This is a genomic window from Microbacterium excoecariae (genome assembly GCF_011326725.1).
Lineage (GTDB): Bacteria > Actinomycetota > Actinomycetes > Actinomycetales > Microbacteriaceae > Microbacterium > Microbacterium excoecariae.
Genome location: NZ_JAANCO010000001.1, coordinates 1 through 57,671, shown reverse-complemented (window position 1 = coordinate 57,671; position 57,671 = coordinate 1). Strand labels below are relative to the sequence as shown.

General features: G+C 71.7%; 45 protein-coding genes (1 of these 45 running past the window's edge). 32 read left to right on the top strand and 13 right to left on the bottom strand.

The window, feature by feature from the left end; all coding sequences use genetic code 11:
• Positions 1–4,371, bottom strand: the 5' portion of a protein-coding gene (locus G8E01_RS00225; RefSeq protein WP_166314210.1) for an Lhr family ATP-dependent helicase. Its footprint begins 423 nt before the window's first position; the window shows 4,371 of its 4,794 coding nt (coding positions 1–4,371); the start codon lies at positions 4,369–4,371; the stop codon falls past the left edge of the window.
• Between the two features lie 343 nt (positions 4,372–4,714).
• Here G8E01_RS00225 and G8E01_RS13005 point away from each other — a divergent pair, with 343 nt between their 5' ends.
• The gene (locus G8E01_RS13005) at positions 4,715–9,391 is read left to right on the top strand and encodes a rhamnogalacturonan lyase family protein (protein WP_205827184.1); all 4,677 of its coding nucleotides are present in this window, start codon (positions 4,715–4,717) and stop codon (positions 9,389–9,391) included.
• 51 nt (positions 9,392–9,442) lie between these two features.
• Here the strand turns inward: G8E01_RS13005 and G8E01_RS00215 are convergent, their stop codons facing one another.
• Complete coding sequence (locus tag G8E01_RS00215) at positions 9,443–10,087, bottom strand: alpha/beta hydrolase (RefSeq protein ID WP_166314205.1); 645 nt, start codon at positions 10,085–10,087, stop codon at positions 9,443–9,445.
• Positions 10,088–10,184: 97 nt separating this feature from the next.
• Here G8E01_RS00215 and G8E01_RS00210 point away from each other — a divergent pair, with 97 nt between their 5' ends.
• The 4 genes from G8E01_RS00210 (at position 10,185) to G8E01_RS00195 (ending at position 13,658) form a co-directional block, all read left to right on the top strand.
• Complete coding sequence (locus G8E01_RS00210) at positions 10,185–10,484, top strand: metal-sensitive transcriptional regulator (RefSeq protein WP_205827183.1); 300 nt, start codon at positions 10,185–10,187, stop codon at positions 10,482–10,484.
• Between the two features lie 15 nt (positions 10,485–10,499).
• Positions 10,500–10,727: a heavy-metal-associated domain-containing protein gene (locus G8E01_RS00205; protein ID WP_166314201.1), complete on the top strand. Its 228-nt coding sequence runs from the start codon at positions 10,500–10,502 to the stop codon at positions 10,725–10,727.
• 23 nt (positions 10,728–10,750) lie between these two features.
• On the top strand, positions 10,751–12,946 hold the full coding sequence (locus tag G8E01_RS00200; protein ID WP_166314199.1) for a heavy metal translocating P-type ATPase: 2,196 nt from the start codon (positions 10,751–10,753) through the stop codon (positions 12,944–12,946).
• A gap of 88 nt (positions 12,947–13,034) precedes the next feature.
• On the top strand, positions 13,035–13,658 hold the full coding sequence (locus G8E01_RS00195) for an NUDIX hydrolase family protein (protein WP_155048202.1): 624 nt from the start codon (positions 13,035–13,037) through the stop codon (positions 13,656–13,658).
• Between the two features lie 92 nt (positions 13,659–13,750).
• Here the strand turns inward: G8E01_RS00195 and G8E01_RS00190 are convergent, their stop codons facing one another.
• Complete coding sequence (locus G8E01_RS00190) at positions 13,751–14,683, bottom strand: LysR family transcriptional regulator (protein ID WP_166314197.1); 933 nt, start codon at positions 14,681–14,683, stop codon at positions 13,751–13,753.
• Between the two features lie 250 nt (positions 14,684–14,933).
• Between G8E01_RS00190 and G8E01_RS00185 the strand changes: the two genes are divergently transcribed.
• The 7 genes from G8E01_RS00185 to G8E01_RS00155 all read left to right on the top strand — a co-directional run bounded on the left by G8E01_RS00185 (position 14,934) and on the right by G8E01_RS00155 (position 24,013).
• On the top strand, positions 14,934–18,434 hold the full coding sequence (locus G8E01_RS00185; RefSeq protein WP_166314195.1) for a bifunctional proline dehydrogenase/L-glutamate gamma-semialdehyde dehydrogenase: 3,501 nt from the start codon (positions 14,934–14,936) through the stop codon (positions 18,432–18,434).
• Positions 18,435–18,519: 85 nt separating this feature from the next.
• Positions 18,520–19,488 carry an arsenic resistance protein gene (locus G8E01_RS00180; protein WP_166314193.1) on the top strand — a complete coding sequence of 323 codons (969 nt, stop codon included), beginning with the start codon at positions 18,520–18,522 and terminating at the stop codon, positions 19,486–19,488.
• Positions 19,485–20,090, top strand: coding sequence for a hypothetical protein (locus G8E01_RS00175; protein WP_166314191.1), 606 nt, complete (start codon positions 19,485–19,487; stop codon positions 20,088–20,090). The genes G8E01_RS00180 and G8E01_RS00175 overlap by 4 nt, the downstream gene beginning before the upstream one ends.
• 120 nt (positions 20,091–20,210) lie before the next feature.
• Positions 20,211–20,813 carry a copper resistance CopC family protein gene (locus G8E01_RS00170; RefSeq protein ID WP_166314189.1) on the top strand — a complete coding sequence of 201 codons (603 nt, stop codon included), beginning with the start codon at positions 20,211–20,213 and terminating at the stop codon, positions 20,811–20,813.
• A 13-nt stretch (positions 20,814–20,826) separates the two neighbouring features.
• Entirely contained in the window at positions 20,827–21,393 is a 567-nt protein-coding gene (locus G8E01_RS00165) for a copper chaperone PCu(A)C (RefSeq protein WP_166314187.1), read from the top strand.
• Entirely contained in the window at positions 21,393–22,628 is a 1,236-nt protein-coding gene (locus G8E01_RS00160; RefSeq protein ID WP_166314185.1) for a Dyp-type peroxidase, read from the top strand. Before G8E01_RS00165 ends, G8E01_RS00160 begins: the two co-directional genes overlap by 1 nt.
• A complete protein-coding gene (locus G8E01_RS00155) occupies positions 22,577–24,013 on the top strand; it encodes a PepSY-associated TM helix domain-containing protein (RefSeq protein WP_420826117.1) in 1,437 nt (478 codons plus the stop codon). Before G8E01_RS00160 ends, G8E01_RS00155 begins: the two co-directional genes overlap by 52 nt.
• Here G8E01_RS00155 and G8E01_RS00150 read toward each other — a convergent pair.
• On the bottom strand, positions 24,010–25,071 hold the full coding sequence (locus G8E01_RS00150; protein ID WP_166314181.1) for a beta-eliminating lyase-related protein: 1,062 nt from the start codon (positions 25,069–25,071) through the stop codon (positions 24,010–24,012). The two genes, G8E01_RS00155 and G8E01_RS00150, sit on opposite strands and share 4 nt — an antisense overlap.
• Positions 25,072–25,124: 53 nt before the next feature.
• Between G8E01_RS00150 and G8E01_RS00145 the strand changes: the two genes are divergently transcribed.
• On the top strand, positions 25,125–25,658 hold the full coding sequence (locus G8E01_RS00145) for a 2-phosphosulfolactate phosphatase (protein ID WP_166314179.1): 534 nt from the start codon (positions 25,125–25,127) through the stop codon (positions 25,656–25,658).
• Between the two features lie 38 nt (positions 25,659–25,696).
• Here G8E01_RS00145 and G8E01_RS00140 read toward each other — a convergent pair whose 3' ends face one another.
• Positions 25,697–27,118, bottom strand: a complete 1,422-nt coding sequence (locus tag G8E01_RS00140; protein WP_166314176.1) for a cation:dicarboxylate symporter family transporter — start codon at positions 27,116–27,118, stop codon at positions 25,697–25,699.
• Positions 27,119–27,242: 124 nt separating this feature from the next.
• Between G8E01_RS00140 and G8E01_RS00135 the strand changes: the two genes are divergently transcribed.
• Together G8E01_RS00135 and G8E01_RS00130 are read left to right on the top strand one after the other, a co-directional pair.
• The gene (locus G8E01_RS00135; protein WP_166314173.1) at positions 27,243–28,595 is read left to right on the top strand and encodes an ATP-binding protein; all 1,353 of its coding nucleotides are present in this window, start codon (positions 27,243–27,245) and stop codon (positions 28,593–28,595) included.
• The gene (locus G8E01_RS00130) at positions 28,592–29,284 is read left to right on the top strand and encodes a response regulator (RefSeq protein ID WP_166314170.1); all 693 of its coding nucleotides are present in this window, start codon (positions 28,592–28,594) and stop codon (positions 29,282–29,284) included. The genes G8E01_RS00135 and G8E01_RS00130 overlap by 4 nt, the downstream gene beginning before the upstream one ends.
• 27 nt (positions 29,285–29,311) lie before the next feature.
• Here the strand turns inward: G8E01_RS00130 and G8E01_RS00125 are convergent, their stop codons facing one another.
• The 3 genes from G8E01_RS00125 to G8E01_RS00115 all read right to left on the bottom strand — a co-directional run bounded on the left by G8E01_RS00125 (position 29,312) and on the right by G8E01_RS00115 (position 31,316).
• A complete protein-coding gene (locus G8E01_RS00125; RefSeq protein ID WP_166314167.1) occupies positions 29,312–29,803 on the bottom strand; it encodes a SprT-like domain-containing protein in 492 nt (163 codons plus the stop codon).
• Positions 29,804–29,841: 38 nt separating this feature from the next.
• Entirely contained in the window at positions 29,842–30,375 is a 534-nt protein-coding gene (locus G8E01_RS00120) for a hypothetical protein (RefSeq protein ID WP_166314164.1), read from the bottom strand.
• A gap of 83 nt (positions 30,376–30,458) precedes the next feature.
• On the bottom strand, positions 30,459–31,316 hold the full coding sequence (locus G8E01_RS00115; RefSeq protein WP_166314161.1) for a spermidine synthase: 858 nt from the start codon (positions 31,314–31,316) through the stop codon (positions 30,459–30,461).
• A 32-nt stretch (positions 31,317–31,348) separates the two neighbouring features.
• Between G8E01_RS00115 and G8E01_RS00110 the strand changes: the two genes are divergently transcribed.
• On the top strand, positions 31,349–32,509 hold the full coding sequence (locus G8E01_RS00110; protein ID WP_166314158.1) for a benzoate/H(+) symporter BenE family transporter: 1,161 nt from the start codon (positions 31,349–31,351) through the stop codon (positions 32,507–32,509).
• 3 nt (positions 32,510–32,512) lie between these two features.
• On the opposite strand, the gene G8E01_RS00105 is transcribed toward G8E01_RS00110, so the two are convergent.
• On the bottom strand, positions 32,513–33,403 hold the full coding sequence (locus G8E01_RS00105; protein WP_166314155.1) for a hypothetical protein: 891 nt from the start codon (positions 33,401–33,403) through the stop codon (positions 32,513–32,515).
• A 288-nt stretch (positions 33,404–33,691) separates the two neighbouring features.
• On the opposite strand from G8E01_RS00105, the gene rpoB reads away from it, so the two are divergent.
• From rpoB to G8E01_RS00080, 5 genes are all read left to right on the top strand, one after another.
• Complete coding sequence (gene rpoB / locus G8E01_RS00100; protein ID WP_205827182.1) at positions 33,692–37,183, top strand: DNA-directed RNA polymerase subunit beta; 3,492 nt, start codon at positions 33,692–33,694, stop codon at positions 37,181–37,183.
• Between the two features lie 42 nt (positions 37,184–37,225).
• Positions 37,226–41,101, top strand: coding sequence for a DNA-directed RNA polymerase subunit beta' (locus tag G8E01_RS00095; protein ID WP_155048188.1), 3,876 nt, complete (start codon positions 37,226–37,228; stop codon positions 41,099–41,101).
• A gap of 86 nt (positions 41,102–41,187) precedes the next feature.
• Complete coding sequence (locus G8E01_RS00090) at positions 41,188–41,358, top strand: hypothetical protein (RefSeq protein WP_166314152.1); 171 nt, start codon at positions 41,188–41,190, stop codon at positions 41,356–41,358.
• Positions 41,359–41,461: 103 nt separating this feature from the next.
• Positions 41,462–42,544, top strand: coding sequence for a hypothetical protein (locus G8E01_RS00085; protein WP_166314149.1), 1,083 nt, complete (start codon positions 41,462–41,464; stop codon positions 42,542–42,544).
• Between the two features lie 34 nt (positions 42,545–42,578).
• Entirely contained in the window at positions 42,579–43,046 is a 468-nt protein-coding gene (locus G8E01_RS00080; protein ID WP_166314146.1) for a hypothetical protein, read from the top strand.
• A 4-nt stretch (positions 43,047–43,050) separates the two neighbouring features.
• On the opposite strand, the gene G8E01_RS00075 is transcribed toward G8E01_RS00080, so the two are convergent.
• Complete coding sequence (locus G8E01_RS00075; protein ID WP_166314143.1) at positions 43,051–43,704, bottom strand: spermidine/putrescine ABC transporter substrate-binding protein; 654 nt, start codon at positions 43,702–43,704, stop codon at positions 43,051–43,053.
• A 233-nt stretch (positions 43,705–43,937) separates the two neighbouring features.
• On the opposite strand from G8E01_RS00075, the gene rpsL reads away from it, so the two are divergent.
• From rpsL to G8E01_RS00050, 5 genes are all read left to right on the top strand, one after another.
• Positions 43,938–44,306 carry a 30S ribosomal protein S12 gene (gene rpsL, locus G8E01_RS00070; RefSeq protein ID WP_166314140.1) on the top strand — a complete coding sequence of 123 codons (369 nt, stop codon included), beginning with the start codon at positions 43,938–43,940 and terminating at the stop codon, positions 44,304–44,306.
• 5 nt (positions 44,307–44,311) lie between these two features.
• Positions 44,312–44,782, top strand: coding sequence for a 30S ribosomal protein S7 (rpsG, locus tag G8E01_RS00065; RefSeq protein WP_155048183.1), 471 nt, complete (start codon positions 44,312–44,314; stop codon positions 44,780–44,782).
• 94 nt (positions 44,783–44,876) lie between these two features.
• On the top strand, positions 44,877–46,991 hold the full coding sequence (gene fusA / locus G8E01_RS00060; protein WP_166314137.1) for an elongation factor G: 2,115 nt from the start codon (positions 44,877–44,879) through the stop codon (positions 46,989–46,991).
• Between the two features lie 163 nt (positions 46,992–47,154).
• On the top strand, positions 47,155–48,348 hold the full coding sequence (gene tuf / locus G8E01_RS00055; RefSeq protein ID WP_166314134.1) for an elongation factor Tu: 1,194 nt from the start codon (positions 47,155–47,157) through the stop codon (positions 48,346–48,348).
• A gap of 106 nt (positions 48,349–48,454) precedes the next feature.
• Complete coding sequence (locus tag G8E01_RS00050; protein WP_166314131.1) at positions 48,455–49,012, top strand: VanZ family protein; 558 nt, start codon at positions 48,455–48,457, stop codon at positions 49,010–49,012.
• On the opposite strand, the gene G8E01_RS00045 is transcribed toward G8E01_RS00050, so the two are convergent.
• Positions 49,013–49,633 carry a TetR family transcriptional regulator gene (locus G8E01_RS00045; RefSeq protein WP_166314128.1) on the bottom strand — a complete coding sequence of 207 codons (621 nt, stop codon included), beginning with the start codon at positions 49,631–49,633 and terminating at the stop codon, positions 49,013–49,015.
• Positions 49,634–49,747: 114 nt separating this feature from the next.
• On the opposite strand from G8E01_RS00045, the gene G8E01_RS00040 reads away from it, so the two are divergent.
• The 4 genes from G8E01_RS00040 to G8E01_RS00025 all read left to right on the top strand — a co-directional run bounded on the left by G8E01_RS00040 (position 49,748) and on the right by G8E01_RS00025 (position 54,463).
• Positions 49,748–51,553, top strand: a complete 1,806-nt coding sequence (locus G8E01_RS00040) for a sulfatase (RefSeq protein WP_166314125.1) — start codon at positions 49,748–49,750, stop codon at positions 51,551–51,553.
• On the top strand, positions 51,553–52,950 hold the full coding sequence (locus tag G8E01_RS00035; RefSeq protein WP_166314122.1) for an MFS transporter: 1,398 nt from the start codon (positions 51,553–51,555) through the stop codon (positions 52,948–52,950). Before G8E01_RS00040 ends, G8E01_RS00035 begins: the two co-directional genes overlap by 1 nt.
• Before the next feature lie 73 nt (positions 52,951–53,023).
• Positions 53,024–53,482: an RrF2 family transcriptional regulator gene (locus tag G8E01_RS00030; RefSeq protein ID WP_166314119.1), complete on the top strand. Its 459-nt coding sequence runs from the start codon at positions 53,024–53,026 to the stop codon at positions 53,480–53,482.
• Positions 53,483–53,563: 81 nt separating this feature from the next.
• Positions 53,564–54,463, top strand: coding sequence for a sulfite exporter TauE/SafE family protein (locus tag G8E01_RS00025; protein WP_166314116.1), 900 nt, complete (start codon positions 53,564–53,566; stop codon positions 54,461–54,463).
• A gap of 5 nt (positions 54,464–54,468) precedes the next feature.
• Here G8E01_RS00025 and cysC read toward each other — a convergent pair whose 3' ends face one another.
• Together cysC and G8E01_RS00015 are read right to left on the bottom strand one after the other, a co-directional pair.
• Complete coding sequence (gene cysC, locus G8E01_RS00020) at positions 54,469–55,593, bottom strand: adenylyl-sulfate kinase (RefSeq protein ID WP_338100703.1); 1,125 nt, start codon at positions 55,591–55,593, stop codon at positions 54,469–54,471.
• A 20-nt stretch (positions 55,594–55,613) separates the two neighbouring features.
• The gene (locus tag G8E01_RS00015; RefSeq protein ID WP_166314110.1) at positions 55,614–56,537 is read right to left on the bottom strand and encodes a sulfite exporter TauE/SafE family protein; all 924 of its coding nucleotides are present in this window, start codon (positions 56,535–56,537) and stop codon (positions 55,614–55,616) included.
• 134 nt (positions 56,538–56,671) lie between these two features.
• On the opposite strand from G8E01_RS00015, the gene G8E01_RS00010 reads away from it, so the two are divergent.
• Both G8E01_RS00010 and G8E01_RS00005 read left to right on the top strand, forming a co-directional pair.
• A complete protein-coding gene (locus G8E01_RS00010) occupies positions 56,672–57,439 on the top strand; it encodes an inositol monophosphatase family protein (RefSeq protein WP_166314107.1) in 768 nt (255 codons plus the stop codon).
• Between the two features lie 10 nt (positions 57,440–57,449).
• Positions 57,450–57,671: phosphoadenosine phosphosulfate reductase domain-containing protein (locus tag G8E01_RS00005; RefSeq protein WP_166314104.1), on the top strand; the 222-nt coding region annotated here is incomplete at its 3' end.

Sequence of the window (57,671 nt, the reverse complement as noted above, 5' to 3'; positions counted from 1 at the left end):
CGTGGCGGACGCGGCGAACTGCGCCGCGCCGAGCCCCTCGATGACGTAGCCGCGGCGGCAATGCCCCGCGTCCTCGAACTGCGCGAGCGTGCGGTACACCTGCGCGAAGCCGCCCGGGGCGCCCTCGTTCTGGACGGATCCGCGCGTGACGACGCCGTAGCGATCGAGCAGGAGCGACGCGCGCGCGGCCGCGCGCACGGTCTCGTCGGCGTCGGGCGACGCGAGGAGGGACCAGCGCCCGCCGAGCGACGCGGGGCGCGGCGCGGATCCGCCGGCGCGGGAGAAAGACACGCCCCGGAACGTGCGGGTGCGGGGGGCGCGCCGGGCAACCTTGTGGCTCTGGGAGCCGCCGGACAGCAAGGTCCGGACGGGGGCGAAGGTGTCGTTCGTGACGCGCGACGCCCACACGAGCCGCCAGAGCGCCTCCGTCACGGCGGCCTCCGAGATCTCCGCGGCCTCGGGAGGCGCGAGGCCCTCGCGCACCATGTCGGCGACCTGGGCCGCGAAGTAGGCTCCCCCGCGGGCGAGGGCGGCGAGGATCCGCGCGTCGAGGCCGTCGGTGCCCGCGAGGTCGGCGGGCGGCTGCAGCGTGACGGGCACGAGGTCGGCGGGGTGGAGCGCGATCCAGCCGTCGCGGCCGGAGATCGCGCCGTGGCCCGACCAGACCACCTCGCCCGTCGCGGTGAGCTCGTCGAGCAGCCCCGGGGCGTAGTCGCGCACGCGGCTCGGAAGCACGAGCGACTCCCAGGCGCTCGCGGGGATCGGCACGCCCGCGAGCTGCTCGACCACCTGGAGCACGCCGTCGATGCCCTCGAGCGGGAGGTCGAGGTGATGCCACGACGGCAGGAAGCGGGCGAAGGCGTCGGGGGGAACGGGCTCGACGGACCCGCGTAGCGCCGCGAGCGAGCGGATCCGGATCCGCCGCAGCGCGCCGCTGTCGCACCACTCCGGTTCGTCGCCGAGCGATGCCCCCGCGCCGTCGGGCAGGAAGAACCCGCTGACGGCGCGGCCCGCGGTCTCTAAGCGTTGCAACGCGTGCCGGGCGACCGCCTGACCCACGCCGAGGCGGGTCGCGAGGGCGGCGGCGGGGAAGGGGCCGTGCGTGCGGGCGTATCGGCTGACGAGGTCGCCGAGCGGGTCGGCCACCGGCTCCGTGAACGCGGCCGGAACGCCCACGGGCAGGGCCGTCCCGAGGGCGTCGCGCAGGCGGCCCGCGTCCTCGATCGCGGCGACGCGCTCCTCGCCGCCCATGTGGACGCGAATCGCGCGCCGCGCGCGGACCAGCTCGTCGAGGTGCGCCGCAGCGACCTCGGGCGAGGCGGCTCCGGGGTCGTCGGGCGCAGCCTCGTCGCCGTCGGCCTCCGTGCGGGGGGCGGGCGCGGTCGTGCCGTCGCCCGAGGGCGGCTCCCGCGGGGCGTCGAGGCGCTCCGCCACCTCCGTGGCGGTCAGCGGGCCGAGCAGGCGCAGCAGGTCGGCGACGCCCTCGATGCCGCGCGCTCGTCGCCCCGGCGCGAGGCGCTGCACCTCGCGCTCGAACTGCGCGATCACGGCCGGGTCGAGCAGCTCGCGCATCTCGACGCGGCCCAGGAGCTCGCCCAGGAGCGCCGGGTCCACGGAGAGCGCGGCGGCCCGGCGCTCGGCGAGGGGGGAATCGCCCTCGTACATGAAGGCGCCGACGTATCCGAAGAGCAGGTCGCGGGCGTAGGGCGACGGCTGGGCGGGCTCGCTCTCGACCAGGCGGATGCCGCGGCCCGCGATGCCGCGCGCGACGCGCAGGAGCGCGGGCAGGTCGTAGACGTCCTGCAGAACCTCGCGCAGCGTCTCGAGGATGACGGGGAACGTCGGATGGCTGCGGGCCACCTCGAGGAGGGCGGCCGAGCGCTGGCGCTGCTGCCACAGGGGCATCCGCTTGCCGGGGTTGAGGCGCGGCATGAGGAGGGCGCGCGCGGCGCACTCGCGGAATCGGGAGGCGAACAGCGCGGATCCGCCGACCTCGTCCGTGACGATCTGCTCGAGCTCGTCGGGGTCGAAGGCGAACAGGTCGGCGCCCGGAGGGTCGGTCTCGGCGTCCGGGATCCGCGCGACGATGCCGTCGTCGCTCGCCACGGCGGATCCGTCCACGCCGAGGCGCTCGCGGATGCGCGCGTTCACGGCGAGCGCCCACGGCGCGTGCACGTGCATGCCGTAGGGGGAATGGAGGATGATCCGCCAGTCGCCCACCTCGTCGCGGCCCCGCTCGACCGTCAGGGTCGTGTCGGTGGGGAGGGATCCGGTGGCCTCGCGCTGTTCGGCGAGGAGGGCGAGGAGATTCGCGCGCGCGTTCTCGTCGAGGCCCGCGCTCGCGAGGCGGGCGTGCGCCTCGGCGGCCGGCGCGCCGGCGACCTCGCGGACCATGCGCCCGAGCGCCTCGCCCAGCTCGGCGGGCCGCCCGAGACCGTCGCCGGTCCAGAACGGCACGCGTCCGGGCTGGCCGAAGGCGGGAGTGACGTTGACGCGATCGTGGGTGATCTCGACGATCCGCCAGCTCGTCGTGCCGAGCGTGAACACGTCGCCCACGCGGGATTCGTAGACCATCTCCTCGTCGAGCTCGCCGACGCGCGCGTTCTGCGTCTCGCCCGCGACGAAGACGCCGAACAGCCCCCGATCGGGGATTGTGCCCCCGCTGGTCACCGCCAGTCGCTGCGTCCCCGGGCGCCCCTCGAAGACGCCGCGGTCGCGGTCCCACACGATCCGGGGGCGCAATTCCGCGAATTCGTCGGACGGGTACCGCCCGGCCAGGAGATCGAGGGTCGCCTCGAAGGCGCTGCGGGGGAGGGCGCGAAACGGCGCGCTCCGCCGGACCAACGCGAACCAGTCCTCGACGTCGACCGCGTCGAGAGCGGACGCCGCGACGGTCTGCTGGGCGAGGATGTCGAGGGGGTTCTGCGGGACGGAGATCGCCTCGATCTGGCCCGCCAGCATGCGCTCGGTCACGATGGCCGTGTGGAGCACGTCGCCGCGATGCTTGGGGAAGAGGTCGGCGCGGCTGATCTCGCCGACCTGGTGGCCCGCGCGCCCGACGCGCTGTAGCCCGCTCGCGGCGCTCGGCGGCGCCTCGACCTGGATCACGAGGTCGACGGCGCCCATGTCGATGCCGAGCTCGAGGCTGCTCGTCGCGACGACGCAGCGCAACGCCCCCGACTTCAGCTCCTCCTCGACGATGGCCCGCTGGTCCTTCGACACGGACCCGTGATGCGCCTTGGCGAGGACGGGCGCGACGCCGGAGGTCTGACCGGACTGCGCGATCATCTGCGCGGGCATCGTCGGCTCGGGCGTGGCGAGCCCGAGCCGCTCGGCGTGAATCTCGTTCAGGCGCCCCGTGAGGCGCTCGGCGAGGCGGCGCGAGTTCGCGAACACGATGGTCGATCGGTGCGCGAGCACGCGATCGACGATCGCCTCCTCGACGTGCGGCCACACGGATCCCGTGACCTCGACGTTCTCGGTGGGAGGCATGTCGCCCGCGCCTGGCGTGCCCTCCCAGAAGCGGTCGTCGGCGGGGGAGACGGGATCGTCGGAGGGTCCCGGTGCGTTCGACGCGCGCGCCTCGGGCGCGGGCGGGTTTTGCATGTCCTCGATCGGGACGCGTACGCGGAGGTCGAAGGTCTTCGCGGCGGGCGGCGCGACGATGTCGACCGGCGCGGAGCCGCCGAGGAACCGCGCGACCTCGTCGATGGGGCGCACGGTCGCGGACAGCCCGATGCGCTGCGCGGGGCGCTCGAGCAGGGCGTCGAGGCGCTCGAGGGAGACCGCGAGGTGCGCGCCCCGTTTGGACGCGGCGACCGCGTGCACCTCGTCCACGATGACGGTGTGCACCTCGCGCAGGGTCTCGCGGGCGTTCGAGGTGAGCATGAGGTAGAGCGACTCGGGCGTGGTGATGAGCACGTCGGGCGGCTGCCGCACGAGGCGCTGGCGGGCCGACGAGGGGGTGTCGCCCGATCGCACGCCGGCCTGCACGGCGGGCGGCTCGACCCCGAGACGCCGCGCGGCCTGCGAGATCCCGACGAGGGGCGACTGCAGGTTGCGCTCCACATCGACCCCGAGCGCCTTCAGCGGCGAGACGTAAAGGATCTTCGTCCGGGTCTTCGCCGAACGCGGGCGCTCCCTCGCCTCGAGCCCCGGGAGGGGCCCGCCCGAGGTGCCCTCGCGGAACAGGCGGTCGATCGCCCAGAGGAAGGCGGACAGCGTCTTGCCGGACCCCGTCGGTGCCACGACGAGGGCGTGCCGACCCTGCGAGATGGCATTCCACGCGCCCTCCTGGGCGGGCGTCGGTGCGCGGAAGGCGCCCCGAAACCACACGCGCGTCGGGGCGCTAAAGCGGTCGAGGACGTCCATGGATCCATCCTGCCCGGCCCCACCGACATCGGGCCCGCCCCGCCCCGCTCCCGACACAACGCAGTCAATCCGACGCCCGCCGTCGTCGTTTCTGCGGATCCGCCGGCCTCCCGCCGAATTGTGACTGCGTTGTGTTCGGGGGCGCGTCGTCGGGCGAGACGAATGCCGGTATATCTGAACGCGGTCTGTGTGGATCCCTTGACGCGCCTGAAACGTCTTACTACCGTCCCGGATAACGCTTTCCATCGCGTGCGGGCCGCCGGCCCGCACGGCGATCGAGCGTGCCCCGGCCGGGGCTCCGCGCCGGCGACGACGCCGGTGCGACGCGATCAGAGAGGATCGAATGTCCAGCGCATTTTGGCGCGCCGACGGCTCCCCCGGGGGCAGGCGCCGCACGATACGCACGATCAGCCAGGTGACCGCCGTCGCCCTCGTGGCCTCGGGGGCGGTCGCCACGGCGCCCGCCGCAGTGGCCGCCGTCCCGGCCGCCGAGGCCGCGGATCTCACGCCCGTCCGATTCGATTTCGGGCCCGGTGCCGTCCAGGCCGGCTACGAGCAGGTCACCGCCGACACGGCCTACACGCCGGAGCGCGGGTACGGCTTCGTCGAGGGCGGAACCGTGACCGAGGCGGACCGCGGCGGCGACGACGCGCTGCGCGGCGACTTCGTCGCCCCGGCGGACGCGACGTTCGTCGTCGACCTCGACAACGTCGACTACACCGTCTCGCTGATCGCGGGCGACGCCGAGGGCGCGACCGACATCGCGATCGCGAGCGAGTTCATGCAGAAGGTGCAACCGACCCAGCGGGCGACGGGCGAGTACCTCGAGATGAGCTACGACATCGCGCTGGTCGATGGCCAGCTGTCGTTCACCTTCTCCGGCGAGACGCCGAACATCGCCGCGCTGGAGATCACCCCGCACCCCGCGCGCGAGGCGGCCGCGGTGCCGACCGCGTATCTGACCGGCGACTCGACGATGCAGACCTACGACCCCTACTGGGAGCCGCAGGCCGGCTGGGGCCAGATGTTCGAGCGCTTCCTGTCGGACGACGTCGCCGTCGACAACCAGTCGATTGGTGGCCGCAGCTCCCGCTCGTTCGTCGAGCAGGGGCGCCTCGACACGGTGCTGCGCAGCGTCCGGCCGGGCGACTACGTCTTCACGCAGTTCGGCCACAACGACGCCACGGAGTCCGTCCCCGAGCGCTACACGAGTCCCGAGGACTTCCGCGAGTACCTGAAGATCTACGTCGAGGGCACGCGCCAGCGGGGCGGGATCCCCGTGCTCGTGACCCCCGTGAACCGCCTCGACGTGAACACCGAGACGGGGCTGTTCAACGAGAGCTTCCCGGAGTACGTCCAGGCTGTGAAGGACGTCTCGGCCGAGCTCGACGTCGACATGGTCGACCTCTCCGCCTCGAGCCGCGCCTACCTCGACGAGATCGGGGTGGAGAACGCGAAGTCCGTGTTCCTCCACGTCCCCGCGGGGGTGTATCCGAACCGTCCGGACGGCACGACCGACAACACGCACTTCCAGGAGTACGGCGCGATCCAGATGGCGCGGCTCGTCGCCACCGACGTCGCCGAGCTGGGGCTGCCGATGTCGGACGCCGTCGAGGTCACGACGCCGGACGCCGTGCCGGCCGCGCCCGCCGGCGTGAGTGTGACGGGCACGACGGGTGCGTCCGTGTCCCTCGCCTGGGACGAGACGGACGGCGCCGACATCTACCGGATCTACCGTGCGCCGTCCGGATCCGACGACTTCGCCCTCGCGGGCACGTCGACGATCCCGCAGGCGTCGATCTCGGGCCTCGAGGAGGGCGCGGCGTACGACTTCCGCGTCGCCGCCGCGAACGGCCTGGGCGAGGGCGAGCGCAGCGCGGTCGTCTCCGCCACCACGCGGGTCGCCGAGTATCGATACGACTTCGGCCCGGTCGGATCCGTCGTCGCCGAGGGCTTCGACGAGGTCACGCGCGACACGATCTACGACGAGGAGACGGGCTTCGGGCTCGTGGACGCGAGCGGCATGATCGATCGCGACCGCGGATCCGACCTCGACGATGTCGCCCGCGACTTCGTCGCGGAGTTCGGCGGCGAGTACGAGTTCGTGACCGACGTGCCGAACGGCGAGTACTCCGCCGCCGTGACGGTCGGCGACCTGCTCGGAACCGTGCGCACCAACGTGGAGATGGAGGGGCGCGACCTCGGCGGCGTCTCCGCCAGCCGCGGCGCGAGCGAGAAGGTCTTCGAGGACATCGTGGTCCGCGACGGGCAGTTGTCCGTGACGATCACGGGGCAGACGGGGCACCTCAACGGGCTGGAGATCACGCCGATCCTCGTCGCGCCGACGGGCCTGGCGCTCGACGGCGTCGAGATCTCGGGGCAGACGGGCACGGTTGCCCTGAGCTGGCAGGCCGCGCCGGAGGCCGAGTCGTACCGCGTGTATCGCACCGCGCCCGACGGCGCGGCCGAGCTCGTCGCCGAGACGGAGGGCACGAGCGCGACCGACGACACGGCGGCCGCCGGAAGCTCCTACACCTACGCGGTCGCGGCCGTGACGCCGGGCGGCGAGTCCGTGCCGTCCGAAGAGGTCGCCGTCGACGTCATCGACCCCGACGTGGCGGCCCCCGCCGCGCCCACGGGCCTCGCGGCGGACGACGTCCAGGCGCGCGAGATCTCGCTCTCCTGGGACGAGACCGACACCGCGCTGTTCTACCTCGTGAGCCGCGCGGAGTCGGCGGACGGCGACTTCGAGGTCGTCGGCCGCACCGACGAGCCCGCGTTCACCGACACGGACGTCCTCACGACCGTGCCGTTCTTCTACCGGGTCCAGGCGGTCAACGCCGGCGGCGCGGGCGCGGCATCCGACGTCCTCGAGACCCCGGCCGAGACGGTCCTGGCGCGCGACGCCGAGCGGATCGGGCGCCAGCCTGTCGCCGTCGCGCAGGACGGGGGCGTGTACCTCGGGTGGCGCATGAACGGTGACGACGCGGACGACGTGGGGTTCCACGTCTATCGCGACGGCGAGCGGATCACCGCGGAGCCGGTCACGGGATCCACAAACCTGCTCGATGCCGACGGATCCGCCGACGCGACCTACCGCGTCTCGGAGGTGACGGACGACGGTGAGGTCTGGGCGACCGACGAGTTCGGCGTCTGGGGCGACCAGTTCCTCGACGTGCCGCTCGACAAGCCCGAGGGCGGGTACACGCCCGACGGGCAGCCCTACGACTACACGGCGAACGACGCGACGGTCGGCGACGTCGACGGCGACGGGCAGTACGAGGTCGTGCTGCTGTGGAACCCGACGAACGCGAAGGACAACTCGCAGTCGGGGTACACCGGAAACGTGTTCCTCGACGCCTACGAGCTCGACGGCCAGAAGCTCTGGCGCATCGACCTCGGGCGCAACATCCGGGCGGGCGCGCACTACTCGCAGCCTATGCTCGCCGACGTCGACGGGAACGGATCGGCGGAGCTGTTCGTGAAGACGGCGGACGGCACGGTCGACGGCGAGGGGACCGTGATCGGCGACGCCGACGCGGACTGGCGGAACTCCTCCGGCTACGTGCTGCAGGGGCCGGAGTTCCTCACGGTCTTCGAGGGGGCGACGGGGCGCGCGGTCGACACGATCGACTTCATCCCGGAGCGCGGCGACGTCTCCTCGTGGGGCGATGGCTACGGCAACCGCGTCGACCGCTTCCTCGCCTCGGTGGCCTACCTCGACGGCGAGCACCCCAGCGTGGTCTTCAGCCGCGGCTACTACACCCGTGCGGTCATCTCGGCGTTCGACTTCGACGGCGAGAAGATTTCCACGCGGTGGACGTTCGACTCCTCGGAGCCGGGCAACGGCGACTACTACGGCCAGGGCAACCACAACATGAACGTCGCGGACGTCGACGGAGATCAGAAGGACGAGATCATCTTCGGATCCGCCGCGATCGACGACGACGGCGAGGGGCTCTACTCGACGGGCCTGGGCCACGGCGATGCGCTCCACATCAGCGACTTCGACCCGTCGCGTCCCGGCCTCGAGGTGTTCGCGGCGCAGGAGGACATGGGCCGTTCGGACAACCGCGGCGCGACCTTCCGCGACGCGGCCACGGGCGAGATCCTCTGGGACATCCCGGCGGACCGCGACACGGGGCGCGCGGCGATGGCCGACATCGACCCGCGCTACGAGGGCGCCGAGGGCTGGGCCGTCGGCGGCGACGCCGCCTGGAATTCGCCCGTCGGGCAGCTGAAGAGCGCATCGGGAGAGCTCGTCTCCGAGACGATCCCCGCCGCGAACTTCGTGGGCCTGTGGGACGGCGACCTCCTCAGCGAGATCGTCGACCACGACTACAACGCGGAGACGGGGGCAGGATCGCCCGTCATCTCGAAGTGGGACTACGAGGCGGGCGAGCAGGTCGCGATCTTCTCGCCCGAGGGGGTCCTCACCAACAACAGCACGAAGGGGAACCCGGCGCTCCAGGCGGACATCTTCGGCGACTGGCGCGAGGAGGTCATGTATCGCACGACCGACTCGAGCGCGCTGCGGATCTTCACGACGGTCGACGTGACCGAACACAAGCTGCGCACCCTGATGTCGGATCCCGCGTACCGCGTGGCCGTGCAGACGCAGCTGTCCGCCTACAACCAGCCCCCGCACACGAGCTACTTCCTCGGTGAGGGCATGGCGGCCCCGGCGGCACCGTCGTTGAACTACACGACGCCGGCGCCCGAGGCGGAGCCCGTCGCCGCCTCGCCCGTGTCCGTCGACGTGTCAGCGCGCACCGTGGGCAAGAGCGTGATGCTCGAGGTCTCGGCGACGAACACGGGCGACGACGCCGTCCGCGTCGAGGTCTCCTCGGCCTTCGGCGACCGGACGATTCCGCGCCTCGGCGCGGGGGCGGAGCGCACCGTGCGGATCCACACGCACGCGCAGGACGTCGCGGCCGGCACCCTCGAGGTCACCGTGACGGACGCCGCGGGGGAGGTGACGACGACGACCGTCGCGTACGACGCGCAGACCGCCCGATAGGAGCGGTCACGAACGGGGCGGGCGGTGCCGACGGGCACCGCCCGCCCTCGTTCACGCGCGGGGCGTCAGGCGCCCGTGGAGGAAGACGGCGAGGTCGTCGAGCTCCGCGGCGGAGACCGCGTGCGCGAGGCCCGGGTAGATCCGGCCGACGAGCTCGCTGTGGCCCGGCAGCCAGTCGGTCGTGTGCGCGATCGCGGCCTCGGGGATCACGGCATCGGCGGATCCGCGCCCCCAGAATACGGGCGGCCGCCGCTCGGCGAGCGCCGCGTCGCCTGGCAGGTCGCCGCCCGCGGCGTATCCGGAGAGGTTCACGACGGCGTCGAACCGCTCGGGCGCGAGCCGCATCGCCTGGAGCGCGACCGCCCCGCCCTGCGAGAACCCGACGAGAGTGACCGCGGGCGCGCTCGCCGCGGCGTCGTCGAGCCACTCGATCAGGCGGGCGGCGGCGGCCGTGACGAGCTCCGGGTCGCGCGACTGCAGGCCCTCGATCGGGTACCAGGAATACCCGTCGAGGGGGAACGGCGGCGCGAGCGGGGCGCGCACGGAGGCGATCGCGTACGGATCCGGCATCCGCTCGCGGAGCGCGAAGAGGTCGCGCTCGTCGGATCCGTAACCGTGCAGCAGCACGATGAGCGGGCGCGCTTCGGGATCGGCGGACCAGAGGACGGCGTCGGAATCGAGGGGCGGCGTCTGCATGGATCCATTCTGGCCCGCACCCCCGACAGGGAGATTCGTGGTGTGCGGGAATACCCTAGGGGGGTATATGGTTGTGATCCGCGACGAGAGGAACACCATGACCGACGCACCGCACACACACGGCTATATCGAGAGCAAAGACCGCGTGCTCGCGCGGCTGCGTCGCATCGAGGGGCAGGTGCGCGGGATCCATCGCATGGTCGACGAGGAGAAGTACTGCATCGACATCCTGACGCAGGTCTCCGCGACGACGAAGGCGTTGGAGTCCGTGGCGCTCGGGCTGCTCGATGACCACCTCTCCCACTGCGTCGCCGACGCCGTTCGCGAGGGCGGACAGGTCGCCGACGAGAAGCTCACGGAGGCGTCCGATGCCATCGCGCGCCTCGTTCGTTCCTAACCCCGGGAGGAAACCATGAACAAGACCTATACCGTCCAGGGCATGACCTGCCAGCACTGCGTCATGAGCGTCACCGAGGAGGTCTCGGACATCGCGGGCGTCGAGAAGGTCGACGTCGATCTCGCGACCGGCCGCCTCACCGTCACGGCACCCGAGATCGACGACGCGGCCGTCGCCGCCGCCGTCTCCGAGGCCGGGTATGCGCTCGCCGCGCCCGGCGACCTGGGGATCCGCCCCGCCTGAGCGCGGGATCGCGAGGAGGAGAGATGAGCACCACCGAGCTGGATCTCGAGATCCAGGGAATGACCTGTGCCTCATGCGCGGGTCGGATCGAGCGCAGGCTGAACAAGCTCGACGGCGTGACGGCCGAGGTCAACTACGCCACCGAGAAGGCGCACGTGTCGTGGGAGGGGGATCTCACCCCCGACGACCTCGTGGGCGCCGTCGAGGCGGCCGGCTACGCCGCCACCCTGCCGCGGCCCGACGAGGCCGACGCGCGGGGGCGCCACGTCCGCGCCCTCGGGGTGCGGCTCGCGGCGGTCGTCGCGCTGACGGTTCCCGTCGTCCTCCTCGCGATGGTCCCGCCGCTGCAGTTCCCCGGCTGGCAGTGGGTCTCGCTGGCCCTCGCGCTGCCCGTCGTGCTCTGGGGCGGATCCGGGTTCCACCGCGCCGCGTGGACGAACCTGCGCCACGGCGCCGCCACGATGGACACGCTCGTGTCCGTCGGCACGCTCGCGGCGCTCGGCTGGAGCCTGTACGCGCTCGTCTTCGGCACCGCCGGCGAGATCGGGATGAGCCACGGCTGGTCCCTCCTCGCGACGCACGCGGACGGATCCGGCTCTATCTATCTCGAGGCGGCCGCGGGCGTGACCGCGTTCATCCTCGCCGGCCGGTACATCGAGGCCCGCTCCAAGCTGCGCGCGGGCGATGCGCTGCGCGCCCTGCTCGACCTCGGGGCCAAGGACGTCGCGGTGCGGCAGGCCGACGGAACCGAGGTGCGCATTCCCGCCGACCGGCTCGCCGTGGGCGACGTGTTCGTCGTGCGCCCGGGCGAGAAGGTCGCGACCGACGGGGAGATCCTCGAGGGCGCGAGCGCCATCGACACGTCGATGGTGACGGGCGAACCCGTTCCCGTCGAGGTGGGCGTCGGCGACCGCGTCGTCGGCGGCACGATCAACGCGAGCGGCGTGCTCGCGGTGCGGGCGACGCGCGTCGGATCCGACACCCAGCTCGCGCAGATGGCCCACCTCGTCGAACAGGCGCAGGCGTCGAAGGCCGACGCGCAGCGCATCGCCGACAAGATCGCGGGCATCTTCGTCCCCATCGTCATCGTCGTCGCGCTCGGCACGCTCGCGGCGTGGCTCGTCCTCGGCCAGCCGGTCGCGGCGGCGTTCACGGCGGCCGTCGCGGTGCTCATCATCGCGTGCCCATGCGCGCTCGGGCTCGCCACGCCCCTCGCCCTCATGATCGGCACCGGCACGGGCGCGCAGCACGGGATCCTCATCCGCGACGCGCAGGCGCTGGAACGCGCCCGCGCGATCGATACGATCGTGCTCGACAAGACGGGCACCGTCACGGCGGGCTCGATGAGCGTGCGCGGCGTGGAGGCCGCGGCGGGGGAGGACGCGGACGAGGTTCTCCGCATCGCCGCCGCCGTCGAGTCCGGATCCGAGCACCCCATCGCCCGCGCGATCGTCGCGGCCGCGGAGGGCGCGCCCGCCGTGTCCGACTTCCGCGCGCTCGCGGGTCTGGGTGCCCAGGGCGTCGTCGAGGGCCGCGGCGTGGTCGTGGGCCGTCCCGCGCTGCTCGAGCAGTGGGCCGCGGAGCTCGATTCGGACCTGGCGCGCCGCTTCGCCGCGGCCGAGGCCTCGGGCGCGACGGTGGTCGCGGTCGCGTGGGACGGGCGCGCGCGCGGCGTCATCGCGATCGCCGACGCCGTCAAGCCCACGAGCCGTCAGGCGGTCACGGAGCTGCGGGCGCTGGGCCTTGAACCGGTGCTCGTCACGGGAGACGCCGAGGCGCCCGCGCGGGCCGTCGCGGACGAGGTCGGCATCGAGCGCGTCATCGCGGGAGTCCTCCCCGCCGAGAAGGTCGAGGTCGTCCGGCGCCTGCAGGCCGAGGGGCGCCAGGTGGCGATGGTCGGTGACGGCGTCAACGACGCCGCGGCCCTCGCGCAGGCGGATCTCGGCATGGCGATGGGCACGGGCACGGACGTCGCGATCGAGGCGAGCGACCTCACGCTCGTGCGCGGCGACCTGCGCGTCGCGGCCCAGGCCGTGCGGCTCTCGCGCCGCACGATCGCCATCATCCGCGGCAACCTGTTCTGGGCGTTCGCGTACAACGTCGCCGCGATCCCGGTCGCCGCGCTCGGCCTGCTTGCGCCGATGCTGGCGGGCGCCGCGATGGCGTTCAGCTCGGTGTTCGTCGTCCTGAACAGCCTGCGTCTGCGCCGCCTCCCGTAAGTCCACATTTCTCCGGTAAGTCTCCGCGGAATCCGCGGAGACTTACCGGAGAAATGTGGATTTGGGCGGGGCGCGGTACCGTGTCCGCATGGCCGTGCGCACCCCCGATCCGGATCCCGAAGACCTCCCCGAGGACCCTCGCTTCTCGAGCGATCTCGGCATGAGCGGGCTCGGCGCGGTGCCGGGCGGATCCGCCAATCCCGCCTGGCTCAGCGATGTCGAACTCGCCGAGATCCGCCGGCGCCTGCCGATCCTGTACGTCGAGGCGGTGCCGGTGCGCACTGACGGCACGGGGCAGGTGACCGAGGTCGGCATCCTGTTGCGCTCGACGAGCGTCGGGTCGCTCACGCGCACGATCGTGTCGGGGCGCGTGCGCCACGGAGAGACGGTGCGCGACGCGCTGTTCCGCCACCTCGAGAACGATCTCGGCCCGATGGCGTTCCCGCAGGTGCCGCCGTCGCCCGCGCCCTTCACGGTGGCCGAGTACTTCCCGCTGCCGGGGGTGTCCGCGTTCCACGACGACCGCCAGCACGCGGTGTCGCTCGCGTACGTCGTGCCGGTCACGGGCACGTGCGAGCCGCGCCAGGACGCGCTCGAGGTGACCTGGATGTCGCCGGAGGAGGCGGCGTCCGACGCCCTCGCGGCCGAGATGGAGGGCGGCCGCGGCACCCTCATCCGCCAGGCGCTCGCGAGCGTCGGCGCGCTGCGGTAGGCCGCGTAAGTCCACATTTCTCCGGTAAGTCTCCGCGGAATCCGCGGAGACTTACCGGAGAAATGTGGACTTGGGGCTGGGGCGCCCGGGCCTCAGTCGATGTGGGGCATGGCGTGCGGATCCTCGAACACGGCGGTCGCGTCGCCGAACGCCTGGCGGAGCGCCTGGCGCACCGCGACGATGCCCGGTGACTCGCGCGAGGACTCCCTCGCCGCGGTGAAGAGCTCGCGGTGCGGGTTGCCCGGGAGGTCGATGAGCCGCACCGGGCTCTCGTCGCCCGCGAGCAGCTGCTCGGGGAGAAGCCCCACGGCGTGCCCGGCCGAGATGAGGCGGACCTGGGCGAGGAGGTCGGCGGCGCTGTAGCGCACGTCTGGCTCGAAGCCGGCGGCGCGACACTGTTGCACCGACCAGGTGCGCACGGCCGTGCCCACCGGCTCCATGATCCACGGCGCCTCGGCCGCGTCCTCGAGCGAGCGGATCGGCGAATCGGGGCTGACGGCGAGGCGGATGGGGTCGCGCCCGAGCGTCACGCGGTCGAGTCCCGGCCGTCGCTCGCGGGTGTGGCCGGGGTATTGCTCGGCGATCACGAGGTCGAAACCGCGCGCTTCGACCTCGAACAGTCCCTCCTCGGGCGGCACCACCCACGCCTCGATCCGGAGGCCGGGGTGGCTCACCGCGAGCATGTCGAGCATGCGCGGCAGCAGCGCGCGCGCCGAGGTCTGCAGCGCGGAAATGCGCACGGGCGCCGGGATCGGGTTGTCGAGATCGAGGTCCTCGCGCACGCGTTCCTCGAGCGCGAGGACGCGCGCGGCGTGCTCCGCGACCGCCTCGCCCTGCGCCGTCAGCCGCACGCGCCGGCCGTCGGCCTGGAGCAGCGAGACCCCCACCTCCTGCTCGAGCTGCGCGAGCTGCTGCGAGACCGTCGACGGTGAGTAGTTCAGCGCGGCCGCGACCGCCGTGATCGTGCCGCGCAGCTGCAGCTCGCGCAGGAGCAGCAGGCGGTGCGTGCTCCATCCCGTACTCATCGTTCGACAGTACCGAACGGATCCGTTCGGTCACACGGGGTGGATCGGGGCGGATCCGGGGCGCACCATGGGGGGATCGCGGTCGCGAGGAGGCGGCCGCGGACCGGGTGCGGGGCGGGCCGCGCGCCCGGGAGGACGCCACCGCAAATTGTTCGAAGAAATCGAATAAAGATCTTCGAAACTGTGCGCTTTACCTGACGGTTTTTCCCGCGCACGATGGGGTGACCGTTCTTGGAAAGAGGTGAACTTCATGACCATCGAGCCGCGCAACCACGCGCCGTTCCAGGCCCCAGACACGACAGGAGCCGCCGTGCATGCGACTATCGACGCCGCGCTCGCCGACGAGGCGATCGCGCAGGTGCGCGCGTGGCTCGTCGCCGCGCGCGAGGAGAAGGTGGACGCGGCCGCGAAGAACCTCGCGGGCGTCCTCAGCGATCCGAAGGGCCTCGACTTCGCCGTCGGGTTCGTCGACGGCGTCGTCCGGCCCGAGGACCTCCGCGTCGCCGCCCGGAACTTCCAGCTCGTCTCGCGGGGCGTGCCCGCCTTCCTCCCCGCGCCGCTGCGCGGCCTCGTGCGCCTGGGCGGCGCCGTCGCGCCCGCGTTCCCCGCCATCGTCGTGCCGATCGCGCGCAAGGTCCTGCGCGAGATGGTCCGCCACCTCATCGTCGACGCGACCGAGTCGAAGCTCGGCCCCGCGCTGCGAAAGATCGGCGGCGAGGGGATCCGCCTGAACGTCAACCTCCTCGGCGAGGCGATCCTCGGCCAGCGCGAGGCCGACCGGCGCGTCGCCGGCACAATGCGCCTGATCGAGCGCCCCGACGTCGACTACGTCTCGATCAAGGTCTCCTCGACCGTCGCCCCGCACAGCCTGTGGGCGCACGACCAGGCCGTGGCGCACGCGGTCGAGGCGCTCGCCCCCGTGTATCGCGCGGCGCTCGCGCACGACACGTTCCTCAACCTCGACATGGAGGAGTACAAGGACCTCGACCTCACCCTCGACGTCTTCCAGACCCTCCTCGACCGCGACGAGTTCCAGGCGAGCCGCGCGGGCATCGTCCTGCAGGCGTACCTGCCCGACGCGCTGTCGGCCATGATCCGCCTCCAGGAATGGGCGGCGCGGCGCGTGGCCGCCGGCGGCGCGCCCATCAAGGTGCGCGTCGTGAAGGGCGCGAACCTCCCCATGGAGCAGGTCGACGCCGAGACCCACGAGTGGCCCCTCGCGACCTGGCCGTCCAAGCAGCACACGGACGCGGGATACAAGCAGGTCCTCGACTACGCGCTCACCCCCGAGCGCGTCGCGAACGTCGGCCTCGGCATCGCGGGGCACAACCTGTTCGACGTCGCCCTCGCGAAGCTCCTCGCCGAGCGCCGCGGGATCCGCATCGAGCCCGGCTCGCCCGTCGAGTTCGAGATGCTTCTCGGCATGGCCACGCAGCAGGCGGCGGTCGTGCGCCGCGACGTCGGCGAGCTGCTGCTCTACACGCCCGTCGTCCAGCCCGCCGAGTTCGACGTCGCGATCGCCTACCTCATCCGCCGCCTCGAGGAGGGCGCGAGCCCCGACAACTTCATGTCGGCCGTGTTCGACCTCGACCGCAACGAGGCCCTCTTCGCGCGCGAGAAGGATCGCTTCCTCACCTCGATCGACATGATGCCGACCGAGGTCCCCGCCCCGAACCGCGTGATGGACCGCCGCGAAAAGCAGCCCGCCGGCCCGCGCGGCACCTTCCGCGGCACCCCGGACACGGATCCGGCCGTCGCGGCCAACCGCGAGTGGGCGGCGGGAATTCGCTCCCGCATGCAGGACTCGCAGCTCGGTGTCGCGGCGCTCGAGGCGAACACGATCCGCGAGGCCGCGGAGCTCGACGCCCTCGTGGCGGGCGCGCTGACGGCCGCCGAAGAGTGGGCTGCGCGTCCGCTCGCGGAGCGCGTGGAGATCCTGCACCGCGCCGGCGACGCGCTCGAGGCGCGCCGCGCCGACCTCCTCGAGGTCATGGGCTCCGAGTGCGGCAAGGTCGTCGAGCAGGGCGACCCCGAGGTCAGCGAGGCGATCGACTTCGCCCACTTCTACGCCGCGAGCGCCGAGAAGGTCGCCGCGGTCGACGGGGCGACCTACGCGCCCGCGAAGGTCACGGCCGTGATCCCGCCGTGGAACTTCCCCGCCGCGATTCCCGCGGGCGGGGTCCTGGCGGCGCTCGCCGCCGGATCCGCTGTCGTGTTCAAGCCCGCGCGCCAGGCGGCGCGCACGGGCGCGGTCGTCGCCGAGGCGCTCTGGGAGGCCGGCGTGCCGCGCGAGGTGCTGCGCCTCGTGCGCCTCGAGGGTCGCGAGCTCGGATCCCGTCTCCTCGCCCACGAGAGCGTCGACCAGGCCATTCTGACCGGCGCGTACGAGACGGCCGAGCTGTTCCGCTCCTTCCGCGCCGACCTGCCGCTGCTCGCCGAGACGAGCGGCAAGAACGCCATCATCGTGACCCCGAGCGCCGACCTGGACCTCGCGGCGAAGGACATCGCGTACTCGGCGTTCGGCCACGCGGGCCAGAAGTGCTCGGCGGCCTCGCTCGTCGTGCTCGTCGGATCCGTCGCCACGAGCGAGCGCTTCCGCCGCCAGCTGCTCGACGCCGTCGACGGCTACGAGGTGGGCCTGCCCTGGACCGAGGGCGCCCGCATCGGGCCGGTCATCGCCCCCGCCGAGGGCAAGCTCCTGCGCGGCCTCACGACGCTCGAGCCCGGCCAGTCGTGGCTGCGTCAGCCGAAGCAGCTCGACGAGGAGGGCGCGCTCTGGACGCCCGGGATCCGCGCCGGCGTGAAGCCGGGATCCGAGTTCCACCTGACGGAGTACTTCGGGCCCGTCACGGGCATCATCGAGGCGGCCACGCTGGAGGAGGCCATCGCGATCGTCAACGCGGTCGACTACGGGCTCACCTCGGGCCTGCACTCCCTCGACGTCGACGAGATCCAGACGTGGCTCGGATCCATCCAGGCGGGCAACGCGTACATCAACCGGGTCATCACGGGCGCGATCGTCGAGCGCCAGCCGTTCGGCGGCTGGAAGAAGTCGGCGGTCGGACCGGGCACGAAGGCCGGCGGGCCGAGCTACCTGTTCGGGCTCGGCGCGTGGGCGGACGCGCCGGTCCGGGGCGAGGCGCGGCAGGACGCCGCCGCGCGCCGCGCGCTCAAGGCCGTCCCCGCCGAGGAGCGGGCCTGGCTGGCCGCGGCCCTCTCGACGGACATCGCCGCGTGGGAGGACGAGTTCGGGCTCGCGCGCGACGTGCAGGGCCTCGAGCTCGAGCAGAACGTCCTGCGCTACGTCCCGACCGCCGTGACGGTGCGGTTCGAGGGCGGCCGCGAGGCGGAGCTCGTGCGCGTGGTCGCCGCCGGCGCCCGCATCGGCGCCCCCATCGCGGTCTCGGCCGCGGCGCGCCCCACCCGCGCCGTCCGGGACTACCTCGCCGAGGTCGGCGCGACGCTCCACGTCGACGACGAGATCGCCTGGGCCGCACGCGCCGCCCGGTTCGCGGAGCAGGGGGCCCGGATCCGGCTCATCGGCGGATCCGCGGATCCGATCGTGCGCGCCACGTCCGGCGAGCCGAACGTCGCGATCTACGCGGGTGAGGTCACGTCGGCGGGACGCGTCGAGATGCTGCCGTTCGTGCGCGAGCAGGCCGTGTCGATCACGGCGCACCGGTTCGGGAACCCCCGCCGGTACGAGGTGCCGGTGGTCGCAGGCGGCGGATCGGACCTCGTCGCGCGCTGATCCGCGCATCGCGGCGCCGCCCTCCCCGCACGCGGAGGGCGGCGCCGCTGATAGCGTTCGCACGTTCGGCGGAAGGGGCGGACGCATGGGCATCGTCGCGTGGGCCGAGCGGCATCAGGTCGCGCTGTATCTGGGCGCGCTCGCGGCTGGCGCGGCCGGCGGGCTCCTTGCCCCGGCGGCGGGCGGCGCGCTCACGCCCGCCATCGAGCCCGTGCTCGGCACGCTCCTGTTCGCGACCTTCCTCCAGATCCCGCTCGCGCGGCTCGGCCGGGCGTGGCGGGACGGACGCTTCCTCGCGGCGCTCGGCGTCGCGAACTTCGTCGTCGTTCCCCTCCTCGCGGGGGCCCTGTCGCGCCTCGTCGCCGACGACCGCGGCCTCCTCCTCGGGGTCCTCCTCGTCCTCCTCACGCCGTGCGTCGACTACGTCGTCGTCTTCACGGGCGCCGCGGGCGGGGATCGCGCGCGGCTGATCGCCGCCACGCCGCTGCTCATGCTCGCCCAGATGGCGCTGCTGCCCGCCTACCTTGCGCTGTTCGCGGGCGGCGAGGTGGTCGTGGATCCGGCGCCCTTCGCCCGCGCCTTCCTCCTGCTCATCGCGCTCCCGCTCGCGCTCGCGGCCGCCGTCCAGGCGCTGGCCCGCCGCCTCCCCGCCGTCCGCCGCGTGCCGCGCGCCGGCGAGGCCGCCATGGTGCCGCTCATGATGGTCACGCTCGCCGTCGTCGTCGCCTCGCAGATCGGGGAGGTCGGCCAGGCCGCCGCCGCCCTCGCGCGCCTCGTCCCGATCTACGCGGTGTTCGCGCTCGCGGCGGCCGCGCTCGGCGCGCTCGTCGCGCGCGCGTTCCGGCTGGATCCGCCCGCCTCCCGCGCCGTCGCCTTCTCCAGCGCGACCCGGAACTCGCTCGTCGTCCTTCCCCTCGCGCTCGCGACGTCCTCCGCCCTCGCGCCGCTCGCCGTGGTCACGCAGACGCTGGTCGAGCTCGTGGCCCTCGTCGCGCTGGTGCGCGTCCTCCCGTGGGCGATTCCCGGCCGCCGGGTGGCACAATCGGAATCATGACCCGGTCCCGCAGCGCGCACGTGATGCGTGGCGCCGCGGCCTCCGCGGTCGCGACCTTCACGGCGCTCCTGTCGCACGTGACCGCCGGCGGCTTCCTGCCGACCCCCGTCGGGATCGCCGTCCCGCTGCTCCTCTCGCTCCCCGTGTGCGTTCTGCTCGCGGGGCGGAACCTGTCGCTCGCGCGGCTCGCGGTCTCCGTCGTCGCCAGCCAGCTGCTCTTCCACGCGCTGTTCGTGCTGGGAGCGGACGGCGGATCCGTGGCCAGCGGTCACCACCATCACGCGGCCCCCGCGCTCGCCGCCGCCTCGCCGGAGGTCGCGGCCGCTCTCGCGGGCAACGCCGGCATGTGGCTGGGGCACGCCGCGGCCGCCCTCGCGACGATCGTGCTGCTGCACCGCGGCGAGCGCGAGATCCAGCGCGCGTTCGCCGTCCTCGCCGACGCCCTGGCAGCCCTCGCCCGGCGCCTGGCGGATCCCGCGCCCCTCGTCCCCGCCGAGCGCCCCCACGCGCCGCGGATCGACGGCGCACCGGACGCGCGCCCCGGCGTGCTCCTGGCCACCAGCCTGCTGCGCCGCGGCCCGCCCGCGCTCCCCGTTCGCTGACATCGCCGCCCGGCCCGCATGCGCGCGCCGCGGGCGGCACCCTCGCGCGCCCCGACCCGGGGCGCGCGGCGAACGCGCGGGGCGCGAGACGCCCCGCTGGAGGAGAGGCAGACCACCCCTATGCGATGGCACACCCCATCGTTCGTGGGCGTGGCCGCGGCCGCCCTCGCCGTCCTCGTGACGGCGGCGCCCGCGCACGCGCACGATCAACTCATCGACAGCACCCCCGCCGCGGGCGACGCCCTCGCGGCGGCCCCCACCGAGGTCGAGCTCGCCTACTCGGGCGACCTGCTCACCCTCGGCGACGGCACGAGCGGCGCCGACATCCTCGTCGTCGACGAATCCGGCCACGACTGGGCCGACGGCGCCGTCCAGATCGACGGCAACACCGCGACCGTCCCCCTCGAGGAGGGGATGCCCGAGGCCGGCTACCAGATCCGCTGGCAGGTCGTGTCCGAGGACGGGCACCCCATCACGGGCGTCGTCCCGTTCACCGTGGGCGACGCGGCTCCGTACGAGGCGCCCGCGGCGGACGACGAGGAATCCGCGGACGCGGCGACGGCACCGGACGCCGCGGAGGCGGAGGAGTCCTCCGCGCCGCGCGTCGTCGTGGTCGCGCTCGCCGGGGCGCTCGTCGCCGCCGGCGCGTTCGCCGTCATCACTTTCCTGCGCCGCCGCGCGGCGCGCGCCGCGTCGGACGACGCGCGCGAGAACACGAACTGAGAAGGACATTCCCATGCACACGACCACGACAGCACACCGCTTCGGCCGCACGGCCTTCGGCCTCGTTCTCCTGACGGGCGCGGCCGCGCTCGCGGGCTGCGCCGCCGGCGGATCCGCCGATCAGGCCGCCGACGAGACGGCCGCCGAGGCCGTCACGATCGAGGACGCCTGGGTCAAGGCCGCGGACTCCGGCATGTCCGCGGCCTTTGGTGTTCTCACGAACGATTCCTCCGCCGACGTCACGGTCGTCTCGGCCGAGACCGAGGCCAGCACGATGATCGAGCTGCACGAGACCGTCGAGTCCGAGACGGGCGAGACAATCATGCGCGAGATCGACGGCGGGTTCGTCGTCCCCGCGGACGCCACGTACGCGCTCGAGCCCGGCGGCAGCCACCTCATGCTCATGGAGCTGACGGATCCGCTCGAGGCGGGCGAGGAGGTCGAGTTCACGCTCACCTTCGGCGACGGATCCACGGCGACGTTCGAGGCCCCGGTCAAGGACTACTCGGGCGCGAACGAGAACTACGGCGGCGCGTCGGACATGGACATGGGCGAGTCCGACATGGACATGGACCACTGATGGCGGCGCCCGATTCGGGCGCGCGGGGCCGGCCGGGAGGGCCGAGCCGGCGGCAGTTCCTCCTCGGGGGAGCGGTCGCCGGCCTCGGCGCGACCCTGGCGGTCGGCCTCGATGCCGCGCTGCGCCCCGGAGACGACCCCGCGCCCGGGCCCGCGGAGGCGCTCCACGGTGAGGACACGATCCCGTTTCACGGCGCCCACCAGGCGGGCATCGCGGCGGGCGACCAGGCCCACGGCGTGTTCGTGGCGCTCGACCTCGCGGGCGGCGCGGGGCGCGACGACCTCCGCCGCCTCATGCGGATCCTGACCGACGACGCCGCCCGGCTCACGCGCGGCGAGGCCGCCCTGGCGGACTCGGAGCCGGAGCTCGCCGCGAGCCCCGCGCGCCTCACCGTCACGTTCGCGTTCGGCCCCGGCTTCGTGGCCGCCGCGGAGGGAACGGCCCCGGCATGGCTCGCGCCGCTCCCGGCCTTTTCGGTGGACCGCCTGCGCCCCGAGTTCACGGGCGGCGACCTCCTGATCCACGTCGCGAGCGACGACCCGATCACCCTCGCGCATGCCACGCGCATGCTCCTGAAGGACGCCCGGTCGTTCGCGTCGGTGCGCTGGACGCAGCGGGGCTTCCGCCGGGCCCACAGATCCGTCCCCGACGGCACCACGCAGCGGAACCTCTTCGGCCAGGTCGACGGCACCGTCAACCCCCGGCCCGGCACGGAGGACTTCGACGCGGTGGTGTGGAGCGCTGATGGCTGGATGGCCGGCGGCACCGGCATGGTGGTGCGTCGCATCGCGATGAACCTGGACACGTGGGACGAGCTCGACCGGCCCGGCCGCGAGTCCGCCGTGGGCCGCCGCCTCGACACGGGCGCCCCGCTCACGGGCACCGACGAGTTCGACGAGCCGGACTTTGCGGCCACGAGCGCGATCGGCTTCCCCGTCATTCCGACGTTCTCGCACATGGCGCGCGCACGCGGGGACGGATCCGAGCGGATCTTCCGCAAGGCGTACAACTACGACGAGCGGCCCTCGGGCACGGACGTGTCGAACGCGGGGCTGGTCTTCGTCTCATACCAGGCCGACGTGGCGGCGCAGTTCGTCCCGATCCAGCGGCGCCTGGACGAGGTGGACCTGCTCAACGAGTGGACGACGCCCATCGGATCCGCCGTCTTCGCCGTGCCGCCGGGGTGCGCCGAGGGTGGATACATCGGCGAGACGCTGCTGGGGGACGGGGCGTGAGTCCCGGAAGAGCGCATTCGCGCGCACCGTGGATCCTGCCGTTGCTCGGCCGGCTGCACTTTTACGCGGGGATCCTCGTGGGGCCTTTCATCCTCATCGCCGCCGTGAGCGGCGGGCTCTACGCGATCTCCCCGCAGATCGAGCGCGTGGTCTACGCGGATGTCCTGCGCGTGCCGGAAGCAGACAATACCCTGAGCCTCGCGGACCAGATCTCGGTGGCGCTCGGCGAAGTGGGCGACGACGCGGTGCTGTCAGCGGTCCGCCCCGCTCCGAGCAATGGCGACACGACGCGCGTGATGTTCCAGGAACCGGGCCTGGGGGCGAGCGAGTCTCGCGCGATCTTCGTCGATCCCGGCACAGGGGCCGTCACGGGAGATCTGACGGTCTACGGCACGAGCGGGGCGCTCCCGGTGCGGACGTGGATCGACTACCTGCACCGCAACCTCCACCTCGGCGAGGCCGGCCGCTGGTACAGCGAACTCGCGGCGAGCTGGCTCGGGATTGTGGCACTGGCCGGGGCGGCCCTCTGGATCGCCCGGATCCGCACGGCGCGCCAGCCGAAGGACATGCTGCGGCCGAACCCGCGGCACCGGGGGTATCGACGCCTGTTCGGCTGGCACGCGTCGCTCGGCGTCTGGGTTGTCCTGGGCGCCGTGTTCCTCTCGGCGACGGGCATCACCTGGTCGCAGGCAGCGGGGCAGAACGTGTCTGCGCTGCGCGCGGCACTGTCCTGGGAGACCCCCGCGGTTGTCACGGCGCTCGGCGATGTGGAGGAGCCCGAGTCCGCGGATCCGCATGCGGGGCACGGGGCGGCCGCGGCGCCGGCGCCCGATTCCGCGACCGCGAACCCCGCCACCTTTGACGGCGTGTGGGCGATCGCGAAGCGCGAGAACGTGAGCACCGGGCTCGTGGAGATCCGTCCGCCCGCCGCGGAGGGCGAGGCGTGGGTAGTGCAAGAGATTCAGCGGTCCTATCCGACCGAGGTCGACACCGTCGCCATCGACGGTCGGACCATGACCGTCGCCGACACGGTGGATTTCGCCGACTACCCGCTGATGGCCAAACTCGCGCGCTGGGGCGTCGATCTTCACATGGGGACGATGTTCGGACTCGCGAATCAGATCGCCCTGCTGGCGCTCGCGAGCACCCTCGCAGCGATGGTCGTCCTGGGGTATGCCATGTGGTGGCGCAGGCGGCCCACCCGCGGCTTCGCGGCGCCGCCGCCGCGGGGCGCCGTGCGCGACGCGCCGTGGTGGGGCGTCGCGGCGGTGGCCGCCGTCGCCGTGGGTGTCGGGGTATTCCTTCCCCTCGTCGGGTGGACGTTGCTCGCGTTCGTCGCCGTCGACGTCGCTCGGGGCCTTCTCTCGCGGCGCCCCGCGCCTTAGCCGCAGACGCGGGCGACGAGGCCGACGAACCGGTCGACGTCGCCCGCCTCGGTGTCCCAGCTGGTCAGCCACCGCACCTCGCGCGTGGCCGCGTTCCAGTCGTAGAACGCGGCCTGCTGCCGCAGCGCGTCGGCGGCGCCCTCGGGCAGCGTCGCGAAGACGCCGTTGACCTCGGTCGGCTGGGTGAACGCCACGCCGGAGACGGATCCGTCCGCGATCCGCTCCTCGATGCCGCGGCGCAGGCGCTGGGCCATGGCGTTGGCCTGTGCGCCCGCGCGGATCCAGAGGTCGTCGGTGAGGAGGGCGAGTAACTGGGCGGAGACGAAGCGCATCTTGCTCGCGAGCTGCATGGTGTTCTTGCGGAGGAACTCGATCCCCGTGACGGCCGCCGGGTTCAGCACGACGACGGCCTCGGCTCCCATCGCGCCGATCTTCGTGCCGCCGAAGCTCAGCACGTCGACGCCCGCGTCGCGGGTGAATGCGTGGAGCGGGGCGCCGAGCGCGGCCGCCGCGTTCGCGATGCGCGCGCCGTCCATGTGCACCGCGAGGCCGAGGGCATGGGCCGCCTCGGCGACGGCCGCCACCTCGTCCGGCGTGTAGAGCGTGCCGAGCTCGGTCGACTGCGTCAGGGAGACCGCCTGCGGCACGATCGTGTGCACGCCGCGGGAGCCCGCGTGCGCGCGCACGGCCTCGGGCGTCAGCTTCGCGTCGGGCGTCGCGACCGGGAGGATCTTGAACCCGCCCACCTTCTCCGGGGCCCCGCCCTCGTCCGTATTGATGTGCGCGATTGCGGGCGCGATGACCCCGCCCCACCGGGTGAGGAGGCTCTGCAGGCCCACGACGTTCGCGCCGGTGCCGTTGAAGACGGGGAAGACCTCGGTCTCGGGCCCGAGCAGGTCGCGGAAGCGCGCGCGGAGCGCGGCCGTGTAGGGGTCCTCCCCGTAGGCCGGGGCGTGGCCGCCGTTCGCCGCGGCGACCGCCGCGATCACCTCGGGATGCGCGCCCGCGTAGTTGTCGGAGGCGAAGCCACGGATCCCGGCGTCGTGCAGTCGTTCCACCGGACCAGGCTACGCCGCGCGGGCGAGGGGCGCGGATTCCGTAGGCTGGGCGCATGACGGATCCGCGCTCACAGTCCACGTATCAGGTGCGCCTCGGATGGGGCGAGCGGGGGCTCGACGCGCTCGCGCCGGCCGGGGTCGTGATCGTCGTCGACGCGCTCGGCTCGGCGGATCCGCTCGCTGCGCGGGCGATCGCCCTGGAGCACGGGCCGACGGTCCTCATCGGCACGCTCCGCAACGCGACGGCGACCGCGCAGGCTGCCTACGACGAGCAGCTCGCGCGCGGCGGCCGGACCGCGATCGCGCTCGTGCTCGCGGGCGACGACGGCGCGTTCGCGGTCGAGGACTACCTCGCGGCCGGCGCGATCGGCGACGCGCTGACCGCGCGGGGCATCGACCACTCGGCCCCTGACGTCGCCGTTGCGACCGAGGGCTTCCGCGCGCTGGGCCGCGCCGTGAAGCACCTCGTGTCCGCGAGCGCGTCGGGGCTCGCGCTCGCCGCGGAGGGGCGCCGCGACGAGGTCCGCGCCGCCGCGGAGGTCGACGCCGACGCCGAGCCCACGCTCGTCGTCGGCCCCGAGGCATAGGGCGGCGCCCCGGTCAGGGCGCCGCCCTATGCCATGCGTCAGCGGCGCGCGGCCTCCGTGCGCACGGTCGTGGACAGGGGCGAGGGGCCCCGCCCGTCGGCCGGCAGCTCGGGGAGGTCCCGCGGCATCTCGTCCTCGTACTCGTCGAGCCCGCCGCCGTGACCGTCCTCGAGCATGGACCGCTCGTCGAACGGCACCTTGCCCGAGAGCACGTCGAGCGCGCGCTCGCGGTCGAACTCGCGGGTCCACGTGCCGATGATGATGGAGGCGACCGCGTTGCCCGTGAAGTTCGTCAGAGCGCGCGCCTCCGACATGAAGCGGTCGATGCCCGTGATCATGCCGACGCCGTCGACCATGTCGGGGCGGTAGGTCTGCAGCCCGCCCGCGAGGGTCGCGAGTCCGGCCCCGGAGACGCCCGCGGCGCCCTTCGAGGCGATGATCATGAACGCGAGCAGGCCGATCTGCTCGGGGACCGACAGTGGCGTGCCCATGGCGCTCGCGATGAACAGCGAGGCCATCGTGAGGTAGATCGCGGTGCCGTCGAGGTTGAACGAGTAGCCCGTCGGGATCGTGATGCCCGCGACGGGCTTCGAGACGCCGACGTGCTCCATCTTCGCGATCAGGCGCGGCAGCGCCGACTCGCTCGAGGAGGTTGAGACGATGAGCAGGTACTCGCGCCCGAGGTACTTCATGAGGCGGAAGATGTTGATGCGCGCGACGAACCACAGCACCGCCGCGAGGACGACGCCGATGAAGAGCACGCAGGTCGCGTAGAAGGCCACCATGAGGACGGCGAGCGCGCCCACGGCCTCCCAGCCCGTCTGGCCGACGACGCCCGCGATCGCGCCGAACGCGCCGATGGGCGCGACCCACAGCACCATCGTCAGGACGCGGAACACGACCGCCTGGACGTTCCGGATCGCCTCGAGGATCGGTTCGCCCCGCGCGCCCATCTGCTGAATCGCGAATCCGACGAGCAGAGCGACGAACAGGACCTGCAGCACCGACTCGCCCGTGAGCGGGGAGAACAGCGTGGTGGGGATGATGCCGAGGAGGAAGTGCTCGGTGCTCGAGTCCTCGCCCGTGGCCTCGTAGGAGGAGCCGGCGATGTCGAGGCCCGCGCCCGGGTGGATGAAGTTGCCGACGACGAGGCCGAGGAACAGCGCGAAGGTCGACATCACGAGGAAGTACGCCAGCGCGAGGCCGCCGACCTTGCCGACGGTTGCGGCCTTCGCGATCGACCCGATCCCCAGGACGATCGTGCAGAAGATGACCGGGGCGATCATCATCTTGATGAGCGCGACGAAGCCGGATCCGATCCACGCGAGCGAGGCGCCGAAGTCGGGCGCCAAGAGGCCGACGGCGACGCCCGAGACGACGGCGACGATGACGGCGATATAGAGCCAGTGCTCCTTGCCGACGCCCTTCTTGCGGGCGGTGGGTGACGGCGTCTTTGCCATGGGTGTTCCTCTCGACGGGCACAGTCGTTGTGCGCGATGTTCTGCTCTCAATCTGGGGCGGACCCCGGGTCCCGCCGGACTTGTGTGCATATTGGTCGCGGGTCGGGGCGGCACAATGGAGCGCATGTCCCGCCCCTCCCGGCGCCGTGCGATGAGCGTGGCGCGTGCCTATCTCGTCGTGCACACGGCGGTGATTCTCGTGGCGGGCCTCGTCGTCTTCGGCCTGCTCGCGGTAGACGCGCGGCTCACGGCCCGCCACGAGGGGGAGGAGACGAGCCGCGTGCTGGCCGAGGCCCTCGCCAGCGACCCGTTCGTCGCGGACGCGGTGAGCGAGGCCTACGCGGCGCTCGCCGCGGGCGCGGAGGAGGAGGCGGTCGTGGCGAGCGCATCCGACGCCCTCCAGCCCTACGCGTCGGACATCATGAGCGAGACGGGCGTCGACTACGTCACGATCATGCACCCGGACCGGACCCGCTACACGCACCCGGATCCGGAGCGCGTCGGCGGTGAATTCGTCGGCACGGTCGGGGCCGCGCTCGCCGGGGACACCCTCACGGAGGTGTATGACGGGACGCTCGGCCCGTCCGTGCGCGCCACCGCGGCGATCGAGGTCGACGGAGAGGTCGTGGGCCTCGTCTCCGTCGGGGTGCTGCTGCGCGACATCTCCGCCGCGGAGCTGTCGCGGCTCGCGGCCGTGGGCGGGATCGCGGCGGCGTTCGTCGTGCTGGGATCCCTTGCCACGCTCGTGATGTTTCGCCGGATCGACCGGGCCACGGACAGCCGGGGTCCGGTCGAGCTCCGGCTCGCCTTCGACGCGCAGCGCGAGCTCTCGGACGTGCGGACGATCGCGGACGCGCTGCGCGCCCAGGTGCACGAGTTCGACAATCGGCTCCACACGATCGCGTCGCTCATCGAGCTGGGGCGCGCCGACGAGGCGCTCGACCTGGCGACGGGGCGTGCGGGGGACGGCCAGCGGCTCACGGATCGCGTGGTCGGGGCGCCGGATCAGCCCGTGATCGCCGCGCTGATGCTGGGAAAGGCCGCCCAGGCGCACGAGCTGGGGGTCGAGCTCCACGTCGAGACGCACCTGGAGCCGGGCACCCAGGGACTCGACGCGGGCGACGTCGTCACGATCCTCGGGAACCTCCTCGACAACGCGATCGAGGCCGCCGTGGCGCGCCGGGTGCGATCGGGGGAGGCGGACGCGTGGGTCGAGGCCTACCTCGCGAGCGACGAGTCGGGATCCCTCACCTTCCAGGTCTCCGACAGCGGGGACGGCGTGCCCGTCGCCGACCGCGCGCGGATCTTCCGGCGCGGGGTGACGACGAAGGCGGACGGCGAGAGGCGGCACGGCTACGGCCTCGCCCTCGTGGCCCGCACGGTCGCGCGTCTCGGCGGCCAGATCGAGGTGGGCGAGGCGGCGACGGGCGGCGCGGAGGTCACCGTGACGCTGCCGCGGCCGGGGGAGGCATCGTGAGCGACATTCGCGTGCTCGTCGTCGAGGACGACCCGCGCACCGCAGAGGCGCACGGCGCCTACGTCGGGCGGCTTCACGGCTTCGTGCTCGCCGGCGTTGCGGGCACGGCCGCCGAGGCGCGCCGGCGCCTGCGGGAGGCGGCCCGCGCGGGGGAGCGGATCCACCTGGTCCTGATGGACTTCTCCCTCCCGGACGGCGACGGCCTCAGTCTGTGCGGCGAGCTGCGCGCGTCCGGGCTCGTCGTCGACGTCATCGCCGTGACGGCCGAGCGCGGGCTCGACGCCGTGCGCCGGGCGGTCGCGGTGGGCGTCGTGCAGTACCTCATCAAGCCGTTCGGATTCCCCGCGTTCGCGGACAAGCTCGAGGCCTACGCCGCGTACGTCGAGCGCATGAGCCGGCCCGTGTCCGCGCTCAGCCAGGCCGAGGTCGATACGGCGTTCTCGGCCCTGCGCACCTCGAACGCGGCGGGGCTGCCGAAGGGACTCGCGCCGCAGACCCTCGCGGCCGTGGAGGCGCTCCTCGCGGCGGCGCCCGCGGCCCTGTCCGCGACGGAGGTCGCCGCCGAGATCGGGCTTTCGCGGGTCACGGCAAGGCGCTACCTGGAGTTTCTCGCGGAGGGCGGGGTCGCCCGGCGCGGGCAGCGCCACGGCGGCAAGGGGCGGCCCGAGACGGAGTACGCGCGCGAGTGAGGCCCGGGGCGCGGCCAGGCGCTGGAGTCAGTCCCGCGGCGCCTGCGCGGCGAGACGCTCGGCCCTGGTGATCTCGCGGTGGCGCCACGCGAACGCGAACCGCGGGTCGAACCCCCGCGCGCAGCGCACGCACGAGGAGGGGCGCGACGGGCGGCGGTGGCGGAAGACGACGTGCCCGCGCGGGCATGTGCCGATCCACGGGGCGAGCTCGGTCGCCGTCTCGCCCGTGTGCGTCGTGCCGCCGACGTAGCCGATCTCGCGCGCGATCTTCTTCCACTCGCGCCCGTGCCCGGCGGCGGGGCCGGCGAGCGCGTGAGCGACCTCGTGGAGGAGCGTTTGGTGATTCTCGTCGTCGGAGAACCGCGCGGCGAGGTAGCGCGAGACCGAGATGCGGCGGGTCGTGAAGTTGCAGAGCCCGGCGCGCCGCTTGGCGTTGTCGAAGCCGAACGACCAGCTCTCGTCGAGGTGCAGGCGGATCAGGGCGTTCGCCCACACCGTCACTCGCTTCAGATCCGACACGGATCCAGGCTAATCCGGGCCACCGACATCGGCGCGGATCAGCTCGCGAACAGGCCCCGGCTCTGGCTGCGGCGGCGTTCCGCCGTCTCGACGAAGGTCAGGGTCGTCTCGAGCTCGTCGTCGTCCGCCCCGAGCTCCTGGCGCAGGAACAGCTCGCGCTTGAAGTCCGCGCGCGCGCCGTCGTAGTCGCCGGCGTCGAGGCGCACCTTGCCGCGGTGCGTGTGCGCGAGCGCGCCGATCCGCGCCCAGCGCTGCCCCTCGGCCTCCTCGATGCAGGCGGTCAGCTCCGCCTCGGCGCGCGTGAACGCGCCGCGCATCTGGTTGACCGTCGCGTGCAGGATCCGCGCGTGGAGGAGGTCCTTGCGCGTGCCCGACATGCGCGCGAGGCGCACGGCGTGCTCGGCGACCTGCAGCGCCTCGTCCAGCTCCCCGAGGACCTTGAGGAGCCACACCTGCTCGAGCTGCGCGGGGAAGCTGCGCTGGCGGCGCACCTCGATGAGCCGCTCGTAGACGGCGGACCGGTCGACGATCTCCTGGAGGGTGTCCGCGTCGTATCCCTGGATGAAGCCCACGCCGAATCCCTTCCTTCTGGCCGCTCGTGCGGACTCCTATCCTGCCCGGTCACATCCTGGTAACGAACCCGGCGCGCGGGGTGTCACTCAAACAGGCGCTCGGACGGCTTCGGGGAGGCCGTCGCGTCCGCGTCCGTCGCCGGCGCCGCGTCGCCCGCGAACGCGCGTACCTCGGCCCCCTCGGCCACCTTCGCGGGGTGGGGGCCCGCGGCCATGAGCCGCGGCAGCCACTCGGTCGGGAGCTCGCGCGCCGACGCCGCGAGCACGAGGTTGCCGAAGCGCCGCCCCTTGAGCACCTGCACCTCGGCGAGGATCGCGACGTGCGGGAGGACGTCCCGGACCGTCGCGACCTGGCGCCGGGCGAACGCGAGACCTGCCCCGTCGGCGACATTGACGAGCAGGACCCCGCCCGGCGCGAGGAGCGCGGCCGCCTCGCGATAGAACTCGACCGTCGTCAGGTGCGCCGGGGTCTGCGCGCCCGAGTAGACGTCGCTCACCACGAGGTCGACGGATCCGCGCATCGCGGGAGGCATGCGTCCGAGGCCCGCGCGCGCGTCGCCGACGCGGATCCGCACCTGCGCGTCGCGCGGCAGCGGCAGCTCGGCGCGCACGAGATCCACGAGCGATTGTTCGAGCTCGACGACCTGCTGCCGGGAGCCGGGTCGCGTGTGCGCCACGTAGCGGGGGAGCGTGAGCCCGCCCGCGCCGAGGTGCACCGCCGAGATCGGCCCCGCGGGCAGCTGATCGATCACGGCCCCCATGCGCGCGACGTATTCGAACGCGAGGTAGGTCGGATCGGCCAGGTCCACGTGCGACTGGGGCGTGCCGTCGACGATCACCTCGTACCCGGATCCGAACTCGCTCGGCCGCACCTCGGCGATCGCGCCGGAGTCCAGCCGCGCGCGGGGGAAGTCGGTGTCCTTGCGGCGCTGTCGTCCCATGCGACCATTCTCTCGCCCCTACGCTGGCGATCATGCGCGCGCACTCGACGACCCTGGCGGGTCTCACGGCCGCGCTCGCGGGCTTCGCGAGCACCTCCGCGGTCGTCCTGGCCGGGCTGACCGCCGTGGGCGCGACGCCCGCGCAGGCCGCGTCCGGCCTCGTGGCGGTGTGCATCGGCCAGGCGCTCGCGATGCTGTGGCTCGCGCCGCGCACGCGGATCCCCGTCCTCGTGGCGTGGTCGACGCCGGGCGCCGCCCTGCTCGCGTCGGGGGCGGAGCCCGTCGGCGGTTTCGCCGTCGCCGTCGGCGCCTTTCTCCTCGTGGCCGCGCTCATCGTGCTCACGGGCGTCTGGCCGCTCCTCGCGCGCGCCGTCGCCGCGATTCCCGCCACGATCGCGCAGGCGATGCTCGCGGGCGTGCTGGTCGGGCTCTGCCTGGAGCCCGTGCGCGGCGTGCTCGAGGACCCCTGGCGCGTCGTGCCGATCGTCGCGGTGTGGCTCGTCCTCTCGCGCGTCGCGCCCACGTGGGCGGCGCCCGCCGCGTTCGCCGTGGCCGTCGCGATCCTCGGCGTCCAGGCGGCACTGTCCGGCGGCGTGTCGGGTCCCGTCCTGCCCGCGCTCGAGCTGGTCCCGCCCCGGCTGAGCGCGGAGGCCGTCGTCGGCATCGCCCTCCCGGTGTACGTCGTGACGATGGCCTCGCAGAACGTTCCCGGATCCGCCATCCTCGCGTCCTACGGCTACCGCGTGCCGTGGCGCGAGGCGATGACGGTGACGGGCATCGGCACCGCGCTCGTCGCGCCCCTCGGCGGCGTCGCCCTGAACCTCGGCGCGATCACGGCGGCGATCACGGCGTCGCCCGACGCGCACCCGGATCCCGCGGAGCGCTGGAAGGGCGTGCGCACGACGGGCTTCGCCTACCTCGTGCTCGCCCTGGGCGCGACGGCGCTGACGTCCCTCGCGCACGTGGCGCCCGCCGTGCTCGGCGCCGTCGCCGGCCTCGCGCTCATCCCCACCCTCGCGTCGTCCCTCGCGGGCGCGATGGGATCCGGGGCGCCGGGGCATCGCACGGCCGCGGGCGTGACGTTCGTCGTCGGCGCGAGCGGCGTCACGATCGCGGGGATCGGGGCCGCGTTCTGGGCGCTCGCCGCGGGGCTCGTGGTGTACGCGGCGCTCGCGTGGCGCCGCGACACCTAGCGACTACCTCGAGGCGAGCTCGCCCGAGACCGTGATCCGCTCGTCGCCCGCGTCGATGCGGAGGCTCGTCACGGCGATCGCGTCGGTGCCGAGTGGGACCCGTCGCCCCGCGACGCCGCGCATCTGCGGGCGGAGCGGGAGCAGCGCGAGCTTCGACAGGAGGCTCCGGCTCGCCGCCGTGGCGCGGTGGATCGTCACGGATCCGTCGTCGTGCGCCTCGAAATCCACGCCGAACCGCGCCGAGAACGGCACGAAGAACAGTCGTACGGCGATCCCGGCGGTCGCGGTGACGCGGCCCGGCGCGGTCTCGTGCGCGGCGAAGCGCAGCTTCGTGAGCGACATCCGCCAGCCGCCGGCCCGCGAGACGGCCGGGCCGATGATCGACGCGGCGAGGTCCGCGACGTCCTCCTGCCGCATCGAGACGCGGACGTCTCCCCGGGCGGATCCGCCCGCGCGTTCCCGGATCGTGCCGACGAGCCCGTCGTCCGTGTGCAGGACGACCCAGTCGACCGGGGCGTCGCGGAGGGTCGCGGAGGCGCGCACCTCGATGTCGTTGACGGTCGCGGGATCCGCTCGCAGCGCGAGCTCGCGGATCGTTCCGGGGGTGCTCTGCACGGTCTCGTCGTCGGTGGCGCGAGGCCACGCGTCCTCGGCCGCCGCCGCGGCGCCGTCGACGGCGATCGTCGCTCCAGTCAGGTCGAGGGCGAGGGCCTCGACGTCGGCGCGCCCCGTGAACGGCGACGAGTGCACGGTGACGCCCGGCGCGTGACGGGTGTCGATCGTCACGCCCGCGTCCGCGGCACGCGCGATCCACCGCGTGATTCCGGTCTTGAGGGTCGTGCCGGACGCGGGCCAGGCCTTCGCGCTCGACAGGGGCCAGGGATGGCGCTTCATGGCCCCAGGGTAGGCGACGCGGCGGGGGCGGCGCGCGGGGAGCCCGCGCGGTTATACCTGAGAGGAAAATCCGAGTCAACTACCGGGGTGGACAGCGCGTGTCTTACTGGGGTAGCGTGGGGATTTGCGCTCGCCTTCGTCTTCCGTGCCTTCATATGGTGGTCGGCTGGATATGCGCGCGATCCCCGCAGATAGCGGCGCGGGTCGCGCGAGTGGACGTTCGAGTGCGCCTCACACCCTGTCGGCAAGGAATCTAGGGCCCTTCTCGGGTCCACGGAGGTCATCCCCTTGGCTGCTTCGCGCAACGCATCCAACCCCACCACCAAGAACGGACGCGACGCACAGCGTCTGTCGTTCGCAAAAGTCACCGACGCCCTGACGGTCCCGGACCTTCTGGCGCTGCAGACCGAATCCTTCGACTGGCTCGTCGGAAACGACGCGTGGAAGTCGCGCGTCGCGGAGCGTACGGCCTCCGGTCAGCACGCCTCCGACCAGAGCGGCCTGGAGGAGATCTTCGAGGAGATCTCGCCGATCGAGGACCTCGCGGAGACGATGCAGCTGTCGTTCGCGAACCCCTACCTCGAGCCCGAGAAGTACTCGATCGAAGAGTGCAAGGACCGCGGCAAGACGTACGCGGCCCCGCTCTACGTCGAGGCCGAGTTCATGAACCACCAGACCGGTGAGATCAAGACGCAGACGGTCTTCATGGGCGACTTCCCGCTGCAGACGCGCGAGGGCACGTTCATCATCAACGGCACCGAGCGCGTCGTCGTCTCGCAGCTCGTGCGTTCGCCCGGCGTGTACTTCGACAAGACGCCCGACAAGACGTCCGACAAGGACATCGTCTCGGCGCGCGTGATCCCGAGCCGCGGTGCGTGGCTCGAGTTCGAGATCGACAAGCGCGACCAGGTCGGCGTCCGCATCGACCGCAAGCGCAAGCAGCCCGTCACGGTCTTCCTCAAGGCGCTCGGCCTCACGAGCGAGCAGATCCTCGAGGAGTTCGCCGGCATCGCGTCGATCGAGGACACGCTCGCGAAGGACACGATCCTCACGCAGGAGGACGCGCTCCGCGACATCTACCGCAAGCTGCGCCCGGGCGAGCAGGTGGCCGCCGAGGCCGCGCGCTCGCTGCTCGACAACTTCTACTTCAACCCGAAGCGCTACGACCTCGCGAAGGTCGGCCGCTACAAGCTGAACCAGAAGCTCGGCATCGACCAGCCGCTGTCGGCCTCGGTCCTCACGGTCGAGGACATCGTCGCGGCCATCAAGTACATGGTCCGCCTGCACCGCGGCGACACGTCCTTCGAGGGCGTCGCCAAGGGCGGCGAGATCGTCGAGAAGCGCATCGTCGTCGACGACATCGACAACTTCGGCAACCGCCGTATCCGCGCGGTCGGCGAGCTCATCCAGAACCAGGTCCGCACGGGCCTGTCGCGCATGGAGCGTGTCGTGCGCGAGCGCATGACGACGCAGGACATCGAGGCGATCACGCCGCAGACCCTGATCAACGTCCGCCCCGTCGTGGCCGCGATCAAGGAGTTCTTCGGAACGAGCCAGCTGTCGCAGTTCATGGACCAGAACAACCCGCTCGCGGGTATCACCCACAAGCGGACGCTGTCGGCGCTCGGCCCGGGTGGTCTGTCGCGTGAGCGCGCGGGCGTCGAGGTCCGCGACGTCCACCCGTCGCACTACGGCCGCATGTGCCCCATCGAGACGCCGGAAGGCCCGAACATCGGCCTCATCGGCCGCCTCGCGACCTACGGCCGCATCAACTCGTTCGGCTTCATCGAGACCCCGTACCGCCGCGTCGTCGACGGCAAGGTCACGATGCAGATCGACTACCTCTCGGCCGCCGAGGAGCAGTCCTTCAACGTCGCGCCGGCCAACACCGTGCTCAACGACGACGGATCCTTCGCTCAGGACCGCGTCCTCGCCCGCCAGCACGGCGACGAGGTCGACCTCATTCCCTCGGAGGAGGTCGGCTACATGGACGTCTCGCCGCGCCAGATGGTGTCGGTGGGGACGGCCCTGATCCCGTTCCTCGAGCACGACGACGCGAACCGCGCCCTCATGGGCGCGAACATGCAGCGTCAGGCGGTGCCGCTGCTCGAGTCGGAGGCCCCGCTCGTCGGCACCGGCATGGAGAAGTTCGCCGCCATCGACTCGGGCGACTCGATCATCACGGACGTCGCGGGCGTCGTGACCGACGTCACGGCCGACTACGTCTCGCTGCAGCTCGATGAGGGCGGCACGCGCGACTACTTCCTCCGGAAGTTCGACCGTTCGAACCAGGGCAACACCTACAACCAGAAGGCCGTCGTGCGCGCGGGCGACCGCGTCGAGGTCGGCGAGGTTATCGCCGACGGTCCCTCGACGGACAACGGCGAGCTGGCGCTCGGCAAGAACCTCCTCATCGGCTTCATGTCGTGGGAGGGCTACAACTTCGAGGACGCGATCATCCTCAGCCAGCGTCTCGTGAAGGACGACACACTCACCTCGATCCACATCGAGGAGTACGAGGTCGACGCGCGCGACACGAAGCTCGGCAAGGAGGAGATCACCCGCGATCTCCCGAACGTGAGTCCGGAGCTGCTGAAGGACCTCGACGAGCGCGGCATTATCCGCATCGGTGCCGAGGTGCGCCCCGGCGACATCCTCGTCGGCAAGGTCACGCCGAAGGGTGAGACCGAGCTCAGCGCCGAGGAGCGCCTGCTCCGCGCGATCTTCAACGAGAAGAGCCGCGAGGTCCGCGACACGTCGCTGAAGGTGCCCCACGGTGAGCAGGGAACCGTCATCGCGGTCAAGGAGTTCGACGCCGAGGAGGGCGACGACGAGCTCGGCTCGGGCGTCAACCGCCGCGTCGTGGTCTACATCGCGCAGAAGCGCAAGATCACGGAGGGCGACAAGCTCGCCGGCCGTCACGGCAACAAGGGCGTCATCGCGCGCATCATGCCCGAGGAGGACATGCCGTTCCTCCCCGACGGCACGCCGCTCGACGTGCTCCTCAACCCGATGGGTATCCCGGGCCGCATGAACTTCGGCCAGGTCCTCGAGGTGCACCTGGGCTGGATCGCGCAGCAGGGCTGGAAGATCGAGGGCACCCCGGAGTGGGCCGTGAACCTGCCCGAGGAGTTCCGCGAGGTGGCCCCCGGCACCCCCGTCGCGACGCCCGTGTTCGACGGCGCGCACGAGGCGGAGGTGCGCGGCCTGCTCGAGTCCACGACGCCGACGCGCGATGGCGACCGCCTCGTCGATGGCACGGGCAAGGCCCGGCTGTTCGACGGCCGCACGGGCGAGCCGTACCCGTACCCGATCTCGGTCGGTTACATGTACATCCTCAAGCTCCACCACCTCGTCGATGACAAGATCCACGCGCGCTCGACGGGCCCGTACTCGATGATCACCCAGCAGCCGCTCGGTGGTAAGGCGCAGTTCGGTGGTCAGCGCTTCGGTGAGATGGAGGTGTGGGCCCTCGAGGCCTACGGCGCCGCGTACGCCCTCCAGGAGCTGCTCACGGTCAAGTCGGACGACATCCTGGGCCGCGTGAAGGTCTACGAGTCGATCGTCAAGGGCGAGAACATCCCGGAGCCCGGCATCCCCGAGTCCTTCAAGGTGCTCATGAAGGAGATGCAGTCGCTCTGCCTGAACGTCGAGGTGCTCGGCGCTGACGGCCAGGTCGTCAGCCTCCGCGACACCGACGACGAGGCCTTCCGCGCAGCGGAGGAGCTCGGCATCAACATCTCCAGTCGCTTCGAGTCCGCCTCGATCGACGAGATCTGATCCGCCCGGCCGATTTAGAGATTTCCCACACAGGAGAGTCAATTGCTCGACGCAACAACTTTCGATGAGCTTCGCATCGGTCTGGCCACCGCCGACGACATCCGTCGCTGGTCCCACGGCGAGGTCAAGAAGCCCGAGACGATCAACTACCGCACGCTGAAGCCCGAGAAGGACGGGCTCTTCGGCGAGCAGATCTTCGGACCCAGCCGCGACTGGGAGTGTGCCTGCGGCAAGTACAAGCGCGTCCGCTTCAAGGGCATCATCTGCGAGCGCTGCGGTGTCGAGGTCACGAAGAGCTCGGTCCGTCGCGAGCGCATGGGCCACATCGAGCTCGCCGCGCCCGTCACGCACATCTGGTACTTCAAGGGCGTCCCCTCGCGCCTCGGGTACCTGCTCGACATGGCGCCGAAGGACCTCGAGAAGGTCATCTACTTCGCCGCGTACATGGTGATCTCGGTCGACGAGGAGGCACGTCACCGTGACATGCCCACGCACGAGAACAACCTGCGCCTCGAGATCAAGAACGTCTCGGACCGCCGCGACGCCCGCGTCGCCGCGCGCCTCCAGAAGCTGGAGGAGGAGCTCGCCGCGCTCGAGGCCGAGGGCGCCAAGGCCGACCAGAAGCGCAAGGTGAAGGACGCCGCCGAGAAGGAGATGGCGACGATCCGCAAGCGCGCGGACGAGCAGGTCGCCAAGCTCGACCGCATGTGGGAGGAGTTCCGCTCCCTCGAGGTCGGGCAGCTCAAGCCGGAGGACGACGTCTTCCAGGAGCTCCAGGACCGCTTCGGTCAGTACTTCGACGCCCGCATGGGCGCCGAGGCGCTGCAGGTGCGCCTGGCGAACTTCGACCTGGCCGCCGAGGCCGAGGCGCTGCGCCTGCAGATCGCCGAGGGCAAGGGCCAGCGCAAGATCCGCGCGATCAAGCGCCTCAAGGTCGTCAACTCGTTCCTCTCGACCGGCATGTCGCCGGCCGCGATGGTCCTGGAGGTCGTGCCCGTGATCCCGCCGGAGCTGCGCCCCATGGTGCAGCTCGACGGTGGCCGCTTCGCGACCAGCGACCTGAACGACCTGTACCGCCGCGTGATCAACCGCAACAACCGCCTGCGCCGTCTGATCGATCTCGGTGCGCCCGAGATCATCGTGAACAACGAAAAGCGCATGCTGCAGGAGGCCGTCGACGCGCTGTTCGACAACGGCCGCCGCGGTCGCCCGGTCACGGGTACGGGTAACCGCGCGTTGAAGTCCCTCAGCGACATGCTGAAGGGTAAGCAGGGCCGGTTCCGCCAGAACCTGCTCGGTAAGCGCGTCGACTACTCGGGCCGTTCGGTCATCGTCGTCGGCCCGCAGCTCAAGCTGCACCAGTGCGGTCTGCCCAAGCAGATGGCGCTCGAGCTGTTCAAGCCGTTCGTCATCAAGCGCCTGATCGACCTCGGTCACTCGCAGAACATCAAGGCCGCCAAGCGCGCCGTCGAGCGCACGCGCCCCGAGGTCTGGGACGTGCTGGACGAGGTCATCCGCGAGCGCCCGGTTCTCCTGAACCGCGCGCCCACGCTGCACCGTCTCGGCATCCAGGCGTTCGAGCCGCAGCTCGTCGAGGGCAAGGCGATCCAGCTGCACCCGCTCGTGTGCGCGGCGTTCAACGCCGACTTCGACGGCGACCAGATGGCCGTCCACCTTCCGCTGTCGGTCGAGGCCCAGGCCGAGGCGCGCGTGCTCATGCTCGCCTCGAACAACATCCTCAAGCCGTCGGACGGCCGTCCCGTGACGCTCCCGTCGCAGGACATGATCATCGGTCTGCACCACCTGTCGACCGTGATCGAGGGCGCCGCCGGCGAGGGTCGCGTGTTCGGCTCGGTCGACGAGGCGCAGATGGCGTTCGAGGAGGGCACGCTGCACCTTCAGGCGAAGGCGCGGATCCGCCAGCCCGGCCTGACGTTCCTCGAGGGCGACGCCCCCGAGGGTTACGACACGCACGGCCTCGTGGACGCCTCGCTCGGTCAGATGATCTTCAACGGTCAGCTGCCCAAGGGCTACCCGTTCGTGCGCGAGCAGGCCGACAAGGGCAAGCTCTCGCAGATCGTGAACAAGCTCGCGGAGGAGTACCCGAAGGTCGTCACGGCGGAGACGCTCGACAAGATCAAGGACGCGGGTTACTACTGGGCCACGCGCTCGGGCGTCACGGTCGCGATGAGCGACGTCGTCACGCCGGAGAACAAGGGCGAGATCATCGCGGGCTACGAGAAGAAGGCCGCGAAGATCACCGCGCAGTACGAGAAGGGTCTCACCACCGACGACGAGCGTCGTCAGGAGCTCACGGCTCTGTGGACCGAGGCGACGGACGTCCTGCAGAAGGAGATGAAGGACGCCTTCCCGGCCGACAACACCATCTTCCGCATGGTCTCGTCGGGCGCCCGCGGTAACTGGCTGCAGATCCGGAACATCGCGGCCATCCGTGGTCTCGTGAACAACCCCAAGGGCGAGATCATCCCCCGCCCGATCCTGTCCTCGTTCCGCGAGGGCCTGACGGTCGCCGAGTACTTCATCGCCACCCACGGTGCGCGTAAGGGCCTCGCCGACACGGCCCTCCGTACGGCCGACTCGGGGTACCTGACGCGTCGTCTCGTCGACGTCTCGCAGGACGTCATCATCCGCGAGGAGGACTGCGGCACGGCCAAGGGCCTGTCGTACCCGATCGCGGAGGTCGGTCCCGACGGCGTGCTCGTCAAGGACTCCAACGTCGAGAACTCGGTCTTCGCGCGCAGCCTCGCGGTGGACGTGGTGGCCGAGGACGGCACGGTGCTCGCGCAGGCCGGCCAGGACGTCGGCGACCCGCTGATCGACAAGCTCGTCGCGGGCGGCATCACGGAGATCAAGGTCCGCTCGGTCCTGACGTGCGACTCGGCCGTGGGCGTCTGCGCCCGCTGCTACGGTCGCTCGCTCGCCACGGGCAACCTCGTCGACATCGGCGAGGCCGTCGGCATCATCGCGGCCCAGTCGATCGGTGAGCCCGGCACGCAGCTCACGATGCGTACGTTCCACACCGGTGGTTCGGCCTCGGCCGACGACATCACGCAGGGTCTTCCCCGCGTGCAGGAGCTCTTCGAGGCGCGTACCCCCAAGGGCGCGTCGCCGATCTCCGAGTCGGCCGGTCGCGTCACGATCGAGGAGACGGACAAGGGCAAGAAGGTCATCGTCACGCCGGACAGCGGCGACGAGCCCCACGTCTACCCGGTCCTGAAGCGCGCGACCCTCCTCGTCGAGGACGGCCAGCACGTCGAGGTGGGTCAGGCCCTCCAGGTCGGCACGCTCGACCCGAAGGAGATCATGCGCGTGCAGGGCGCCCGCGAGGTGCAGAAGTACCTCGTGGACGGCGTGCAGGGCGTGTACCGCTCGCAGGGTGTGCCGATCCACGACAAGCACATCGAGGTCATCGTGCGCCAGATGCTGCGGAAGGTCACGGTCGTCGACCACGGCGAGACGGACCTCCTCCCCGGCGAGATGGTGGACATGCGCCACTACCAGGACGTCAACCGCCAGGCGGTCGGCGAGGGCAAGCGCCCCGCGTCGGGACGCCCGGAGCTGATGGGTATCACGAAGGCGTCGCTCGCGACGGAGTCGTGGCTGTCGGCCGCGTCGTTCCAGGAGACGACCCGCGTCCTCACGGAGGCGGCGCTCCAGGGCAAGAGCGACCCGCTGATCGGTCTCAAGGAGAACGTCATCATCGGAAAGCTGATCCCGGCCGGTACGGGCCTCGCCAAGTACCGCGACGTGGTCGTGGAGGCGACGGAGGAGGCGAAGAGCGAGCGGTACCCCAACCGCATCTTCGCGTCGGACGGGGCCTTCGCCGATGGCGACTACAGCTACGTCGACTTCGACGCGTTCTCGACGGACGACTTCACGCCGGGCACCTACAACTAAGCCCGCGTGAGCTGTCGAACGGCCCCGGATCCCTCGCGGATCCGGGGCCGTTCCTGGTCGGTGGGCGCGCACCGTATCCTGGGCGCATGGCCATCGGGGGACGCAGCAACGTGGCGACGGTGATCGTGACCGTCGTCGTGATCGGGATCGTCGGCGCGCTCCTGTGGGCCGCGTGGCCGCTGCTGCCCATGGTGGGCGACTGGCTGAGCGGAATCTTCTTCGGATTCTTTGACTGGCTGCGCGAGACGACGGCGTAACGCGCGGCGCGACGCGCCCGCGGCGAGGCGCCGGGGTGAGCGGGATCGCGCGGGTTATCCTGCCGCAGGAGGGGAGAGGCCCCGCCCGTGAGGAGTGCGTGCGATGAGTGACGCCCAGGGTTCGAGGAACGACCACGACGGCGAGCCCATCGAGGACCAGAGCGCCTCGACGGAGCCCGCGGAGAACGCGCCGGCCGAGAGCCGGGCCGCAGACGACACGACCACGGCGGAGCCCGCCGACGCGGATCCCGCGGCGCGCGAGACCACCCCCGCCGAGCCGGAGCCGACGACCGGGCAGACCCGCGCCGACCTCGCGGCCCAGCGCCGCGCCGAGTCCCAGGAGCGCGCCGACGAGACGCCGGAGGAGGAGCCCGACTACGAGGCCCTCGCCGCCGAGCTCGACCGTCTCGAGGCCGAGACCGCCGCCGCCGCGCCGGTCGCGCCGTCGCGCCCCGAGCCGGAGCCCGAGACGCGCCGCGTCGACGAGGAGGGGGAGTCTCCCGCGGCGCAGAGCCCGTGGTTCGAGCCCGCTGAGACGCGCACCTTCCGTACGGACGACCCCGCCGACGAGCCGGCCACCGTGGCGCCCAGCAAGCCGACCCACGCGGCGCCCGCCCCGATCTTCGTGCAGGCGCCGGAGGCGCCCCGCAAGCGCGGCAACCGCGGCGCCTCGGGGCTCATCGGCCTGCTCGCGGCCCTCGCTTTCGCCGTCTTGTTCGCCGCCGCGACCTTCGGGTGGCAGGCGGTCATGAGCGTCGCGAACGGCGAGGGGATCCCGGATCCCGTCGACTTCGTCACGGTCGACCTGCTTGCCCCGACGTTCTGGGTCACGGTCATCGCGTTCTGGCTGGCCTTCTGGCTCCTCGGCGCGATCGTGAACCGCGCGCGCTGGTGGTCCTGGGTCATCTTCGGCCTGCTCGTCGCCGTGCTGACGTACGTCGGCTTCCTCGCGGGCGTCTTTGTCGACGCGCCGTTCTGGGCGATCACGGCGCGCGAGGGCGTCGACCTCCTTGTCGCCAACGTCCTGCACCCCGTCGCCCTGCTCGCGCTGATCCTCGCCCGCGAGGTGACGATCTGGTTCGGCGCCTGGGTGTCGAAGCGCGGCGGCAAGATCTCGGAGCTCAACCGCGAGGAGCGCGAGGAGTACGACCGCCTGATCGCGGACGGGCCGCAGGCGCGTTCCTAAGGCGTCCCGACGTCTCCGGCGGGACAATGGATCCATGACCTCGCGCGACCGGCTCTCCGACGGCGTGCTCACGGCGTTTGCGACCGCGGGCTACCTCGCCCTCCTCGTGGCGGGGTTGGGCGTGTCGAGTCTCGCCCTGGACGAGGACGTGATTCGCACGCGCGGCGTGGGCGTCGTCCCCGCCTACGTCGCGGCGGGGGCGGCCATCGCGGTCTTCGCGCTCCTCGTGCGCCAGACGGTCGCGCGCGAGCGCCCCTCCTATGTCGCGGCCGCCGGAGTGGCGCTCGCGGCGGGGGCGACGCACGCGCTCGTGCTCGGTGCCGGCGCGCTCGTGGGAGCCGGTGACCTCGGCGTCGCGCTCGGCGCCGTGAGCGAGGTCCTCATCGGCTGGGTGGAACCCGTCGTGGCGCTCACCGCCGCCGTCGCCGCCGGGGCCGCCATCGCGGTGCGCCGCACGGGCGCCGAACGCCCGCGCTGGCCCTGGGAAGACGCGCCGCGCTGAGGCGTCAGCCGCCGAGGTCGCGCGGGTCGAACGGTGCGTCGAGCGAGGCGCCGAGCTCCGCCAGCAGGCGATCGACCTGCGGATCCACGAACTCGACGATCGCGGCGCGGATCCGGCGGCGGTGCGGGCCGAGGAGGTGGCATATCTCGCGCCCCACGGCGTCGGCGTGCTCGTCCGCGAGCGCGACCTCGCGGCGGAGCGCCTGCTTCGCCGCCTCCGTGAGCGGCGGGAGGGGTGGCGCCTCGCGCGCCGCCTCCTCTTCGAACCCCGCGATCGTGAAGAGGAAGGGCTGCGACGGATCCGGATCTGGGTCGAGCGGCATCCCGTCGAACTCGGGGTCGAGGCCGTCGCGCGGGCGATAGCTCCGCGCCCGGTTACGCGCCGCCTGCTGGTCGAGCTCGGTCTGCAAAAGCGGGAGGTTCGCGGCCGTGTAGCCGGCCACACGCTGGTCGACGAGGGTGGTCAGCCGCGTGGTGAGCCCGTGCTGCACGCCATGCGGCGTGTCGCCTTCGAGGCCGGCGGCCGCGAGCAGGGGGGATCCGAGGCACCGCCTGCAGGGGGAGCGCCGCCCGCGGTGGGTCGCGGGCTCCCAGCGGGGGAGCCAGCGGAGCCAGGCGTCGACCGCCTGGCTGACCCGCGTTTCGAGCGACCGCTCCATACGCCAAGAGTAGTGATCCTCGGGCGTTTGCGGGGCGCGTGTCGCACACGTATGATGGTTCAGTGTGCGTGTACGCGCTTGTCGCGTGCGCTCGCGCAGGGAAGGGGCCTGCGAACAGGCCCACCCCCCACGGCATATCCATCGACAACACCCGGGCGTTCGCGCGGGTGGATGGGTCCGACGTGAAACATCACGCCCCGCTGTCACCGTGCAGCATGTGAACAAGGAGAATCGTGCCAACTATTCAGCAGTTGGTTCGCAAGGGTCGCAAGCCCAAGGTCTCGAAGACCAAGGCGCCCGCCCTGAAGGCGAACCCGCAGCAGGCCGGTGTCTGCACCCGTGTGTACACCACCACGCCCAAGAAGCCGAACTCGGCGATGCGCAAGGTCGCTCGTGTGAAGCTCCGCAACGGCACCGAGGTCACGGCCTACATCCCCGGTGAGGGCCACAACCTCCAGGAGCACTCGCTGGTGCTCGTCCGTGGCGGTCGTGTGAAGGACCTCCCCGGTGTGCGCTACCGCATCGTGCGTGGCGCGCTCGACACCCAGGCCGTCAAGAACCGTCAGCAGGCGCGCAGCCGCTACGGCGCGAAGAAGGGTTGAGTTAGATGCCTCGTAAGGGTCCGGCTCCCAAGCGCCCCGTCGTCAACGACCCGGTATACGGCGCCCCGATCGTCACGCAGCTCGTCAACAAGATCCTCGTCGATGGCAAGAAGTCCATCGCCGAGCGCATCGTGTACGGCGCCCTCGCGGGTGTCGACGCGAAGGCTGAGGCCGACGCGGTGACGACGCTCAAGAAGGCGCTCGACAACGTGCGTCCGACGCTCGAGGTCCGCAGCCGCCGCGTCGGTGGTTCGACCTACCAGGTGCCGGTCGAGGTCAAGCCTCACCGCGCCAACACGCTCGCCCTCCGCTGGCTCGTGAGCTACGCGAAGGGTCGTCGCGAGAAGACGATGACCGAGCGTCTCATGAACGAGATCCTCGACGCGTCGAACGGCCTCGGTGCCGCGGTCAAGCGCCGCGAGGACACGCACAAGATGGCCGAGTCGAACCGCGCCTTCGCGCACTACCGCTGGTAAGACACAGCGAGTCATGTCGGCCCCGGACCTCGTTCCGGGTGCTCCGGGGCCGACACTCCTGCTTCATCCCTCTCTTCACGTAAGGAAACTCGAAGTGGCACAAGACGTGCTCACCGACCTCAAGAAGGTCCGCAACATCGGCATCATGGCCCACATTGATGCCGGTAAGACCACCACGACCGAGCGCATCCTGTTCTACACGGGCGTCAACCACAAGATCGGTGAGACGCACGACGGTGGAGCCACCACCGACTGGATGGAGCAGGAGCAGGAGCGTGGCATCACGATCACGTCCGCTGCTGTGACGTGCTTCTGGGAGGGATCCCAGATCAACATCATCGACACCCCGGGTCACGTCGACTTCACGGTCGAGGTCGAGCGCTCGCTTCGCGTGCTCGACGGCGCGGTTGCCGTCTTCGACGGCAAGGAAGGTGTGGAGCCGCAGTCCGAGACGGTGTGGCGCCAGGCTGACAAGTACAACGTCCCCCGCATCTGCTTCGTCAACAAGATGGACAAGCTGGGCGCGGACTTCTACTTCACGGTCGACACGATCATCAACCGCCTGAAGGCGAAGCCGCTCGTGATGCAGCTTCCCATCGGATCCGAGAACGACTTCGTCGGCGTCGTGGACCTGCTCCACATGAAGGCCCTCGTGTGGCCGGGCGACTCGAAGGGTGACGTCACGATGGGCGCCTCCTACGAGACGCGCGAGATCCCCGCCGACCTCCAGGAGCGTGCCGAGCAGTACCGCGAGGCGCTCGTCGAGGCCGTCGCCGAGAGCGACGAGGCCCTCCTCGAGAAGTTCTTCGGTGGCGAGGAGCTGTCGATCGACGAGCTGAAGGCGGGCATCCGCAAGCTCACGATCGCGGGCGACATCTACCCCGTGTTCTGTGGTTCGGCCTTCAAGAACCGCGGCGTGCAGCCCATGCTCGACGCGGTCGTCGACTACCTGCCGGCCCCCATCGACGTGCCCGCCATCGAGGCGCACGACCCGAAGGACGAGTCGGTCGTCATCGAGCGTCACGCCGACGCGGAGGAGCCCTTCTCGGCCCTCGCGTTCAAGGTCGTCTCGCACCCCTTCTTCGGTCGCTTGACCTACATCCGCGTGTACTCGGGTCACCTCGACTCGGGCGCGCAGGTCGTCAACTCGACCAAGGGCAAGAAGGAGCGCATCGGGAAGATTTTCCAGATGCACGCCAACAAGGAGAACCCGGTCGAGTCGATCACGGCCGGCCACATCTACGCGGTCATCGGCCTCAAGGACACGACGACGGGCGACACGCTGTGCGACCCGGCGTCGCAGGTCGTGCTCGAGTCGATGACGTTCCCCGAGCCCGTCATCGAGGTCGCGATCGAGCCGAAGACGAAGGCCGACCAGGAGAAGCTGGGTCTCGCGATCCAGAAGCTCGCTGAGGAGGACCCGACCTTCCGCGTCGAGAACAACCCCGAGACCGGCCAGACGACCGTCAAGGGCATGGGCGAGCTCCACCTCGACATCCTCGTGGACCGCATGAAGCGCGAGTTCAAGGTCGAGGCGAACGTCGGTAAGCCCCAGGTGGCCTACCGCGAGACGATTCGTCGCGCCGTCGAGCGTCACGACTACACCCACAAGAAGCAGACGGGTGGATCCGGTCAGTTCGCGAAGATCCAGTTCCGCCTCGAGCCGATGGACGTCGAGGGCGACAAGATCTACGAGTTCGCCAACGAGGTCACGGGTGGCCGCGTTCCGCGCGAGTACGTCCCGTCGGTGGACGCCGGTTTCCAGGACGCCATGAACGTCGGCATCCTCGCCGGCTACCCGATGGTCGGCGTGAAGGCCGTCCTGACGGATGGCGCGTCGCACGACGTCGACTCCTCGGAGATGGCGTTCAAGATCGCCGGTTCGATGGGCTTCAAGGAGGCCGTCCAGAAGGCGAGCCCCGTGCTGCTCGAGCCGCTCATGTCCGTCGAGGTCCGTACGCCCGAGGAGTACATGGGCGACGTCATCGGCGACCTGAACTCGCGCCGCGGTCAGGTGCAGTCGATGGAGGACGCGCAGGGTGTCAAGGTCATCCGTGCGCTCGTTCCGCTCTCGAGCATGTTCGGCTACATTGGCGACCTGCGGTCGAAGACCTCGGGCCGCGCCGTGTACTCGATGGAGTTCGACAGCTACGCCGAGGTGCCCAAGGCCGTTGCCGACGAGATCATCCAGAAGGGCAAGGGCGAGTAACACTCCCCGGCCCCTCTGGGGGCGGGTGGGGCCAAGGTTGGCCCCACCCGCCACCGCACAACTTCACACAGACTGTCTCTACTAGACTGAAACAAACCCCGGAAGAGAGCCGGTCGCAATCCAGCGCCCGGTACTTCTCCATGAGCGTCCTGAGGAGGACACAGTGGCTAAGGCCAAGTTCGAGCGCACCAAGCCGCATCTCAACATCGGAACGATCGGTCACGTCGACCACGGCAAGACGACGCTGACCGCGGCGATTTCGAAGGTGCTGGCGGACAAGTACCCGTCGGACGTGAACGTCATTCGCGACTTCAGCTCGATCGACTCGGCTCCTGAGGAGCGCGACCGCGGTATCACGATCAACATCTCGCACGTCGAGTACGAGACGCCCACGCGTCACTACGCTCACGTCGACGCCCCCGGCCACGCCGACTACGTCAAGAACATGATCACCGGTGCCGCCCAGATGGACGGCGCGATCCTCGTGGTCGCCGCGACCGACGGTCCCATGGCGCAGACGCGCGAGCACGTGCTGCTCGCCAAGCAGGTCGGCGTCCCCTACCTGCTCGTCGCGCTGAACAAGAGCGACATGGTCGACGACGAGGAGATCCTGGAGCTCGTTGAGCTCGAGGTGCGCGAGCTGCTCTCCTCGCAGGGCTTCGACGGCGACGACGCTCCCGTCGTGCAGGTCTCGGGCCTCAAGGCTCTTGAGGGTGACGAGAAGTGGACGCAGGCGATCGTCGACCTCATGGAGGCCGTCGACAACTCGATCCCCGAGCCCGAGCGTGACCGCGACAAGCCGTTCCTCATGCCGATCGAGGACGTCTTCACGATCACCGGTCGTGGCACGGTCGTCACGGGTCGCGCGGAGCGCGGCATCCTCGGCATCAACTCCGAGGTCGAGATCGTCGGCATCCGCCCGACGCAGAAGACCACGGTCACGGGTATCGAGATGTTCCACAAGCAGCTCGACGAGGCCTGGGCCGGCGAGAACTGTGGTCTGCTGCTTCGCGGTCTGAAGCGCGAGGATGTCGAGCGCGGCCAGGTCGTCGTGAAGCCGGGTTCGGTCACGCCGCACACCAACTTCGAGGGCACGGCCTACATCCTGTCCAAGGACGAGGGTGGGCGTCACAACCCCTTCTACACGAACTACCGCCCGCAGTTCTACTTCCGCACCACCGACGTCACGGGCGTCATCACGCTGCCCGAGGGCACCGAGATGGTCATGCCCGGTGACACCACCGACATGACGGTCGAGCTGATCCAGCCGATCGCCATGGAGGAGGGCCTCGGCTTCGCCATCCGCGAGGGTGGCCGCACGGTCGGCGCCGGTACGGTCACGAAGATCGTCAAGTAAGACCTCCGGTCTCAGGGCGGGGCGGATCCTTCGGGATCCGCCCCGCTTTCGTGTTTCCTGAGGGCGCATGGAGGACGCGCCACGCCGGACGGTCTACCGTGCGGGTATGGCGAATTCCTCGCACGGCCCCCGGCCCCCGCGTAGCCGCGCGCGCGTCGCGATCGCGACGACGCTGTTCGCGGCCTATCTCGCGATCGTGCTCTGGGTCACGATGACGCCGTCGCTCGACGGCGTCGGGGTGGACACGGTCGCCGAGCGCGTCCTCGCCGTGCTCCACCGGCTCGGCGTGCCCGACGCCTTCGGCTACATGGAGCTGGAGTTCGTCGCGAACGTCGGGATGTTCGTCCCGCTCGGGTTCCTCCTGGCGCTCGCGCTCCCGGGGTGGGGATGGTGGCTCGCGCTGATCGCCCTGCCGCTGCTGTCGGCCGGGATCGAATGGACGCAGGGCGAGTTCCTCGCTGGCCGCGTCAGCGACGTACGCGACATCGTGTCGAATTCGATCGGTGCGTGGCTCGGCGCGCTCTGCGCGGCCGGCTTGCGCGCGATCGTGCACGCGCGCGACCGCCGCGTCGTGGCGCGCGCCCTCTGGGAGCGTGATCGCGCGCGCCGTCCGCGGCGCGACCCCGACCAGACTCAGGTGCTTGACACCCTCGGCCTGCGCTGATCAGCCGCCCAGCGGCTGCGCGTCTGGCGCAAGGTAGGGATCCAGAAACGCGAAGAACGCGCGCATGCTCGCGACGCGGTCCACGCTTCCCGGCAGGATCAGCGCCTGTTGCCGGAGGCCATCGGCGAGGCCGATGAGCCACTGCGCGAGCGTCGTCACGGTGATCCCGGCGGGCAGGGTCGCGGGATCGACTATCGCCTCGAGCTCCGCGGTCGCCGTCGCGAGGAGGCGCTCGTAGCGGTTCGCGAACCACTCGTGCGCGGGGTGGTCCTCGGTGATGCTCTCCGCGGACATGATGGCGAAGAGGCGGACCAGCTGCGGCGCGCGCTCGTTCTCGGCGAGGACCTCGATGAACTGGTCGACGTAGGCCCGGCCGTGAGGGCGCTCGAGCCCGGGATCCTCCGCGCCGCGCTCGCGCTCCTGCAACACGGCGAGCAGCAGGGCGCTCTTGTGGGGGAAGTGGTGGAGGAGGCCGGCCTGGCTGAGGCCGACGTCGCGCGCGACGTCGCCGAGGCTGACGCGCGCGAAGCCGCCCTCGGAGAAGAGCCGCGTCGCGGACGCGAGGATCTGGCGCCGCCGTTCGTCGCCGTGCGGTCGGGTGCGGCGGGCTGAGTCGGTCACCGTCTCACTGTACGTCCTGCGCGATCGTCCCTTGCAAACTAACCGTGCGCTCGGTAGGTTAGAGACTCGATCGACGAGGGACGTCGAGAGAGGGCGGCAACGATGCGCGCGATCATGGTGATGTTCGACAGCCTCAACAGGGCGATGCTTCCGCCGTATGGCGGCCCGGACGTGCACGCTCCGAACTTCGAGCGCCTCGCCGCCCGATCCGTCACCTTCGGCACCAGCTACGCCGGGAGCATGCCGTGCATGCCCGCGCGGCGCGAGCTGCACACCGGCCGGCACAACTTCCTGCATCGCTCGTGGGGCCCCCTCGAGCCCTTCGATGACTCCTCGATCGCGATGCTCGGATCCGCCGGCGTCCACACGCACCTCGCGACCGACCACCAGCACTACTGGGAGGACGGCGGCGCGACCTATCACACGCGATACCGCACGTTCGAGCTGTTCCGGGGGCAGGAGGGCGACCCGTGGAAGGGCCAGGTCGCGGATCCCGCGATACCCGACGCGCTGGGCGCCACGGCCGCGCTGAAGCCCCGCCTGTGGCGTCAGGACTGGGTCAACCGCGGCCACCTCGCTGACGAGCGCGACCACCCGCAGACCCGGACCTTCGAGGCGGGGCTCGAGTTCCTCGAGACGAACGCCGCGGAGGACGGCTGGTTCCTGCAGATCGAGACGTTCGACCCGCACGAGCCGTTCTTCACGTACGACGAGTACCGCCGGCGCTATCCGGACACGCAGAACGGCCCGCACTTCGACTGGCCCGACTACGCGCGGGTCACGGAGGCCGACGAGGCGGTGCGGCGCGCGCGGGCCGAGTATCAGGCGCTCGTGACGATGTGCGATGTCTCGCTCGGCCGGGTGCTCGATGCGATGGACGCGCACGACATGTGGCGCGACACCCTCCTCATCGTCAACACGGACCACGGCCTGATGCTCGGCGAGCACGGGTGGTGGGGCAAGAACATCCAGCCGTGGTACGAGGAGACCATCCACACCCCGCTGTTCATCTGGGATCCCCGCGCCGCGGAGACCGCCGGGGAGCGGCGCGACGAGCTGGTGCGCACGATCGACGTGGGGCCGACGCTCCTCGACTGGTTCGGGCTCGAGCCGACCCCGCAGATGGAGGGCAGGTCGATCCTCCGGACCATCGAGCACCGCGAGGCGACGGCCGAGCACGCGCTGTTCGGCATCTTCGGGGGGCACGCGTGCGTGACCGACGGCCGCTACGTGTACATGCGCGCGTCGGCGACCGACGCGAACCAGCCGCTCTACGAGTACACCCTCATGCCCACGCGCATGAACGGATTCTTCGCCGAGGGGGAGCTCTCCGCCGCCGAGCTCGCGCCGCCGCGCGGCTTCACGCGGGGCATGCCGACGCTCCGGACGCCCGCGCGGAGCTTCGTGGCGCCCACGGCCTTCGGGACGCTCATGTTCGACCTCGAATCGGACCCGGGGCAGGCGGATCCGCTCCGCGACGACGACCTCGAGCTGCGCCTCGCGACAGTCCTCCGTGACGAGCTCGTGCGCCACGACGCTCCGGCCGAGCAGTTCGACCGGCTCGGCCTCCCGGCCGAGGGGGCGCTCAGCCGCGCGCACCTGCTCGTCGACGCGCAGTGGGACCGGGCGATGGACGCCCTCGCGCCCGCCGCGCGCGCAGAGGACTTCGGCGCCGGCGGCGCGTGGCTTGAGCGTCCCCTCGCCGCGATCCTCGAGCGACCGGAGGGCGGGCGGATCCTCGCGCAGCACGCCCCGATGCTCGCGGGCGGGCCGATGGCCCAGATGGTGCGGGGCCTGAGCGTGCTGCAGATATCCGCCTTCGCGATCGGCCTGCTCTCCCGGCCCGTCCTGGCCGCGCTGGCGCGTGACCTCGCCGCGCTCGAGGACGACAATTCCCTCACACACAAAGGAGTGTCCTGATGTCCCAGAACCCGCTCGAGCCGGCCGTTCCGCCGGTCACGACGACGACCGTGCAACAGTCGCGCCCGGCAGATAAGGTGCCCCGGCGCGGATCCAACATGGTGCTCCTCGGCGGATCCATGGTCGTCGACGGGGGCGAGAGCGGTCTCGTGAACTCGCTGTTCCCCGTCATCCAGGCGGCGCTCGGGCTCGCGACGAGCGCGCTCGGTGTGCTGAGCGCCGTCGGTCGCCTCATCGGAGCCGTCGCCGGCCCCTTCTGGGTGTTCCTCGCCCGGAAACTCGGGCGGCGCTGGGTGCTCGCGATCGCGACCGGCTTCTGGGGGCTGTGGGGCGTCGCCGCCGGACTCTCCCAGAGCTTCGCCCAGCTGCTCGTCCTCTATGCGATCATGGCCGCCGGGACGGCCGCGGCGCACGCGCTCGTTCCCACCGTCATCTCGGACTCGTACCCCGATCGCTCGCGCGGCCGCGTCGTGGGCTGGGTGTACGGCGTCGTGGCCGCGGCCGGCAGCGTCGCCGCGCCGCTCGTGGCGCAGCTCGCGAATATCGAGGACGGCTGGCGCTACGCCTTCTTCATCTTCGGCGGCCTGAACGTCCTGTTCGGGGCCCTGATCTTGGTGTTCTATCGCGACCCCGGCGAGGGTGCGGCCGAGCAGCAGCTGAGCTCCTTCGACCAGACCCAGCGCGACTCCGCCGACAACGCGATCACCTGGGCGCGCGTCGTGGGCCTCATGCGGATCCGGAGCTACGTCGTCCTGCTCGGTAGCCGCCTCCTCTCCAGCCACATGGTGCTCGCGGCGTTCGGCGTCGTTCTCCTCGTGAACACCTACGGGTTCGACACCCCGGTCGCGGCCACCGTCATGGCGCCGTTCGGGATTGGATACCTCGCTGGCACGATCGTCGGCGGCATGGCCTCCGACGCCGTGAACCGCATCAGCGCGAACTACGGTCGTGTCGCGTTCCTGCAGGTCGCGCAGGTGCTGTTCGCCGTCGCCGCGTACTTCGCGACGCAGTTCGACTACGCGTCGATCGTGCCGTTCCTCGTGATGTTCGGCTTCGCGGGCCTCGCGCAGGGCCTGAACCCCGGCGTCAATCGCCCGCTCGTGATGGCGGTCGTGCCGCCCGAGCTGCGCGGCGCGGCGTTCGCGATCTTCGTCTCCGTCATCGAGTCGCTCGGCTTCGCGATCTACACGCTCGTGGGGGGATTCCTGGCCGATGCCGTGGGGCTTCAGGTCGTCATGCTGTGGATCGTCTGCGGCGTCATGCTCGTCAACGCGGCCTTCCTCACCCTGCTGTATCGCCCCTTCCGGCGCGACCGCGAGGCGCTCCAGGCGACGCTCGACGCGCGCCGGGCGCGGATCCTCGCCGCGTCGGCACCCGGGGGCGCGGCCGCCGAGTAGCGGGTCCCGCGGGCGGGCGGGCCGGCTCGGGCGCCGGCTCGCCCGCGGCGTGCGGATCCGGGAGAATCGACCCATGCGCATATCGGCGAGGGCGGACTACGCGATCCGGGCGTCGGCGGAGCTCGCCGCGCGAGCGGGCGGCGACCCGGTGCGGGCTGAGGAGCTCGCGGAGCGCCAGGACATCCCGCAGCGATTCCTCGAGGGAATCCTCTCCGACCTCCGGCGCGCGGGCGTCGTGGCGAGCGTGCGGGGCGCGCGCGGCGGTCATCGCCTTGCGCGGGCGGGGGAGGAAATCACCCTCGCGGACGTGATCCGCGCGGTCGACGGTCCCCTCGTGTACGTGCGTGACGAGCGCCCATCCGACCTGGAGTTTTCGGGCGCGGCCGAGCCTCTCCTTGAGGTGTGGGTCGCGCTGCGCGCGAACGTCCGCGCCGTCCTCGAGGCCGTGACGCTCGCCGACCTCGCGAGCGGACGGCTACCGGATGCCGTGCGCGCGCTGGCGGCGGACGACGCGGCGTGGTCGCAGGGCTGAGGCACGCGGATCCACGTGGCTGAGGCGTCGCATCGCGTAACTATGTAAAACCGACCGGATTAGTGGAGTATGCTCCTCGGCATGCAGACCCTCATCCTCCTCGCGCTCGTCGGGCTCGGCGCGCAGCTCGTCGACGGCAGCCTCGGAATGGCGTACGGCGTCACGTCGACGACGCTGCTCCTCGCGATCGGCACGAACCCCGCGGCGGCCTCGGCGACCGTGCACCTCGCGGAGATCGGCACGACGCTCGCGTCCGGTGCGGCGCACTGGCGCTTCGGCAACGTCGACTGGCGCGTGGTCGTGCGCATCGGGATCCCGGGCGCGATCGGCGCGTTCGCGGGGGCGACGTTCCTCTCGTGGCTCTCCACCGAGATCGCGGGCCCGCTCATGGCGATCATCCTGCTCGCGCTCGGGATCTACGTGCTCTCGCGGTTCACGATCGTGGGCCTGCCCGCGCGCACCGCGCGCCCCCTGCGCACGCGGTTCCTCGCGCCGCTCGGCCTCGTCGGCGGCTTCATGGACGCCACGGGCGGCGGCGGCTGGGGTCCGGTCGGCACGCCGGCGATCCTCGCGACGGGGCGGATGGAACCACGCAAGGTCATCGGCACGATCGACACGAGCGAGTTCTTCGTCGCGATCGCCGCGAGCATCGGGTTCTTCGTGGGCCTCTCCGGCGAGGGCATCACGTGGTCCTGGGCGATCGCGCTCCTCGCGGGCGGGCTGGTCGCCGCCCCGATCGCCGCCTGGCTCGTGCGCCACGTACCGCCGCGCGTGCTCGGATCCCTCGTGGGCGGCGTCATCGTGCTGACGAACAGTCGCACGCTCCTGAACAGCGACTGGATCCAGGCGCCCGCAGTCGTGGCCTGGGCCTGCTACGCGGTGATCGTCGCCGTCTGGGTGGCGGCCGTCGTCTGGAGCTTCCGCGCCCACCGCCAGGAGGCGCGCGAGGCGCGCGAGGCGCGCGAGCCCGTCGCGGTCTGAGACCCCTACGCGTCGATCTCGGCGAGCCGGGCGAGGATCGCGTCGACGGCCTCGTCCGGCGCCACGACCGAGGCATCGATCGTGAGGTCGGCGTCGGCAGGGACCTCGTACGGGTCCGAGATGCCGGTGAACTCGGGGATCTGGCCCGCGCGCGCCCTCGCGTACAGTCCCTTGCGGTCGCGGGCCTCGCAGACCTCCACCGGCGTCGAGATGTGCACGAGGAGGAAGCGGCCGACCTCCTCGACGCGCTCGCGCATCTCCCAGCGCATGGCCTCGTACGGCGCGATGGGGGCGCACACCGCGATGCCGCCGTGCGAGGCGACGAGCGCGGCCACCCAGCCGATCCGCCGCACGTTGAGCATCCGGTCGTCGCGGGAGAAGCCGAGTCCCGCCGACAGGATCAGGCGCACCTCGTCGCCGTCCAGCAGGCTCACGGTGCGCGGATCCGCCGTGGCCAGGCGCTCGACGAGGAGCTTCGAGATGGTGGACTTGCCGGATCCGGACAGGCCGGTGAGGAGGATCGCGCGACCGGGGGGCACGGGCGTCGGCGTCTCCCAGACGTCGATCTCGTCGGCCACCAGGGCACGCGCGGCGTCGGCGGCGGCGCCGGGGCCATCACCTGCGTCGGGCAGCACGACCGCGCGGCGGCCGCCCTCGGTGACCCGCGCGATCGCGGTCGCGAGGGCGCGCGGGTCGCCCGTGTCTCGGACGACGACGGGGGCGGTCCGGCCGGCCCAGCCGGCGTCGTCGGGGCCGGGGACCGTGCCGGTGACGAGGGTCGCCCGGGGCACCCGCGCCGTCTCCGGCCCCACCCGCAGCGCGCCGCCATCGCGGTGCCCGAGCGGCCGGCGCGGCGAGACGGGGCCCGTGACGCGCGCGAGCCCCGGGAGCGGCGGCGCCTCGCCCGTGCCGATCTGCGCGGTGCCGGCGGCCCGCGGCGGCACGATCTCGACGGACTCTGCCACCACGGCGGCGACGTCGGTGCCCTCGGCGTCGTGCAGCACGAGCGTGTCCCCGGTCGCCACCGTCACGCCCTCGAGCGCGAGCGTGAGGGGGCGTTTCGGCGCCGCGAGGGCCAGTTCGACCCGGCGCAGTTGGCGCGAGGACAGGGTGACGGAAACGTCGGGCACGAAGGATCCTTCGGGAGGGGTCAGGGGGAGGGGGGAAGGGGCTCGCGCGCCGCGTCGCGGGGTTCGTACACGGAGCGCAGCCAGCTCCACCCGAGGGTCGCCGCGACGAAAGCGGCGGCCACGGCGGCGATCGTCCACGTGAGGTCGACGTTGAGCATGCGCAGGCCCGCGGCCAGCAGCACGAGCGCGAGCGCGCGGCGCACGATCCCGCTCGGGAGCGTCGAGGACAGGCGCGCGCCGATGATGGCGCCCGGCACGCTCCCGATGATGAGGGGGATCACGACGTCCCAGTGCACGTCGCCGAAGAGCAGGTGGCCGATGGCGGCCGCGATCACGAGGGGGACGGCCTGCACCAGGTCGGTGCCGACGAGGCGGTTCATCGACAGCAGCGGGTACATGAGCATGAGCGCGATGATGATGAAGGAGCCGGATCCCACCGAGGTCAGGCCCACCATGAGGCCGCCGACGACGCCCACGATGATCGTCGCGACGACCTTCGGGCGCACCTCCGAGGATTCGCTCCGCGACGTCGTCGTGCCGTCGCGCCGCTCGCGGGCGCGATTGCGCATGCCGATGAAGGCGCGCAGGCCGAGGAGGAGCGCGGCGAGGAGGAGCACGACGCCGAGCGTGGTCTTGACGAACGTCTGCACGCCCGTGAGCTCTCCTACTGCGGAGATGATGAGCGCCCCGCAGAAGGCCGCCGGAACTGATCCGACCATCAGCCACAGCACGAGCTTCCAGTGCACCGTGCCCTTGCGGGCGTGCACGAGCGATCCCGCCGGCTTCATGACGGCCGAGGTGATGAGATCGCTGGAGACCGCGGTGAGCGGGCTGACGCCGAAGCCGAGCACGAGCACGGGCGTCATGAGCGCGCCCCCGCCCATGCCGGTCAGTCCGACGACGACGCCCACGCCCAGGGCCGCGATGACGAGAGCCCAGTCCATGACGTGAAACGCTATCAGCAGGCGGACGCGCGTATGTCCGCGCATGACGCCGGTCACAGGGGCGTGCGATAAAGTCGCGTCGTTGCCCCCTCACAGCCTCGTGAGCGACGCAAGAAGAGTGGAGCCCTCGATCCGTGACTGACTCGACCCCCCGCGCTGACGCCGACATCGCGCGCCTCATCGCCACCGAGGCCGCGAGCCGCCTCCTCGAGATCCGCGCGGAGAATCCGGGCGTTCCCGGCCGCGAGCTCAAGGACCTGGGGGACCAGGGAGCGCAGGCGCTCATCGCCGCGCGTCTGGCGGAGCTGGCGCCGGGGGACGCGGTGCTCAGCGAGGAGGCCGCCGACAGCGCTGCCCGCCTCGGCGCGCCGCGCGTCTGGATTATCGACCCACTCGACGGCACGCGCGAGTTTAGCGAGGGCCGTGACGACTGGGCCGTGCACGTGGCCCTCGTCGAGAACGGCGAGCTGACCCTGGGGGCGGTCGCGCTCGGCGGCCCCGACGCCGTCCTCGTCTCGACCGACGTCGCGGCGGAGGCGCCCCTCGGGGATCCGATCCGGATCGCCGTCAGCCGGAGCCGCGCGCCGAAGATCGTCGAGGCCGTCGCCGCGGCGACGGACGCCGATCTCGTGCCCATGGGCTCCGCCGGCGTCAAGATCTGCGCCGTCGTGCGCGGGGAGGCCGACGCCTACGTGCACGGCGGCGGCCAGTACGAGTGGGACAGCGCCGCCCCCATCGCCATCGCCCGCGCCGCGGGCCTGTACACCTCTCGGTTGGACGGCAGCGAGCTCGTCTACAACCAGCCGAACCCCTACCTGCCGGACCTCGTGGTGTGCCGCCCCGAGATCCGCGACAGCGTCATGGACGCGATCGGCGCGGCGCTTGCGTCGCCGTCGGAGTGAAAGGAGTCACGTGTCCTCGTCAACGAGTTACTCGATTTCCCAGCTGAGGCAGTTGGAGGCGGAGTCGATTCATATCATCCGGGAGGTGGTGGCGCAGCTGTCGAAGCCGGCGTTGCTGTTCTCGGGGGGTAAGGATTCGCTGGTGATGTTGCATCTGGCGATGAAGGCGTTCGCGCCGGCGCGGTTGCCGTTCCCGGTGGTGCATATCGATACGGGTCATAACTTCGATGAG

Bases quoted from the DNA above. Each gene is read 5' to 3' on its own strand.
- G8E01_RS00110 (WP_166314158.1), top strand. From the start codon at position 31,349: ATGCGCGCGCACTCGACGACCCTGGCGGGTCTCACGGCCGCGCTCGCG.
- G8E01_RS00030 (WP_166314119.1), top strand. From the start codon at position 53,024: ATGCGCATATCGGCGAGGGCGGACTACGCGATCCGGGCGTCGGCGGAG.
- G8E01_RS00210 (WP_205827183.1), top strand. From the start codon at position 10,185: ATGACCGACGCACCGCACACACACGGCTATATCGAGAGCAAAGACCGC.
- G8E01_RS00185 (WP_166314195.1), top strand. From the start codon at position 14,934: ATGACCATCGAGCCGCGCAACCACGCGCCGTTCCAGGCCCCAGACACG.
- G8E01_RS00105 (WP_166314155.1), bottom strand. From the start codon at position 33,403: ATGAAGCGCCATCCCTGGCCCCTGTCGAGCGCGAAGGCCTGGCCCGCG.
- G8E01_RS00180 (WP_166314193.1), top strand. From the start codon at position 18,520: ATGGGCATCGTCGCGTGGGCCGAGCGGCATCAGGTCGCGCTGTATCTG.
- G8E01_RS00115 (WP_166314161.1), bottom strand. From the start codon at position 31,316: ATGGGACGACAGCGCCGCAAGGACACCGACTTCCCCCGCGCGCGGCTG.
- rpsG (WP_155048183.1), top strand. From the start codon at position 44,312: ATGCCTCGTAAGGGTCCGGCTCCCAAGCGCCCCGTCGTCAACGACCCG.
- G8E01_RS00080 (WP_166314146.1), top strand. From the start codon at position 42,579: ATGACCTCGCGCGACCGGCTCTCCGACGGCGTGCTCACGGCGTTTGCG.
- G8E01_RS13005 (WP_205827184.1), top strand. From the start codon at position 4,715: ATGTCCAGCGCATTTTGGCGCGCCGACGGCTCCCCCGGGGGCAGGCGC.
- G8E01_RS00195 (WP_155048202.1), top strand. From the start codon at position 13,035: ATGGCCGTGCGCACCCCCGATCCGGATCCCGAAGACCTCCCCGAGGAC.
- G8E01_RS00205 (WP_166314201.1), top strand. From the start codon at position 10,500: ATGAACAAGACCTATACCGTCCAGGGCATGACCTGCCAGCACTGCGTC.
- G8E01_RS00040 (WP_166314125.1), top strand. From the start codon at position 49,748: ATGGTGATGTTCGACAGCCTCAACAGGGCGATGCTTCCGCCGTATGGC.
- G8E01_RS00135 (WP_166314173.1), top strand. From the start codon at position 27,243: ATGTCCCGCCCCTCCCGGCGCCGTGCGATGAGCGTGGCGCGTGCCTAT.
- G8E01_RS00170 (WP_166314189.1), top strand. From the start codon at position 20,211: ATGCGATGGCACACCCCATCGTTCGTGGGCGTGGCCGCGGCCGCCCTC.
- G8E01_RS00090 (WP_166314152.1), top strand. From the start codon at position 41,188: ATGGCCATCGGGGGACGCAGCAACGTGGCGACGGTGATCGTGACCGTC.
- G8E01_RS00085 (WP_166314149.1), top strand. From the start codon at position 41,462: ATGAGTGACGCCCAGGGTTCGAGGAACGACCACGACGGCGAGCCCATC.
- G8E01_RS00140 (WP_166314176.1), bottom strand. From the start codon at position 27,118: ATGGCAAAGACGCCGTCACCCACCGCCCGCAAGAAGGGCGTCGGCAAG.
- G8E01_RS00165 (WP_166314187.1), top strand. From the start codon at position 20,827: ATGCACACGACCACGACAGCACACCGCTTCGGCCGCACGGCCTTCGGC.
- G8E01_RS00050 (WP_166314131.1), top strand. From the start codon at position 48,455: ATGGCGAATTCCTCGCACGGCCCCCGGCCCCCGCGTAGCCGCGCGCGC.
- G8E01_RS00035 (WP_166314122.1), top strand. From the start codon at position 51,553: ATGTCCCAGAACCCGCTCGAGCCGGCCGTTCCGCCGGTCACGACGACG.
- G8E01_RS00015 (WP_166314110.1), bottom strand. From the start codon at position 56,537: ATGGACTGGGCTCTCGTCATCGCGGCCCTGGGCGTGGGCGTCGTCGTC.
- G8E01_RS00175 (WP_166314191.1), top strand. From the start codon at position 19,485: ATGACCCGGTCCCGCAGCGCGCACGTGATGCGTGGCGCCGCGGCCTCC.
- G8E01_RS00200 (WP_166314199.1), top strand. From the start codon at position 10,751: ATGAGCACCACCGAGCTGGATCTCGAGATCCAGGGAATGACCTGTGCC.
- G8E01_RS00190 (WP_166314197.1), bottom strand. From the start codon at position 14,683: ATGAGTACGGGATGGAGCACGCACCGCCTGCTGCTCCTGCGCGAGCTG.
- G8E01_RS00075 (WP_166314143.1), bottom strand. From the start codon at position 43,704: ATGGAGCGGTCGCTCGAAACGCGGGTCAGCCAGGCGGTCGACGCCTGG.
- G8E01_RS00145 (WP_166314179.1), top strand. From the start codon at position 25,125: ATGACGGATCCGCGCTCACAGTCCACGTATCAGGTGCGCCTCGGATGG.
- G8E01_RS00215 (WP_166314205.1), bottom strand. From the start codon at position 10,087: ATGCAGACGCCGCCCCTCGATTCCGACGCCGTCCTCTGGTCCGCCGAT.
- G8E01_RS00160 (WP_166314185.1), top strand. From the start codon at position 21,393: ATGGCGGCGCCCGATTCGGGCGCGCGGGGCCGGCCGGGAGGGCCGAGC.
- G8E01_RS00025 (WP_166314116.1), top strand. From the start codon at position 53,564: ATGCAGACCCTCATCCTCCTCGCGCTCGTCGGGCTCGGCGCGCAGCTC.